Origin of the sequence: Lysinibacillus sp. NPDC058147, from assembly GCF_042884205.1 — a bacterium.
In the GTDB taxonomy this organism is placed as follows: domain Bacteria; phylum Bacillota; class Bacilli; order Bacillales_A; family Planococcaceae; genus Lysinibacillus.
This window is the reverse complement of record NZ_JBHVUJ010000003.1, coordinates 1-55831: the sequence shown is the minus strand read 5'-3', so window position 1 is coordinate 55831 and position 55831 is coordinate 1. Positions and strand designations below refer to the sequence as shown.

At 36.0% G+C, this 55831-nt stretch carries 53 protein-coding genes and 1 riboswitch; of the genes, 28 read left to right on the top strand and 25 right to left on the bottom strand.

Annotation, left to right across the window (positions count from 1 at the left end; all coding sequences use genetic code 11):
• From ACFVT8_RS09780 to ACFVT8_RS09750, 7 genes are all read left to right on the top strand, one after another.
• The coding region (locus ACFVT8_RS09780; protein ID WP_387081499.1) for a class III lanthipeptide at positions 1-94 on the top strand (94 nt) is incomplete at its 5' end.
• A 46-nt stretch (positions 95-140) separates the two neighbouring features.
• Complete coding sequence (locus ACFVT8_RS09775) at positions 141-269, top strand: class III lanthipeptide (protein WP_218060122.1); 129 nt, start codon at positions 141-143, stop codon at positions 267-269.
• A gap of 790 nt (positions 270-1059) precedes the next feature.
• On the top strand, positions 1060-1224 hold the full coding sequence (gene comX, locus ACFVT8_RS09770; protein WP_387080322.1) for a competence pheromone ComX: 165 nt from the start codon (positions 1060-1062) through the stop codon (positions 1222-1224).
• 62 nt (positions 1225-1286) lie between these two features.
• Positions 1287-3515 (top strand): sensor histidine kinase, encoded by a 2229-nt coding sequence (locus ACFVT8_RS09765; RefSeq protein WP_387080323.1) that lies wholly within the window; start codon positions 1287-1289, stop codon positions 3513-3515.
• On the top strand, positions 3490-4107 hold the full coding sequence (locus ACFVT8_RS09760) for a response regulator (protein ID WP_387224259.1): 618 nt from the start codon (positions 3490-3492) through the stop codon (positions 4105-4107). Before ACFVT8_RS09765 ends, ACFVT8_RS09760 begins: the two co-directional genes overlap by 26 nt.
• Positions 4108-5124: 1017 nt before the next feature.
• Positions 5125-5334 carry a DUF3923 family protein gene (locus ACFVT8_RS09755; protein WP_387080326.1) on the top strand — a complete coding sequence of 70 codons (210 nt, stop codon included), beginning with the start codon at positions 5125-5127 and terminating at the stop codon, positions 5332-5334.
• Positions 5335-5805: 471 nt separating this feature from the next.
• A complete protein-coding gene (locus ACFVT8_RS09750; protein WP_387080327.1) occupies positions 5806-6294 on the top strand; it encodes a hypothetical protein in 489 nt (162 codons plus the stop codon).
• A 250-nt stretch (positions 6295-6544) separates the two neighbouring features.
• Here ACFVT8_RS09750 and ACFVT8_RS09745 read toward each other — a convergent pair whose 3' ends face one another.
• A complete protein-coding gene (locus ACFVT8_RS09745) occupies positions 6545-7018 on the bottom strand; it encodes a YbaK/EbsC family protein (RefSeq protein WP_387080329.1) in 474 nt (157 codons plus the stop codon).
• A 129-nt stretch (positions 7019-7147) separates the two neighbouring features.
• A riboswitch (guanidine-I (ykkC/yxkD leader) is annotated at positions 7148-7244 on the top strand.
• A 389-nt stretch (positions 7245-7633) separates the two neighbouring features.
• Between ACFVT8_RS09745 and ACFVT8_RS09740 the strand changes: the two genes are divergently transcribed.
• Complete coding sequence (locus tag ACFVT8_RS09740) at positions 7634-7975, top strand: DMT family transporter (protein WP_387080331.1); 342 nt, start codon at positions 7634-7636, stop codon at positions 7973-7975.
• Entirely contained in the window at positions 7975-8289 is a 315-nt protein-coding gene (locus tag ACFVT8_RS09735; RefSeq protein WP_387080332.1) for a DMT family transporter, read from the top strand. The genes ACFVT8_RS09740 and ACFVT8_RS09735 overlap by 1 nt, the downstream gene beginning before the upstream one ends.
• Positions 8290-8480: 191 nt before the next feature.
• On the opposite strand, the gene ACFVT8_RS09730 is transcribed toward ACFVT8_RS09735, so the two are convergent.
• The 4 genes from ACFVT8_RS09730 to ACFVT8_RS09715 form a co-directional block, all read right to left on the bottom strand.
• Complete coding sequence (locus tag ACFVT8_RS09730; RefSeq protein WP_387080333.1) at positions 8481-9356, bottom strand: glycine betaine ABC transporter substrate-binding protein; 876 nt, start codon at positions 9354-9356, stop codon at positions 8481-8483.
• A 106-nt stretch (positions 9357-9462) separates the two neighbouring features.
• Positions 9463-10317 (bottom strand): ABC transporter permease, encoded by an 855-nt coding sequence (locus tag ACFVT8_RS09725; RefSeq protein WP_387080335.1) that lies wholly within the window; start codon positions 10315-10317, stop codon positions 9463-9465.
• Positions 10310-11509, bottom strand: coding sequence for a quaternary amine ABC transporter ATP-binding protein (locus ACFVT8_RS09720; RefSeq protein WP_387080336.1), 1200 nt, complete (start codon positions 11507-11509; stop codon positions 10310-10312). Before ACFVT8_RS09720 ends, ACFVT8_RS09725 begins: the two co-directional genes overlap by 8 nt.
• A gap of 283 nt (positions 11510-11792) precedes the next feature.
• Entirely contained in the window at positions 11793-12428 is a 636-nt protein-coding gene (locus ACFVT8_RS09715; RefSeq protein ID WP_387080338.1) for a GntR family transcriptional regulator, read from the bottom strand.
• Between the two features lie 272 nt (positions 12429-12700).
• Here ACFVT8_RS09715 and ACFVT8_RS09710 point away from each other — a divergent pair, with 272 nt between their 5' ends.
• Genes ACFVT8_RS09710 through ACFVT8_RS09695 form a run of 4 tightly spaced genes read left to right on the top strand, consistent with a single transcriptional unit; the run spans position 12701 to position 16218 of the window.
• Positions 12701-13432, top strand: a complete 732-nt coding sequence (locus ACFVT8_RS09710) for a GTP cyclohydrolase II (protein WP_387080340.1) — start codon at positions 12701-12703, stop codon at positions 13430-13432.
• Between the two features lie 14 nt (positions 13433-13446).
• On the top strand, positions 13447-14556 hold the full coding sequence (ribD, locus tag ACFVT8_RS09705) for a bifunctional diaminohydroxyphosphoribosylaminopyrimidine deaminase/5-amino-6-(5-phosphoribosylamino)uracil reductase RibD (protein WP_387080341.1): 1110 nt from the start codon (positions 13447-13449) through the stop codon (positions 14554-14556).
• Positions 14553-15638: an FAD-dependent monooxygenase gene (locus ACFVT8_RS09700; protein WP_387080342.1), complete on the top strand. Its 1086-nt coding sequence runs from the start codon at positions 14553-14555 to the stop codon at positions 15636-15638. Before ribD ends, ACFVT8_RS09700 begins: the two co-directional genes overlap by 4 nt.
• A 16-nt stretch (positions 15639-15654) precedes the next feature.
• On the top strand, positions 15655-16218 hold the full coding sequence (locus tag ACFVT8_RS09695) for a 5' nucleotidase, NT5C type (RefSeq protein ID WP_387080343.1): 564 nt from the start codon (positions 15655-15657) through the stop codon (positions 16216-16218).
• A 64-nt stretch (positions 16219-16282) separates the two neighbouring features.
• Here ACFVT8_RS09695 and ACFVT8_RS09690 read toward each other — a convergent pair whose 3' ends face one another.
• From ACFVT8_RS09690 to ACFVT8_RS09670, 5 genes are all read right to left on the bottom strand, one after another.
• Positions 16283-17050 carry an IclR family transcriptional regulator gene (locus ACFVT8_RS09690; protein ID WP_387080345.1) on the bottom strand — a complete coding sequence of 256 codons (768 nt, stop codon included), beginning with the start codon at positions 17048-17050 and terminating at the stop codon, positions 16283-16285.
• An 80-nt stretch (positions 17051-17130) separates the two neighbouring features.
• Positions 17131-18273, bottom strand: coding sequence for a CaiB/BaiF CoA transferase family protein (locus ACFVT8_RS09685; protein WP_387080346.1), 1143 nt, complete (start codon positions 18271-18273; stop codon positions 17131-17133).
• A 20-nt stretch (positions 18274-18293) separates the two neighbouring features.
• Complete coding sequence (locus tag ACFVT8_RS09680; RefSeq protein ID WP_387080348.1) at positions 18294-19100, bottom strand: enoyl-CoA hydratase/isomerase family protein; 807 nt, start codon at positions 19098-19100, stop codon at positions 18294-18296.
• A gap of 68 nt (positions 19101-19168) precedes the next feature.
• Entirely contained in the window at positions 19169-20245 is a 1077-nt protein-coding gene (locus ACFVT8_RS09675) for an acyl-CoA dehydrogenase family protein (RefSeq protein WP_387080350.1), read from the bottom strand.
• Positions 20242-21396, bottom strand: a complete 1155-nt coding sequence (locus ACFVT8_RS09670; protein WP_387080351.1) for an acyl-CoA dehydrogenase family protein — start codon at positions 21394-21396, stop codon at positions 20242-20244. The genes ACFVT8_RS09675 and ACFVT8_RS09670 overlap by 4 nt, the downstream gene beginning before the upstream one ends.
• Positions 21397-21728: 332 nt before the next feature.
• Between ACFVT8_RS09670 and rpoN the strand changes: the two genes are divergently transcribed.
• From rpoN to ACFVT8_RS09635, 7 genes are all read left to right on the top strand, one after another.
• Complete coding sequence (gene rpoN, locus ACFVT8_RS09665; RefSeq protein ID WP_387080353.1) at positions 21729-23066, top strand: RNA polymerase factor sigma-54; 1338 nt, start codon at positions 21729-21731, stop codon at positions 23064-23066.
• 290 nt (positions 23067-23356) lie between these two features.
• On the top strand, positions 23357-24772 hold the full coding sequence (locus tag ACFVT8_RS09660) for an amino acid permease (RefSeq protein ID WP_387080355.1): 1416 nt from the start codon (positions 23357-23359) through the stop codon (positions 24770-24772).
• A 158-nt stretch (positions 24773-24930) separates the two neighbouring features.
• On the top strand, positions 24931-26577 hold the full coding sequence (locus tag ACFVT8_RS09655) for a sigma-54 interaction domain-containing protein (protein WP_387080357.1): 1647 nt from the start codon (positions 24931-24933) through the stop codon (positions 26575-26577).
• 497 nt (positions 26578-27074) lie between these two features.
• Positions 27075-28403 carry an aminotransferase family protein gene (locus ACFVT8_RS09650; protein ID WP_387080359.1) on the top strand — a complete coding sequence of 443 codons (1329 nt, stop codon included), beginning with the start codon at positions 27075-27077 and terminating at the stop codon, positions 28401-28403.
• A gap of 37 nt (positions 28404-28440) precedes the next feature.
• A complete protein-coding gene (locus ACFVT8_RS09645) occupies positions 28441-29838 on the top strand; it encodes an aldehyde dehydrogenase family protein (RefSeq protein ID WP_387080360.1) in 1398 nt (465 codons plus the stop codon).
• A gap of 190 nt (positions 29839-30028) precedes the next feature.
• Positions 30029-32053 (top strand): hydantoinase/oxoprolinase family protein, encoded by a 2025-nt coding sequence (locus ACFVT8_RS09640; RefSeq protein WP_387080362.1) that lies wholly within the window; start codon positions 30029-30031, stop codon positions 32051-32053.
• 23 nt (positions 32054-32076) lie between these two features.
• The gene (locus ACFVT8_RS09635) at positions 32077-34056 is read left to right on the top strand and encodes a hydantoinase B/oxoprolinase family protein (protein ID WP_387080364.1); all 1980 of its coding nucleotides are present in this window, start codon (positions 32077-32079) and stop codon (positions 34054-34056) included.
• Between the two features lie 87 nt (positions 34057-34143).
• Here the strand turns inward: ACFVT8_RS09635 and solA are convergent, their stop codons facing one another.
• From solA to ACFVT8_RS09615, 4 genes are all read right to left on the bottom strand, one after another.
• Positions 34144-35262 (bottom strand): N-methyl-L-tryptophan oxidase, encoded by a 1119-nt coding sequence (gene solA / locus ACFVT8_RS09630; protein WP_387080366.1) that lies wholly within the window; start codon positions 35260-35262, stop codon positions 34144-34146.
• A 123-nt stretch (positions 35263-35385) separates the two neighbouring features.
• Positions 35386-36735 (bottom strand): uracil-xanthine permease family protein, encoded by a 1350-nt coding sequence (locus tag ACFVT8_RS09625; RefSeq protein ID WP_387080368.1) that lies wholly within the window; start codon positions 36733-36735, stop codon positions 35386-35388.
• Positions 36736-36775: 40 nt separating this feature from the next.
• A complete protein-coding gene (gene guaD / locus ACFVT8_RS09620; protein WP_387080370.1) occupies positions 36776-38143 on the bottom strand; it encodes a guanine deaminase in 1368 nt (455 codons plus the stop codon).
• 534 nt (positions 38144-38677) lie between these two features.
• Positions 38678-39568 (bottom strand): LysR family transcriptional regulator, encoded by an 891-nt coding sequence (locus ACFVT8_RS09615; protein ID WP_387080372.1) that lies wholly within the window; start codon positions 39566-39568, stop codon positions 38678-38680.
• Positions 39569-39688: 120 nt separating this feature from the next.
• On the opposite strand from ACFVT8_RS09615, the gene ACFVT8_RS09610 reads away from it, so the two are divergent.
• The 3 genes from ACFVT8_RS09610 (at position 39689) to ACFVT8_RS09600 (ending at position 42374) form a co-directional block, all read left to right on the top strand.
• A complete protein-coding gene (locus ACFVT8_RS09610) occupies positions 39689-40891 on the top strand; it encodes a YbfB/YjiJ family MFS transporter (protein WP_387081501.1) in 1203 nt (400 codons plus the stop codon).
• 186 nt (positions 40892-41077) lie between these two features.
• The gene (locus ACFVT8_RS09605; RefSeq protein ID WP_387080373.1) at positions 41078-41839 is read left to right on the top strand and encodes a class I SAM-dependent methyltransferase; all 762 of its coding nucleotides are present in this window, start codon (positions 41078-41080) and stop codon (positions 41837-41839) included.
• A 13-nt stretch (positions 41840-41852) separates the two neighbouring features.
• Complete coding sequence (locus ACFVT8_RS09600) at positions 41853-42374, top strand: DUF6886 family protein (protein WP_387080374.1); 522 nt, start codon at positions 41853-41855, stop codon at positions 42372-42374.
• A 50-nt stretch (positions 42375-42424) separates the two neighbouring features.
• On the opposite strand, the gene ACFVT8_RS09595 is transcribed toward ACFVT8_RS09600, so the two are convergent.
• On the bottom strand, positions 42425-42904 hold the full coding sequence (locus ACFVT8_RS09595) for an NUDIX hydrolase (RefSeq protein WP_387080375.1): 480 nt from the start codon (positions 42902-42904) through the stop codon (positions 42425-42427).
• A 218-nt stretch (positions 42905-43122) separates the two neighbouring features.
• Here ACFVT8_RS09595 and ACFVT8_RS09590 point away from each other — a divergent pair, with 218 nt between their 5' ends.
• The gene (locus ACFVT8_RS09590) at positions 43123-43581 is read left to right on the top strand and encodes a 2-thiouracil desulfurase family protein (RefSeq protein WP_387080377.1); all 459 of its coding nucleotides are present in this window, start codon (positions 43123-43125) and stop codon (positions 43579-43581) included.
• 91 nt (positions 43582-43672) lie between these two features.
• Here the strand turns inward: ACFVT8_RS09590 and ACFVT8_RS09585 are convergent, their stop codons facing one another.
• The 6 genes from ACFVT8_RS09585 to ACFVT8_RS09560 all read right to left on the bottom strand — a co-directional run bounded on the left by ACFVT8_RS09585 (position 43673) and on the right by ACFVT8_RS09560 (position 48369).
• Positions 43673-43969 carry a hypothetical protein gene (locus ACFVT8_RS09585; protein ID WP_387080378.1) on the bottom strand — a complete coding sequence of 99 codons (297 nt, stop codon included), beginning with the start codon at positions 43967-43969 and terminating at the stop codon, positions 43673-43675.
• A gap of 265 nt (positions 43970-44234) precedes the next feature.
• On the bottom strand, positions 44235-44720 hold the full coding sequence (locus tag ACFVT8_RS09580) for a DinB family protein (RefSeq protein WP_387080380.1): 486 nt from the start codon (positions 44718-44720) through the stop codon (positions 44235-44237).
• Positions 44721-44881: 161 nt separating this feature from the next.
• Entirely contained in the window at positions 44882-45589 is a 708-nt protein-coding gene (locus ACFVT8_RS09575; RefSeq protein ID WP_387080382.1) for an ABC transporter permease, read from the bottom strand.
• Positions 45590-45607: 18 nt separating this feature from the next.
• On the bottom strand, positions 45608-46474 hold the full coding sequence (locus ACFVT8_RS09570; RefSeq protein WP_483869502.1) for an ABC transporter ATP-binding protein: 867 nt from the start codon (positions 46472-46474) through the stop codon (positions 45608-45610).
• Between the two features lie 153 nt (positions 46475-46627).
• Entirely contained in the window at positions 46628-47644 is a 1017-nt protein-coding gene (locus ACFVT8_RS09565; RefSeq protein WP_387080385.1) for an ABC transporter permease, read from the bottom strand.
• On the bottom strand, positions 47641-48369 hold the full coding sequence (locus ACFVT8_RS09560) for an ABC transporter ATP-binding protein (RefSeq protein WP_387080387.1): 729 nt from the start codon (positions 48367-48369) through the stop codon (positions 47641-47643). Before ACFVT8_RS09560 ends, ACFVT8_RS09565 begins: the two co-directional genes overlap by 4 nt.
• 353 nt (positions 48370-48722) lie before the next feature.
• Here ACFVT8_RS09560 and ACFVT8_RS09555 point away from each other — a divergent pair, with 353 nt between their 5' ends.
• Complete coding sequence (locus ACFVT8_RS09555) at positions 48723-49322, top strand: TetR/AcrR family transcriptional regulator (protein ID WP_387080388.1); 600 nt, start codon at positions 48723-48725, stop codon at positions 49320-49322.
• A 394-nt stretch (positions 49323-49716) separates the two neighbouring features.
• Here ACFVT8_RS09555 and ACFVT8_RS09550 read toward each other — a convergent pair whose 3' ends face one another.
• Entirely contained in the window at positions 49717-50139 is a 423-nt protein-coding gene (locus ACFVT8_RS09550; protein WP_387080390.1) for a hypothetical protein, read from the bottom strand.
• 209 nt (positions 50140-50348) lie between these two features.
• Here ACFVT8_RS09550 and ACFVT8_RS09545 point away from each other — a divergent pair, with 209 nt between their 5' ends.
• Positions 50349-50951 carry a TetR/AcrR family transcriptional regulator gene (locus ACFVT8_RS09545; protein ID WP_387080392.1) on the top strand — a complete coding sequence of 201 codons (603 nt, stop codon included), beginning with the start codon at positions 50349-50351 and terminating at the stop codon, positions 50949-50951.
• Positions 50952-50976: 25 nt separating this feature from the next.
• Positions 50977-51621: a CPBP family intramembrane glutamic endopeptidase gene (locus ACFVT8_RS09540; protein WP_387080394.1), complete on the top strand. Its 645-nt coding sequence runs from the start codon at positions 50977-50979 to the stop codon at positions 51619-51621.
• 78 nt (positions 51622-51699) lie between these two features.
• Here the strand turns inward: ACFVT8_RS09540 and ACFVT8_RS09535 are convergent, their stop codons facing one another.
• From ACFVT8_RS09535 to ACFVT8_RS09525, 3 genes are all read right to left on the bottom strand, one after another.
• On the bottom strand, positions 51700-52497 hold the full coding sequence (locus tag ACFVT8_RS09535) for an ABC transporter permease (protein ID WP_387080397.1): 798 nt from the start codon (positions 52495-52497) through the stop codon (positions 51700-51702).
• Positions 52494-53381, bottom strand: coding sequence for an ABC transporter ATP-binding protein (locus ACFVT8_RS09530; protein ID WP_387081503.1), 888 nt, complete (start codon positions 53379-53381; stop codon positions 52494-52496). Before ACFVT8_RS09530 ends, ACFVT8_RS09535 begins: the two co-directional genes overlap by 4 nt.
• Before the next feature lie 165 nt (positions 53382-53546).
• Entirely contained in the window at positions 53547-54446 is a 900-nt protein-coding gene (locus ACFVT8_RS09525; RefSeq protein WP_387080399.1) for a hypothetical protein, read from the bottom strand.
• A 414-nt stretch (positions 54447-54860) separates the two neighbouring features.
• Between ACFVT8_RS09525 and ACFVT8_RS09520 the strand changes: the two genes are divergently transcribed.
• Entirely contained in the window at positions 54861-55493 is a 633-nt protein-coding gene (locus tag ACFVT8_RS09520; protein ID WP_387080400.1) for a hypothetical protein, read from the top strand.
• The last annotated feature ends 338 nt before the right edge of the window (positions 55494-55831 follow it).

The window sequence follows — 55831 nt, the reverse complement described above, 5'->3', positions numbered from 1 at the left end:
TGATAAAGAAGTTGTTTTACTAAAAGGGAAATCATCAGTGAGCTTAGGCTGTGATAATATCAGTACTGTTAGTTTATACTTCTGCGGCAACTAATATAACACGGATTGAATATTTCTCACTCTGGAAGGTGGTGAAATACATGAAAAAGTTATTATCATTACAGCACACTGCACTTGATAAAGAAGTTGTTTTACTAAAAGGGAAATCATCAGTGAGCTTAGGCTGTGACAATATCAGTACTGTTAGTTTATACTTCTGCGGCAACTAATGAAAGTTTTAAGTATATTATGGGAGAAAAGTAATTTCCCCTTATTACTGTAGACAAACTCGAAAAATTTCGAGTTTATCTACAGTATTTTTCTTTTAAACTATAAGTAGTATGGATTCTGCCGTTTTATTTAAAATGCCAAGTACTTAATATATTTTACATCCGGTTAATGCATCAGGCAAGAAATCAAATGGAAAATAGCAATTACATTTATTAATATTCACCTCTTAAAGCTAGTGCGAAATAACGGAAATATAACAAGAGAGTCGTTTGAAAAAACAAAGGATATTCAGAGAAAGTATAATTAGAACTAAACCATTTCTACCAAAGAAGTTTGATCAAAAAGAAATCAAAGAAAGCACGATAGATTTGAAAGCGCAATCATACAAAAGACGTGTGGACAAGGATAGCTGTTTCACAGACGTTTTCTCTAAAAAAATCCAGATAGAAGTTAAAAAGTTCTTTAAATCAAATTAGTTAATAAATTCATTTATGGAAATATTGGAAATATTTTAATATTTATGGTAACATAAATATAAACTTATCATTATGGAGAGGGAAATATTGAGGTAATACATTTACAATTTATTCTCCGGGGAAAGTTGGAGATAAACTAAAAAGTCTACTTCAAATCCTTAAAATCTCAAGAGAATAGCTCTCCTATTTTCGTTAGTAATTCAATAATAGTAGGCTTTAAATTCAGAAAATGCAGAAAATATTTTGTGTTGAAGAAGTGTTTGTTTACAGTAACTAAAGTTTATAAAAAAAATTAATGAAATGGGGAAAAATAATGATTAAAATAATTCAATTCTTACAAGAGAATGTTAGTGTTCTAGAATTACTAAAAGAGGAAAAAGTTTCTTTGGTAGGAGTTACCGAAGCAGAAACTCATGCTATATTAGAGGCTTTTGAGGAAGAAATAGATGTAAAAACAATATCTCCATACTGGCAATGATCTTTATAAAAAGTAGATCGTTTTGGCTTTTAATCTCTCTTTATATAATTTTAGGATTATATATGTTATCAGTTTCTTATTCCGCTCCATTTTTGAGTATTGGAATTGAAGAACAAGATCAACAGTGGAAAATTAAATCTATAAATTATGAAGAGTGGGCAAGAAATGAACAAGTTTTTATTGGGGACATTATATTAACAATAGATGGAAAGTCTATACAGGATATATCACGTATACAATATGATCCATACATTCGAGGAGCAACAGCATTATCTATTCAAAAATCTGATGATTCCATATTAAATATTGATATTCAACATACCGATATCCCACAACAATTTTATATGCTATTTGTATTTCCGAGTATTTACTTTTTATTAATATTGTGTATCTCATTCTATTTGTACTATTATAAAAAATATCTCCCACATGTGAACTTTCTAATCGCTTTTATTCTTACGGTTTCTTTAGCATATATAAGCAGTGGCGCTTCTGCAAAATTAGATAACATCAGTATTATTGTAAATAGTAGTTGCTTACTCCTTTGCGTAATTTTGTTGCTAAATTATCTTAAAAAAATTTTTTTATTTTTAGATATTAAGTGGCCATTTATTAAAAATACTCAAATTTTATATATATTCCCTTTATTTTCTATATTTTTATGTATAATAAGATTTTTCTATCCACCATTTGGTTCAATCAGTCCACTTATAATTCTTGTTCTATTTATATTTTTACTTTCAATTACATTATTCATTTTAGCCTATAGCTATATCAAATATAAATTAACACCGTTAAAAATATTTTTTATAGGTTTAATTACTCCGTTCTTACCATTCCTTACACTTTTTGTGTTACCTGAAGTATTATTTAGACATTTTATTCTTAATGCTGATATTTGTGCTTTATTCTTATTATTAATTCCATTCAATATTATTTTTATACAATTGACTGAGCGCTTATTTGATATTGTTTATCATATTTCACGTTTTCGATATTATATTACCCTATCACTATTTTTCACGTTTTGGGCAATTTTGGGTATCTATTCAATCACGGATATATCATTAACTAATCTTTTTGGGATAACTCTGTTTCTACTAGCTTCAAGCATTATTTTCTTATACATGAAAGAAAAAATTGATTACCACGGGCGTAAAATTTTATTCTCTTCTAAAGGAAATTACATTCATAAGCTGTATAAGACTATTGAAGAACTCGGAAAAACTTATCGTGTAGAGGAAATGTTGCAGTTGCTAATAGAAAAAGTGGCATACCATTTAGAAGTAAAAGAAGTGTCCATTATCACGTATGACTATGCAACTAGGCAAATTATCTCTTCAAACGACCATCTTTTTTTAATAGAAGATGATTCATCTTTTCAAAGACTACGCCCTGGCGAAATCGTAAAAAAAGACCATGTATATATGGCGCTAATTCACGAAGATACTCACTTTAAAAGATGTCTAATTATTAACCATGAGCATAAGATTCGCTTAAAAGCAGAGGAACTATTGTGGCTAGAGTTATTACTAACTTATACACATAGTTTTATTGAAAGTACAAAAATAATTGAAGAATTAGTAGATGAGCTACATCAACTACAACAGACAGATATAAGTGAACCAACTTGGCTCAAAAAAATGGTTTGGTTAAGAGTAGAAAATGAAAAATTTCAGTTAGCACAAGAATTGCATGATACTGTTTTACAAGAGCATTTATATATCGTTAGACAAGTAGATAGACTGATATATGAAAAAGATCTTTTAGCTATTAAATCAAAACTAAAAAATCTACATGAACAAATGATTCTATCGATTAATAGTTTAAGGACCTATTGTGAAACATTAAAACCCCCATTATTAACAAAAGTAGGGTTAAATGCTGCGCTTGAAAGACTTTTCGAGCAGACAACAAGTCGAGCTGATTTTACACTAACAACGAGACTTGATCGACTGTATTTAGAAGATGAACAATTAACTTTAATCATTTATCGTATTGTGCAAGAACTATTAAATAACGCACTAAAGCATTCACAAGCTGAAACTGTAGAACTCTATCTCCAAGAACTAGATGACGGATTTGAACTAGTATATCGTGATAACGGTATCGGCTGTAATTTATCAGAAATCTGGCATTGTGAATCAATGGGATTACAGGGTATACGAGAAAGAGTAGAAGCTTATAATGGGCAAATTACGATTGATTCTGATATGAATGAAGGCATATATATTCAAATTAAAATCATTGAGAGAAGTGAGGTATTTGATTTCAGTATTAATAATAGATGACCACCCGATCGTTTTAGCAGGTTCTAAAGCATTATTTCAAGGAATAGATGATTTGGTGATTGAGTCCGAAAGTAACCCTCAAAACGTACTGGCCAAAATGGAAAACAAACATTTTGATGTGTTATTAGTCGATGTCAATATGGCTGGACAAGATGGGCTTTCACTAGCAGCAGATATTAAAGAAGCGCACGAACAGGCCCTCATCATTTTATATACAGGTGATGATATTCAAACTTACTACCCATTAATTGTGGAAAAAAGAGTTGACGGAATTTTATCTAAAACTGCCTCACAAGAAAAAGTTATAAAAACAATTCGTTCACTTGTACAGGGAGATTTAGTTTTATCTATCGATTTTATTGATTACCTTAAAAGTAAATTGCAACATAAGCATGATAATCTACAACTTACAAATAAAGAAAAACAACTTATGACCTTGCTACTAGAAGGTTATACAAATAAGATGATAGCCGAAAAACTTGATATCACGCAACGTACCGTTGAACGCTATTTATCACAACTTTTTACATTATTTGATGTTTCCTCAAGAATGCAAGCTATTGAGTTTGTTAAAGAAAAAAAATTACTATAATTAGCAGATACTACGGAACTAGTGTTTACTTATTTGTAACAGACACTAGTTTCTTTTTTATTGAATTCTAAACAAAAATCAATATATATATATAATCTACTTTTAAATACCCTAGAATAGAATGAAATGAAATAGAGTGAGTGCGGGGGAATATATATATTAGAAATAAACGGAAAAAATAGTAGGTTTGCTACAGAATGCCCCTTTTTATTCTGTGCTACAAGATACCCCGCTCGAAGAATCACTATGCACGATCCCTAATTAACTAATTTTCATTCCACGCCTGAAGCAACTGGATCATTTGATATTAATCTCCCGTCCGTTTTAAAAGCTCCAGATGATTTTCTGCTGAAAGATGCATACCCAGAAAAAGGCCCAATCGATTACTTTTGGCATCGATGAAAACTGCTAAATTGTCAAACAACAACCAGCTACCACAACAACACTCGTACACCAGATGAACCAGCAACTAAATCAGAAGTTCTTAGTAATATCCTACAGAAAATTATGGTAACCGGGCTATTTCATTTGCAACAATATAATGAAAACGATGCGTTGCAAATCACCAACAAATTACTTTCGGCAGAATCTACCCAGTGGAAAATCGAAACTAGCGAGGATCCGTGGACGGTAAATTGAAAATGGAGCCATTTCCACTAAAAGGAGCTTATTTTGACAAATCTCTCATTTAGGGGCAGCGTCAGAATTTTGACAGTTAAGGTAACAAAACACTTTGTATAAAGAATTTTAAGCCTTTTGCCAATAGAGCTAACGTGTTTCAAAAGTTGTTGTTCGAATCTAATTAAAGCACAGATTAATTTAAGAAAGTAATAAGACCTAAGACTGATTTTATTTCAGACTCTAGGTGTATGGAGAGAATAAGTACACAATGTTAAAATTTCTTTATACCGGTAAATAATATAAAATAATAGAATTTTTATTTTTCTTCACTTAAATGGATGCTTTTTTAATTTTACTACCTTGTAATAAAGCGTTTTAAAGAAAGAGGGGAATAAGATGAAATTATGGTGGTTTGCCAATTTTTTTTGGCTGGTTATTTTTGCATTAGGTGCAATAATTATTGGTTTAAGAGAAGTAGATGGAGCTGGAGTAGTCCAAACTCCTGAAATAAAAACTATAACTTTCATAATAGTAGGAATTTTATTCGTAATTATTATGTTTATTCAATTAATATGGTTATTTTTTGTTAAAAACCTGAAATATTAAATGTAGAATTATTGTAGTTAACTTAAAAACCTGAACACACGTCAAGATTTTAGCCACACTCCAGTTAGTTTTTTGTGGGGAACGTCTATTTTTGTAGGTTCCACATCCCGAGTAGCCCTCCTGCTCGTTTTTTCCCTTTTCAATAAGATTTGTTCTGCCATTCGAGGGTAATGCATGGAATGGTATCCAAACGTTCAATATTTTCTTTTGAGAGAATACTCTAGAGCTACTTCCTGATTAAAAAACTCAACTCGATTCACTGAGAAAATCAATATGAGTAAGAATGGTTTATCGTTAGTCATTGATGTGGATTGATATACTCATGAAGAGTGACTTCAAGTTCTTCCATTTTTATTTTCATAGTTTGTCAATTGAAGCTAACTAGTTTTTCGGGATACCCTTCACCATTCGCGATGGTATGGGAGGATAGATGAATAAGTTTATATACTTGAAAGATAAGGGGTATTAAATATGAATAAAGCAGAAAGAACTGCTGGTTTACGAACGTTACATTTTTTATGTGAAGGAACAAGAATAGAGGGACTTAACTTTTATGGATTGAGGCTACTTCTTTCGGAGAGTGAAAATAATTCAAAGCGAATAGATGGTCAAATTTACATTAATATTGACAGTCCAATTTGTTTATTTAAATCGATGCCGAAAAATATTCCTCCATTAAATGAATTACCTAAAATGGATTTGATTGAATCCTTGAAAATAATTTGCGAGTTAAGATTAAAACAAATTGTAGATGTTTCCTTAGCTAATGAAAGTCCTCATTTATCATTAACATTTGAAACAGGTGAGGTTCTCTTTATATGGGGACAAGATGATAAGCATGAAAGTTGGCAAGTAGGCGTTAGTAGTACATCTATAGATGATGAGCATTGGGAAGTAGTTGCTTGTCCTAATGATGGTTTAGCAATATGGGGACCAGAAGATATTGTATGTAATACATAATCTTCCTTAATATACTCCCAAATTCGTGGCTTTTTTATTAAACTTCCATTTGGAACGTTATTTTTAAGCGTAATGAATAAGCAATACATGTTGAAACTTTTTGATCATCAGATCTACAAAAAAGAAGCCTCCTTTACAGATGACTTCTCCTGGTGTAGAGCTGAATTTTGATAAATGAAATACCACTCCAAATACACTTTACATAAAATCGGCGAGACTTTCTATCAAGTTTCACCGATTTTATGCCCTGTTACTCATTCCAGCCTTTGCAAACATCAACCCATTCTTGATATGGAGTATAGGTTTCTAATTCAGAAATAGTAAGTTCAATGGCGGAATTACTGCTACCACATGCAGGGAATACTGTTGTGAATCGTTTAAGGGATTCATCTAAATAAATTGCAACGCCCTCATTCACGCCAAATGGACAAACACCACCTACATCATGTCCGATCTTATCGAGTACTTCATCTTTCCCAAGCATCTTTGCCTTTGTACCAAAGACAGCTTTATATTTTGCATTGTCGACTTTGGCATCGCCTGCAGCAACAATTAATATCGCTCCATCGTTTACGAGAAACGATAAGGATTTCGCAATGTGCTCAGGCTCGCACCCGAGTGCCTGTGCTGCTAGTTCAACGGTCGCTGAGCTTTCGTTTAGCTCCTGTATTTTGTGTTCCATATTCCATTGTGCTAAATGTTCACGTACTTTTTCAATTGCCATATGTGATACCTCCTTACAAAACTATGTTTTATTTTAACATAATTTTCTGAATACGTTGTTATTTATCTTTCTGAATGCTGTGTGTAGAAAATGACTGAATAGTTTGCTATACTAGTTTCACAATCAAATATGATAGTTTTCTAGGGTTCCGTAGCAAATGCTAGTCTGGTCCGAGAGAAAACCACAAATGGATTTTGTGACACGGAAGGATAAAAGCCTGGGAGATACTGTTTACAACAGTGTTTCTTAGGCTTTTTTTATTTGGCTACTGTGGGAGGGAAGTTGAAGAAAAAGCTCTATTCAGGGTTTTGGTCACCAAACTGCTCAGGTAGGTCAGGAAACTGATCGGGTATGCCATAGAAGTGCTCGGGTAGATCACAGAACTGATTAGGTATGCCATAGAAGTGCTCGGGTAGATCACAGAACTGATTAGGTATGCCGTAGAAGTGCTCGGGTAGATCACAGAACTGATCAGGTATGCCGTAGAAGTGCTCGGGTAAGTCACCAAACTGATCAGGTATACCGAGGAGTGCTCAGGTAGTTCAGAAAAACCCGTCAGAGAACAGCTCGATATAGTTATTCATATTTGTTTAACATTAAAATGGAGGAATTCGAATGAACAAACAATGGTTAAGTGTCGTAATTGCTGCTTTTTTTGAAGTCGGCTGGGTAATTGGCTTAAAGCATGCAGGGAATGCGCTCGAATGGATGGGTACCGCAATTGCAATTTTTGTTAGCTTTTATTTACTGATTAAGGCTGGAGAAAGCTTACCAGTCGGTACTGTTTATGCAGTATTCGTAGGCTTAGGGACGGCGGGAACAGTTTGTGCTGATAGCTTACTGTTCGGAGAGCCATGGAAAATTGCAAAAATTTTATGTATCGTCGTTTTACTTGCAGGGGTTGTCGGTTTAAAGCTTGTGACAGGGGAGCCTAAGGAAAAAGAGGTGAATGAATAATGGCATGGGTTGCTTTAGTAGTAGCGGGGATATGTGAGATGATGGGTGTTTATATGATTAGTAAATATAATGATACTAAAAGTATTAAAAATTTAGTGTTATTGATTTTCGTATTTACCTTGAGCTTTGCTGGTCTTGCATATGCCATGGAAACATTACCAATGGGCACAGCATATGCGATTTGGACAGGAATTGGAGCGGCAGGGGGCGCTTTACTCGGAATGTTATTTTTCAATGAATCCAAAGATTGGAGACGTCTTGTTTGCATTGTTCTTGTTTTAGGGGCAGCGATATTTTTGAAATTATTATCCTAGCTAGATTAAATAGTTATGGTCATCTGGCTTCGATCTAATCGGTGCGGGGTGGCTTTTTTTGTTTATCATGAAGAAAATTCGCTGGTGCTTTAAAAAGAAATAAATAAAAATATTACGGCACTATATTTATCAGTGATAAGCCTAAAAAAAAGACGGACAACTAATGTCAGTTGTCCGTCAATTTAAAAAAATTATTTTTTTACATCCTTCGTCCATTCAGCAACTTTGTCTGCATTGGCTGAAACCCAATCTTTAGCAGCTTGTTTTGGGTCTTTGCCATCCATAATTTCTAGCATAACACTCTCTAAGTCTTCTGATGTCCAATGGAAGTTATCTAATACAGAATATACATCTGGTTGATCTTCTTTTAAACCTTTACGAGCGAATGTGTTAATCGTTTCTTCGCCACCATAAACGCCTTTTGGATCTTCTAAGTATTTAAGATCATATTTAGCGAACATCCAATGAGGAGACCAGCCTGTCACGATAATGTCTTCTTTATTTTTAATTGCTTTTGCAAGAGAAGTTGTCATTGCACCAGATGAAGAAGTTAACAGATTCCAATCTGCTAAATTATCATATTCATCTAAAGCTTTTTCAGTAGCAGCTGTAATCCCAGCACCAGGTTCAATACCTGTAATTGTGTGATCAGCTTGATTTTTTAAATCTTCAATCGAATTAACGTCCATATAGCTTGGTACTACTAGACCTATTTTTGCACCAGCAAGGTTTTCACCTAGCTCATCAAGGTCGTTCTTATATTTTTTGTACTGAGGGGCATGTGTATTTGGTAACCATGCTGCAACCATACCATCTGCTTCACCTTTTGAAACAGCCTCCCACATAATTGCATTATCAAGTGGTGTTAATGTTACATTGTAGCCTAAATCCTCTAGCACCTGACCAACTACATTAGTTGAAGCAATTTCTGTATCCCATTCAACGTAGGCTAAATTGACGTCTTTTGAGTTACCACTACTCTTGCTTGAATCATCACTACTACACGCGGCTAGCAAAAAGCCAAGACCTAATGCCATTCCTAATTTAGTTAATGTTTTCAGTTTCATTGAATCTTCCTTTCGAATATTAATAATTTTGTATCAAACTACAAAACGTAAATCTCAGCAGTGAAGGTGAAAAGCTAAGTCTTGCGCTTGCGAATCGCCTCTTTTTCTAAACAGTTTTCTTCTTATTAAAGCTTTGCGTTAAGCGATCTATTATAATAGCGAAGATGACTAAACCTAAACCTGCAACAAAACCATTCCCCACCTGTGTACGTTGTAGTGCAGTTAATACTTCACGCCCTAGACCAGGTGCACCAATCATTGAAGCAGTTACAACCATTGACAGTGATAGCATAACCGTTTGGTTAATCCCTGCCATTATAGTTGATTTCGCAAGTGGGATTTCCACTTTAAATAGTTTTTGGTTTGAAGTACTCCCATATGAATCCGCAGCTTCTACCAATTCTTTTGGTACTTGGCGAATTCCTAAGTTCGTCATACGTACAGTTGGTGGTAAGGCGAAAATAACGGATGCAAATACGCCAGGTACTATCCCAATACCAAAGAAGGCAACGGCAGGAATCAAGTACACGAAGCCAGGCATTGTTTGCATGAAATCGAGTATCGGCTTAATCACATTTTCTGCTACAGTTGACTTGGACATTAGAATGCCAAGTGGAATACCAAATATGATGGAGATGATACTTGAAAAGAGTACGAGCGTAGTTGTTTCCATAAGATGTGTCCATAAGCCTTGATTATAAATAAATAACAAACCAATTAATGAAAATGTTGCGAGCCCGAATTTCTTGCCGGTAACGAAAAAGGCAAAAATGACAACAAGTAAAATAAGAATAATCGGGGGAATGCTAACTAATAAATCAGTGACCTGATTCATGAGTAGTTTTCCATTTTTTTGAATCAAGTTAAAAAACACTGAAAAATTACTCGTCAACCAGTCCATAACTGATTCTACCCACGGTCCTAGTGGTATGGTTGGAATATCGTCTAAAAATTTATTCATTTGCAACTGCCTCCTCATCGCTAGTTGAAAGTGCTTCGATGACAACGCCCCGGATAAGAACACCAAGCAAGCGCTCATCTTTTACAACTGCAATAGGAGTCGGACAATTATGAATCAAGCCTAATATATCCTGTAAAAGCATATCTGGTGGAACGGTCAACATATCTGATTGAACAATTGAATGTACCGTTTGTTCTTGTCTTTTAGCTGCAGCCCGTGCGTCGTCAGCAGTAATATAGCCTTTTAAATGTCGATTTTTGTCAACGGCCATTAGTAAACTAACCGTTTCTTCGCGCATTCTTTTAAGTGCTACGGTCGGTCCATCTATATCTACGTTGACAGATACAGGTCGAACCATAGCATTTTCAGCAGTTAATACTTTAGAGCGATCGACGTCTTCTACGAAAGTTTTAACATAATCATTTGCAGGATTTGTTAAAATTTCTTCTCCAGTACCAATTTGAATGATTGAGCCATCTTTCATAATGGCGATACGATCCCCAATACGTAATGCTTCATTTAAATCGTGGGTGATAAATAAAATTGTTTTTTTCAATGTGCTTTGTAAATCGAGTAACTCATCTTGCATTTCTTTACGAATTAATGGATCGAGCGCAGAAAAAGCTTCATCCATTAGTAATATTTCAGGGTCATTTGCAAGTGCACGTGCTAACCCAACACGCTGTTGCATACCACCTGATAATTGACTTGGATATTGGTCCTTATAAGCAAGTAAGCCTGCATTTTCGAGAGCTTGCTCAGCTTTTGCTTGTCGTTCTTCTTTTGTAATGCCTCTGATTTCAAGGCCATATTCAGTGTTTTGAAGAAGTGTACGATGGGGGAATAAACCGAAGTTTTGAAAGACCATACTCATTTTGTTTCTTCTTACATTACGTAAACTCTCTTTGCCCATTTTAGAAATATTTTCTCCATCGATGTAAATATTCCCACTTGTAGGTTCTATGAGACGGTTTAAAAGCCGGATAAGTGTCGACTTTCCACTCCCTGATAATCCCATGATAACGAAGATTTCACCTTCATTTACAGTGAAACTTGCATCGTATACACCAACTGTTGCACCTGTTTCTTTTAAGATATCAGTCTTGCTTTTTTGTTGCTTGACGAGTTCTAATGCTTGGGGAATATGTTTCCCGAAAACTTTAGAAACATGTTCCACTTTTATTTTTTCCAATAGAACCACTCCTTTCGTAGATCAATTTCGCCTTGGCGTAATGAGTGTTGCTTCACTTACGCGCAGATAAATTGCCACTGGACATGGCGATCTTAGGCTGAGTTCCTCTATTTCAATAGGTGTTTGTACACTCACTGAATGAAGAAAAATACTATTTGAGGATAATGATACCCAAATATAAACAAGTAACAACTTAAGACTAACAAAGGGTTGTTACTTCTGTCAAATCGACAAATGAGAAAAAATCCGCTTAAACGCTGTTATATCAGCGTTTAAGCGGATTTTAATTTGGATATAAAAAGCTCTGAACTCGAGCGAAACTTTCATCATTACCGATAAAATATATGATATCTCCTTCTTCCAAGGACACATATGGACCAGGTGAAAGTAATAATTCATTTTTACGACGAATTCCGACAATCGTGCTAGATGTATTTTGCCAAAAATTCAATTCCTGTACTGTTTGGTGGACACAAGGGCTTTCAGCTGTCATCTCTAGTTGATAAGGGATAAATGGATTGACGGAACGGAAATGTTCAGTTCGACTAATCAGTTGTTTAGTCTTTTCCTGTAGGTTTATTAATTCTTGGTGCTGCTTCTGTATGCTAGTCATTAGCTCATGTTGTAATTCATGGACAGATTGAACATCATGGAATTGTCGGACAAAATGTGCAGCCTTTTCATATGAGATGATAATAACCCCACTGCCTTTTGTAGCCTCTACAATTTCCAAGTCTTGCAAAACGGCAATTGCTCTTCTTGCTGTTTCTGCTGAGACATTGTATTGGCTTGCTAGAGATGATCTTGCGTAAATTTTATCGCCAATTCGATACTTTCTTTCCACGATTTTTGAGGCAAGATCGACAGCTATTTGCTGGTATTTTGGCTGTTTCACCTGCACGTTTTTTTCTAATTGCATTCTAAACTTCCTTTCGTCATAACAGTTACCTCAGCTTATTATAGACTAGCCTGCACAGAAAAAATAGCATCTCCATAAGCTATTAGTATATGATGAAAACGTAATGTAACAGTTTTTGTTTCTACTTAATTGTTTTTAATAGAGTAGGTGCTGAAGTTTGACAGTTGGTAGTTATTATTATAAACTAAGTTACATTATGTAAGTGTTGTGAAAATACAAGTGCTCAGTTAGTTTGTTTAGCTAGCTGTTAACAATAGAAGGTTGGAGAAAATATGACAATTACTACTAAAGTTTTGGATATAGTGAAAGATAAAATGACGATCGTGAAGCAATCAGAAACTGAAAGTATTTGCCTAGTTGGTCCAGTAAAATTACCGGTAAAACAGGGTGAATTTTCAGCGACATTTCAATGGTATAACTGGTTAAAAGTAGATGCCAAACTAGCAAAAGAAGAAATAATTGATGGATTAGCATCTGCAAATTTAGCTTTTTTACAACAGTCATCAGTGCTTGTTTATGGGGATTTTGCACATGCAGAGGAAGCTTTAATTCGTATGCATAGCATTTGTCATACAGGTGATATTTTTGGAAGCCAACGCTGTGACTGTGGTTATCAATTACATGAATCGATGAAAATGATCGTGGAGCATGGATGCGGTGCCATTTTCTATTTAGCAGATCATGAAGGTCGTGGCATCGGGTTATTTTCGAAATCTCTTGCTTATTTATTACAAGAAGAGGGGTTAGATACGGTTGAAGCAAACCATGCTCTTGGTTTCCCAGACGATACACGTTCTTACGAGGATGCCATTACTGTGTTAGCTGCACTTCGTTCAAAGCCAGTTACACTGATTACCAATAATCCGAAAAAGCTTGCTGCATTACAAGCACATGGTCTAGCAGCAGAAGGACATGTCCCATTATGGGGAGGATTAACGGAGACAAATCGTTTTTATTTGGACACGAAAGTAGAGAAATCTGGACATTTACGCGAAGAGAAGTGAGTGGAGGAACGAAGATGACAACAGATGAAAAATACATGCAGTTGGCACTTGATTTAGCCGCTAGTGCAAAAGGAAATACGAATCCCAATCCACTTGTAGGGGCTGTAATCGTCAAAGACGGTGTCATTGTTGGAACAGGTTTGCACAGAAAAGCAGGTGAACCGCATGCAGAGGTGCATGCATTCCGTATGGCTGGAGAACATGCTAAAGGTGCGACACTTTATGTAACTCTTGAGCCATGTTCGCATTATGGAAAAACACCTCCTTGTGCAAATTTAGTGAAGGAATCAGCAGTTAGTCGCGTTGTTGTAGCTATGCAAGATCCAAATCCTGCTGTAGCTGGACGTGGTATTCAACTGTTACGAGATGCAGGCATAGAGGTAGAGGTGGGTATTTTAGAAGCTCAAGCTCGACGTTTAAATGAACGCTTTATTCACAATATGCTTACAAAACGACCATTTATTATTTCAAAATATGCGATGACTTTAGATGGGAAAATAGCTGCCCATACAGGACATTCGAAGTGGGTAACGGGTGATGCAGCGCGCGAGGATGTTCACCGTATTCGTCATGAGGTGGATGGTATTTTAGTTGGTGTTGGTACTGTTTTAGCTGACAATCCATCTTTAACGACAAGATTAAAAGAAGATTACGGAAAAAATCCAGTGCGCATTATTATGGATAGCTCGCTTCGTACACCAGCTTACGCCAATGTTCTGAATGTTGAAGAAGCGAAAACAATTATTGTATGTAGTGAGAATGCCGGTCAAGAAAAAATAACAGCTTTTGAGGAAAAAGGCGTGACTGTATTGCCAGTTCGACATGATTCTGAAGGGCTTGTTATTGATGATATGCTAGCAAAACTCTATCAAAATGGCATTACGGATATTTTAGTAGAGGGTGGAAGTACGATCAATTCTTCGTTTTTACAGCAAGGTGCTATTAACAAATACGTGATTTACATTGCGCCAAAGATTCTCGGTGGTCATTTATCGTTAACACCTTTTGCTGGTCAAAATCCATCTACTATGGATGAAGCATGGGATGTAGAATTTGCTTCGTTTGAGCAAGTTGGGCAAGATTTACGTATTATTGCTTATCCAAAGATAGGTGAAAAAAAGTGAATTATCAAGCAGATGTTTGTATTGTAGGGGCTGGTCCAGGTGGAGCACTTCTTTCGTACTTACTAGCGAAAAAAGGTCTTTCCGTAATACTACTGGAACAAAACGCAGCACTTGGGCAGGCATTTCGCGGTGAGCATTTAAATGAAGAGGGTGAGGCTGTTTTAAAAAGTCATCAGCTTTTTGAAGCAGTCGAGGCACTCGGCTTATTACGTATGGGAAAACTTGAATATTACGCAGATGGTAAAGCATTAAAAACTATTCTTCCTGATGAAACTGTAGGACATTTAGGAATTCATGTACCACAGGCCAATCTATTAAAGGGAATATTACAAGAAACACAGCATTTTCTGCACTTTTCTTGTTTCCTCAATACGAAGGTGACGAAACTCATAGTTGACTCTTCAGGTAGATATACGGGTGTCATTGCATCAAGAGATGGGGAAATGATTGAAATTAATAGTCAGTTAATTATCGGAGCTGACGGTCGTTACTCTACTATACGTAAGAAAGCACATATTGAGATTCAAAAGCATAAACATGGCTTTGATTTATTGTGGGCAAAAATTCCTGCTCCTCAAGGCTGGGAGCCATCGATTAAAATGGCATTAATAGGTGATAAGCAGCTATCCTTATTTACGCAGGTAGGTGGGTTCATTCAAATCGGCTGGAACATTGAACAAGGAAGTTTTCCTCAGCTTAGAAAAAAAGCATTTACTCCATTTATCCAACAGCTTTCAGATCAATTTCCGGAACTATCTGATACGGTTAAGGAGCATATCAGATCTTGGCAAGATTTTGTTTTGCTTGATGTATTCAGTAGTCATTGTGACTGCTGGGGGACAAAGGGGCTTGTGCTATTAGGGGATGCAGTTCACACGATGACACCAACTGGGGCATTTGGGCTCAATAGTGCCCTAAAGGATGCAGATTGTCTTGCGTCACTATTAAATAAAGATACGCTTATTCATTTTAACGTACAAGATTTTCAACAAATGCGTGAGCAAGCCATTGAAGAAGTATTAGCGAAGCAAATTGAAAAAGAGCAAACATTTGCGACTAACTTCATCAACAAGGCTTCTTGAAGGGAAGAAAAACAACATGAAATTTGGCTTTGATATAGATGACACACTCATCGATTTACGAGCACACGCCTTTGCGCTTTATAATAAAAAACTTAGTAAAAATGTTGCACTAGAAATATTTCAAGCTTTGCAAAGAGTTGAAATTCACGAACCTTTTGGTTTAACAGATGCTGAAGGAGCGGCGATGTGGAATAGTTCATTAGAGGACATTTATTTTACGGATTGTCCTTCTTTTGAGGGAGCATTAGAGACGCTTCAAGCTTTGGCACAACAAGGACATGACATTTATTATATTACTTCGCGTCCTAAACAGTATTGTGAGCAAACACAAGTATGGATGAAAGCACAAGGATTTCCAATCACAGAAGGTCACTTTTTCTGTGGGATGCAGGATACCGAGAAAGTGGCGATCATCAAAGAGCTTGCTTTAGATGTTTATGTAGATGATAAACCAGCTGTATTAGAAACACTGCAAGATGTGAAGACAAAAGTAATTTTAAAAAATCAATCCTATAACAAGCATGTTGAACTGCCACGCTTAAATCATTGGCATGACTTTTTAGAATTAGCAAATAATTAAGGCATAAAACCCGAATAGAGGGCACTTTAAAAGTGAACCTATTCGGGTTTATTCATTGTTTCGATCAATATAATTGCTTTTCGATTTCTAATGCAACGTTTTGAATAGTATTAATTAATAAATTTTCATCGTAGTCACTGTAGCGTACTTCTGGTATGACCAGCGTTACGGAAGCGATGATTTGTTGAGAAGCATTTAAAATCGGTGCAGATATAGAGCAGGCGCCACGCACACGTTCGCTATTACTAGTCGCAAACCGTTGTAAACGGATATGCTTTAATTCTGTTAACAGTTGCTCTCTTGAAAGTATTGTCTTATCAGTGATAGGTTCAAGACTTATATTCTCTACATATTCTTCAACATTTGGCATAAATGCGAGCAATATTTTAGATGATGCACCTGCATAAAGGGGGGAGGTGTCACCTACAAACATTTTCGTTGAAAGCGGGTATGTTGAATCATAGTTTAAAATACATCGTCTTTCCAATCCATCAATAATATTCATGGAAACACTTTCGCAGATTTCTTCGTTTAGCTTTTTTAAAATAGGTTCTGCTACAATAATAAGACTTGATTCTTCCTTTACTAAATTCCCTAAATACAGAAGTGAATGGCCTAATTGATAGCGCTTAGTACGCTCATCTTTGTGAAGAAAGCCTTCGTACACAAAGGTAGAGACGAAGCGCTGTAAACTGGAAATGCTGATCCCTGTTTTTTTACTTAACTCAGTTAGGGAAAGGCTAGGTTCATCTTTTGAGAAAGCTTTTAACACTTTTATAGCTTTGTGTAGCGATGACATTGTATAGTTTTTTTCGAAAATCTCCTGATTCATCCCGTCACCTACGTAATAAAATAATTTTATCCGACATCCGCCGGAGCATTTATCTTCATAAATTCTATTATAGCGTAATTTTATTTTTGTAGAGAGGACTTTTGGTATTGGTTTGTATGTTCTCCAAGTATCGGTGGCGCTAATTTATATTGAATATCTAAATCAGAGAATTTTAACGGGCTTTTGATGAATTTGATTGAACCATATTGTTCGTGCTCTATTTCACCAATCATGTCTCGTGCCTTAAATTGCGGTTGTTCTAGTGCCTCAGCAATAGTGTTCACACGTCCACCTGGAATTTTGTATTGTTGTAATAAGGTAATCCATTCATCCCGTGTTTTTGTCATGGTAATGTCAGTAATCATCTGAACTAGCTCCGCTTCATGTTGCTTGCGCATCGTATTTGTTATAAAGCGAGGATCATTGGCCCATTCCTCACGTTTTAACATCGTGCAAAACTTTTTAAATTGTCCATCTGTACCAACGCAAATCATTAGGGGGCCATCCGCACAGTTAAATACTTGATACGGCGCAACATTATTATGACGATTACCGAGACGTTCTGAGATAAAACCTGTATTTAAATAAGCGCTCGCTACATTTGCTAGGCTACTCATCTGAACGTCTAATAAAGCTAAGTCAATAAATTGCCCTGAATTTGTGTGGTCGCGCATTCGTAAAGCGGCTAAAATACTAATGGCAACATAATTAGAGGTTAAAATATCTGCAATAGGAACACCAACTTTTGTCGCTTCTCCTTCAGCTGAACCAGTGACATGCATTAAACCACTCATTGCTTGAATAACTGGATCGAACCCAGGTTCATACGCAAGAGGACCTGTTTGACCGAATCCTGTTACTGCACAATAAATGATTCTTGGATTTACTTTGCTTAATTCCTTATAGCTTAGCCCCATCCGCTCCATGTCACCCGTTTTAAAATTTTCAAGGACGACATCGGCATCTTTAACAAGCTCTTTAAATTTTTCTCTGCCATCTATCGTCTTTAAATCTAATGTGATCGATTTTTTATTGCGATTGGCACATAAATAATACGTACTTTGACCATTCACAAATGGCCCCCAATCACGCATACTATCAGAGCCATTTGGATGTTCTATACGAATTACTTCTGCTCCTAAATCGGCCAACATCATGGAGCCAGCAGGAGCAGCATAAACACGAGATAAATCTAATACTCGAATATTTTCAAGAGGTTGCATTGTTCTTCCTCCTAAACACGTCATTTATAAACAGGCTTACGTTTTTCTACAACTGCGTTTACACCCTCTTTAAAATCATCTAGTTCTGTCACAATGGCCATTTGTGATGAAATGTAATCAAGGGCACTGCGTAAATCCATCCGTTGACTTTGATAAACAGCACGCTTTATGAATTGCAATGTCGTAGTTGGACGACTTGCTAATTCCTTTGCATAATTCATTGTGTATTCTTCCAGCTCATGGTCTTCTACAACGAAGGTCACAACACCTTTGTCTTTTGCTTCATCAGCAGTTAATACACGTGCTGTCCAGAACATGTCCAATGCTTGATCGATGCCGACTAATTTCGGTAAATAATAAGCGCCACCGTCGCCCGGCACGATCGCAACGTTAATGTAGCTTTCTGAAATCTTTGTAGATTTTGCAGCTATCCGAATATCGCACATTAAGGCCATATCAAGTCCTGCACCCATTGCAAACCCGTGCACCTGTGCAATAACAGGCTTATCAATTTCTTCAAGGAGAAGGGGAATACGTTGAATCTTTTTCCAAAGAGAATTTTTTCGTGCTAAACCTGTAGAAGAGATATCGTCCTCGCTTTGGAAAAATCCTTCACCAGCTTGCATCGCCTTAATATCCCCGCCAGCGCAAAATGATTTTCCGTTACCTTTTAAGATGACAACACGAATATCCTCTGAATCACGAACATTTTCAAGAGCTTCAATCCATTTAGCGATCATCTCTTCACTAAAAGCATTGTACGCTTCAGGTCTATTTAATGTAATTGTGGCTACATGGTCTTGTACTTCAAAAAGTAAATCAGTCATTTATAACACTCCTTATTATGTTATTTTGGTTTGTCACACTTTAATTAAAGCTGTGGTAATTGACGTCTCTATCCTTCCACTTTGAGAAGCGGAGAACTTGAACTAAACGAAGTTAAATATCCCCATAGGCTATCTCCGCTATTTTCTAGTAGCTGTGTTGCGACCAAATTAGTCCAATAAGAGGTGCTAGCTCCTTCATCGCGCCATGACCAAAGTCTGCGTGTAAATTGATGCAAACTATGCTCGTGTGTTGTACCAATTGCAGCGTGTACTTGATGCGCAATTGTTGTTACTGCTTGAATAATTTCTTCGAAACGAATGCTGGCGTAAGCAACCTCACTATTTTGATTGTTCTTCTGAAGGGCTTCCGTTACATTATTGAATGCAGCTAGAGCGATCGCCGTTTCACCTGCTAAATTCACAATATGCTGTTGAACGAGCTGGAAGCGATGAATAGGTCGACCGAATTGCTCACGTTCTTTCGTATATTGAACAGTTAAATCATTTATTTTATCGACGGCACCAGTCATTAATGCTAATTGAAAAGCAGTATTGAGTGTTGTTATAGCGTGTATCTTGTTAGGAGACAACACAGCAGATATTTGTGAAACCTTAGCATGATGGAATATCACGGTATCACGCGGTTCGCCTGCTAAATTCGACCCTAGCTTTATTTCAGCTGGGCTTAAATCTATTTCTACAAGGTGTGTACCCTCCGTGCTATAGGCAAGTGTCACTAGGTGTTTTGTATGACGTGCCCAGGGGATATGGCTAGCCTCTCCTGATAATTTGCCATTCTCTAACGTAAATGCTTGATTAGGGCAGAGCATATATGTCGCCAAGTCTTCAATTACTTGTAAACTAGTAAACTCTAATAAATAATTTGCAAATGTGGTCTCTGCAAATGGAATCGGCGCAGCGTATTTTCCAGTTAAACGAACAATATTCAATAAATCCTCTATATCGCCACCTGCACCGCCATTTTCTTCTGTAATGGCTACAGCTGCCATACCGTTTTCTTTAAACAGATCCCATAGTTCTGGTGCCCAATGACCTTGTTCCACTGTATCGACTAACTCTTTATCGACTTTTTCTTTTAACATGCGCTCTACAACATCAAGAATCATATCTTTCATTTCACTCATTGTGCTATAACCCCTTTCGCTACAACGCCATACAATACTTCTGAAGTACCTCCTCGAATCGTGAAACCTGGTGCATGTAAAATGGATTCAGCCATAAAGCGATCAATTTTACGATGCGCGTCAAGTGTAGGATAGGTCTGTACGATTAAGCGTGTGATTTCAGGAATACTTTGCTCAAATTTCGTACCGAGTGCCTTCACAAGTGCTGCAGGAATAGATACGTCATCACTATTACCTGATTCTAAAAGCTGGGCTACTCCAATTGACAAATTGCGTAGACCCCAAAGACGAGCTACTATTTTAGACGCTTGCTGTAACCCTGCTAAATTGTTTTGGCGCTTTAATTCTTGAATAAGTTCATCGATTAATGGGAATGTACTCAATATTCGCTCTGGACCACTGCGCTCAAAGGCAAGCTCTGCTAATCCTTGAGCCCAGCCATTACCGATCTCTCCAACAATCATATTGTCAGGTACAAAAACATTGTCAAAGAACACTTCGTTGTAATGATGCTCGCCAGTAAGAAATTTAATAGGAACTACAGTTACACCTTCTGCATGTAAATCGACAATCAACTGACTGAGCCCTGCATGTTTACTTTTTCCATCAAAAGGACTAGTTCGTACTAAAGTCACCATATAGTGGCAAAGGTGTGCATTACTCGTCCAAATTTTTTGGCCGTTGACAATCCATCCTCCCTCTACTTTTTCAGCACGTGTGCTAACCGAAGCGAGGTCAGAGCCACTATTTGGTTCACTTAAACCTATGCCGAAGTAGCATTCGCCTTTCACGATTTTCGGCAAGAAATATTCTCGCTGTTCTTCTGTTCCATACCGTAAAAGAAGTGGTCCTGTTTGGCGATCAGCAAACCAATGTGCAGCAACCGGAGCACCAACAGCTAAAAATTCTTCCGTTAAAATGTATCGATCAATAGTACTCCTCTCTTGACCCCCATATTTTTTAGGCCAAGTTAAGCCAATCCAACCCTTTTGACCAATTATTTTTGAGAATTCAGGATCATCTCCACTTAGCCAAGAGTCACATTTAGGCGTGAAGGTTCCTTTTGTTAATTCATCCTGTAGAAACGTTCGAACACCTAAGCGAAATTGCTCCTGCTCTTGTGTGAATTGCACAGTTGGTAAATGAAACATTTGATCACTCCTTAAATTTTACCGTAATGTGGTAACTATTATTGTATATGTGTATTTTAAGATCACTTATAACTGTAGTCAATTACTTTTTTGGAATTATTAGAAAATTTAAACGAGTAAAGAGAGAAAGGTTCGAGACTTCCCATAAAAACGTGAGGTTGATTTCCGTTCCGACTGGCTACGTTAGTTGGAACGGCAATCAACTTATAAAAGGCACGTTCCTAGTCTTTTGTTGATGAGCTATGTATAAAAATAAATTTCAGATGAAAAAATGGAAAAATGCAGAATAAACATGTTACTATGTAGAAAATTCTGTAATGGAGGTATGGGGTATGCAATTAGCTATCAAAACTTCCCAAAAAATAATGCAAGTGTTATCACCACAATTAGTACAGCATTTGGAAATACTGCAATATTCAACAAATGAGCTAGAACAGTATATTTATGATAAGGCTAACGAAAATCCACTGTTAGTTGTCACGGATGCGACGGTAAAAATGCAATATGAGGAAATTATGCAATTAGCAAGTTATTCCGATAAGAGTTATTCCACGCAATATTATGGGCCTGAAAATAATTTATTTAACCCAATAGAAATGAAGCTTGCAGTAAAAGAAAGCTATGAGCAGTTTTTATTGGAACAAGTACCTATGCATAAAAATCTATCTTCTGCAGATTTAAAAATCTTAACGTTTTTAATTCAATCTTTAGATGAGCGTCTATTTTTAGATGTCGATGTAGAAATTGTTGCTAATCAATGTAAAACAACTGTTTTGCATGTAGAGGCACTATTGGATTTATTGCAAACTTTCGAGCCAGTAGGGGTAGGAGCACGTAATTATAAGGAGTTCTTACTTATTCAGGTAGACAGGGATGCGTTTGCACCAAAATTGGCCTCTCGATTTATCGAAACGGATTTGGAGTTAGTGGCTGCACAGGCTATTAAACAATTAAGTAAAAAGTATAAAACGTCTCTACATGACGTGAAGAAAACTGTCAATTATATAAAAAATTTAAAACCAATGATGACAGGAGATAAGTTTGATGAGATTCCATATGTCATGCCAGAAGTAGAAGTAGAAAGATTAGGAGAGGAATGGCTGATTAAATTAAATCGTGGATATTTACCGATTGTAACTATCGATAAACATTATGTGGAAATGCTAAAAAATGATCCTAATTGTAAAACGTATTTTAAAGATACAATGAAAGATGCTCTATTATTATTACAAGGAATTGAACAACGTGATAAAACACTGTACGAATTAGCTAGATTACTAGTGGAATTGCAAGAGGATTTTTTCCATAAAGGCATGGAGGTATTGAAGCCTATGAGGTTAAAAGATGTGGCGGACATTTTAAATCTTCATGTATCAACGATTAGTCGAGCTTTGCGTGGAAAATATATAAAGACCTCTCATGGTGTGTATGCTTTCCAATCGCTATTTACAAAAGGAGTAATGAATATTTCTGGAAAAATGGATTCTATCATGTATATTAAAAAGCGGCTCAAACAGTTGATTGAGGGAGAGGATAGACAGAAGCCTTTAACTGATCAGCAGCTTACAAATACTTTAAGTGCTGAAGGTATCCAAATATCCAGACGGACAGTAGCGAAGTACAGGGAAGAAATGAATATTATGAGTTCATTTAATCGAGTATATGGATAGGTGATGTAAATAAACTGTTATTGATGTATTTTTGCATCAAAGTTTTAAAATGGCATATACAAAATTCATAGATTTTTGTAAAGGCTCCTCAACGTAACGTAAAGCGTTTTATAAATTGTCATCAACAATCTTTGTTTTAGATAACAACAATAAATGTACGAATTAATAATTTTTTGAAATTTTCAATAAATGATTAGGTTTGGCATCAGAATTGCTCATTAAACGGTAGACATTGATGTAGAGGAAAGGGGCTAGTAAATGTCTACATAAAACACAAAAGGGGTGGTTTAATGGGGGCTTTGCAAAAATCATTGAAAACACGGCATATTACAATGATCTCCATTGGGGGAGTTATTGGTACAGGGCTCTTCGTAGGGACAGGAAAAAATATTTTAAGTACCGGTCCTGCGGCGGTGATTTCATATGCGATTGCATGCTTACTCATAGTTCTGATCATGCAAATGGTTGGGGAAATGGCGTCAGGTGAAATAGTATTAGGAAAGAAATCAGGAGGTTCGGCAGAGCTAGGCTCATTTGCTTCCTATGCAGGGAAATATATTGGCCCATGGGCAGGGTTTACAGTAGGCTGGCTTTATTGGGCAAGCTGGGTATTTATTGTGGGATTAGAAGCAGCACTCATAGGGGGAATGCTGCATAATTGGTTCCCGATGGTACCAACATGGCTCGGAAGCGTAGGCGTAACATTATTGATGACAATTGTTAATATTTATTCAGTAAAATCATTTGGCGAATTCGAATATTGGCTGTCCTTCGTTAAAGTTACGGCTATCGCTGTATTTTTAGTAGTTGGTTTAGCTATGATTTTAGGGATTTGGCCAAATTATGAACCGAAGGGATTAGGTATTTTAACGGAACTCGGTGGATTTGCACCAAATGGTATTGTCCCGATTTTTACGGCAATTGTCTTTGTTATATTCTCCATTTGTGGTGCTGAGGTTGCAGCCATCGCGGCAGCAGAGTCTGAAAATCCTGCGAGAAATATTGTCCGCGCCATTCGCAACGTTGTCTTTCGTTTAGGTTTATTTTTTGTAGGTTCAGTAGCCATTATGGTTTTAATTATCCCTTGGAATGATTCAAAAATGTTGGCAGCGCCTTATGCAAATATTTTAACGATGGCAGGGCTTCCGATTGCTGCTCAACTTATTCAAATAGTCATTTTTATTTCACTCATCTCTGTTTTAAATTCTGCTCTTTATACAAGCTCACGGATGTTACTTGAAATGTCGCGTCAAGGCGATGCACCAAAAATATTCTCGCACATTAAAAATCGTCGCGGTGTGCCTGTACCAGCTGTTATTGGTAGTACAGTAGTAGCGTATATTTGTGCGATGCTATACTTCATTTCACCTGAAGTAATTTTCTACTTTTTAGGTAATTGCGTTGGGGGATTAATGATTGCCGTTTATATTTTTATAGCTATTTCACAAATTCGTTTCCGCCGTTATTACGACAAAGTTTCAGATGAACCATTATCGATTAGAATGTGGCTATTTCCATATTTATCGTATGTAACAATTGGAATTTTAACAGTCGTTTATTTATGCCAAGCCCTCATCGAATCTTTACGTTCACAATTCTATTTGAGTACATTTGTATTAATTGGCTCAGTTGTGTTGTTCATGATTATGCGGAAGCTGTCGACAAGACCAGCAAAGCAAATAGAGGAAAAGCTAGCATCAGAGTAGAATACTATAAAATACAAAAAATTCGCGATATTTCTGCTAGATATCAAGTCAAAGGATACTTTAACATCTTTTAGACTTACAGATGCCCCGTAGAAAGTAGCGAATTTTTTTTGTATGAATGTATAAAGTTTTTTTAAGTTCGAGAGGAAGTGATCTATATGTCGATAACTGAACTTCATAAAGAGGAACATTTTTTTATTGTAGAAAATGAGGAAGTAATGATTAAAAGTGATATCCAATTAGAGCTTCTTGAAAAAATAATTAAAAAATATAGTAAAGGAATAGAAACCTTTGAGGCTGAAGGGTATTCCATTCATGTAATAGAGACTTCGCAAGGTAGCTTATTTCATGTCAAACCATTCATGCAGTATAGCTATATTGACTTTATGAACCCATTGTCAATTAAAGTATTAAACTCCATATCCGATGGCGTTACAGTATGTGATAGCGATGGCAAAATTTTATTCCAAAATGATATTGATATTGAAATTGTAGGCATTGATTTAATGGGGAGATATGCGCAAGACGTAATCGCCGAAGGATTAATGAGCGACTCCATTTCGATGAAAGTAATTGAATCAAAAGAAAAAGTAACTATTTTGCAGACGTTTATAAATGGCAAATGCTTTTTAGTTTCAGGTAAGCCAATATTTGATGAAGACGGTGAATTACAATACGTAGTAGCAATTACACGTGATATGACACAATTAAAACTGTTAGAGAAAGAAGTAAAAAAATTAGAAGTTCAAAATGAGAACTTTAAAAATAAGCTACATGCCTTACATAGTAAAGAAACAACAAAAAGTAGTTTAATAGCTGTATCTTCCGCAATGATGCAGGTTGTAAAGCGTGTTATGAGAGTTGCAGAGGTAGACTCAACTGTATTAATTGGTGGTGAATCAGGCGTAGGTAAAGAAGAGATTACAAAGCTTATTCATGCAAATAGCCGTCGTCACAATAAGCAAATATTAACGATTAACTGTAGCGCAATCCCTGAGAATTTATTAGAATCTGAACTTTTTGGCTATGAGGCAGGAGCATTTACAGGTGCATTAAGAGGTGGTAAGGCAGGGTTATTTGAGATTGCATCTGGTGGTACAGTTTTTTTAGATGAAATAGGAGAGATGCCCTTATTACTACAGGCGAAATTATTACGTGTGCTTCAAGAATCAGAGGTTCAGCGTCTAGGTAGTGGAAGGCCTTTTCCTATTGATGTGCGCATAATCGCTGCGACAAACCGAAATTTAGCGGATATGGTGAGACAAGGTAATTTTCGTGAGGATTTATATTATCGGTTAAATATTATTCCGATTGAAATTCCTCCTTTAAGATATCGTCGGCAAGATATTATCCCTCTAGTTAATCATTTTTTAGCCATTGTTGAAGAAAAATATGGTATCCATCGGACAATTGAGTCATCTGCGATGAAAATATTAGAGTTTTATGATTGGCCAGGAAATGTACGTCAACTTAAAAATATGGTAGAGCGTATTTGCTTACTAGCAACGCAGCCAGAAATAACAGCTTATATTGTGCAACAAGAGTTAGATAGTAACCCAACTATTATACGTGATCAAGAAGATCCAGTGAAAATACAAAGCATCCAGGAACAAGTTGTATCCGCGAAGTTTAGTGGTACTTTAAAGGAGCAAGTAGCTTCGTTTGAAAAGCAGATTATTAAAGAGGCTCTATCTAAATTTCCAAGTATCAGGCAAGCTGCTAAATCACTTGGCTGTGATCAGTCAACATTAGTACGTAAAATACAAAAATTCCAATTAACGAAACAAATTTCATATGAGGATTAGTGATGTATTTTTGCATCAAAATTTCATTCATGCACAATAAGTTGTAATATCGCAATGCTCGCTAATAAATACAAAGAAAATGATGGAATGCATCATTAATATTTTAATTTAATTGATGTAGAAGAAAAGGGACATTTTCAAACAAGAAAGCGTCTCTTTTTCTTTTTGAGTAGTTTTTGTAAAGCAACAATAACGATTCACCACTAAAATTTTAGTATGATATTTGTTAAAACGTACGCCATGTATATAAGTTGATTGGAGTGGAGATTGGGCGACTCCTTGGGGATTAGCGTCACAGATGAGACCCTGGAGCGAGCAACGCGAGTGAAGCGGCTCATCGGACGCCCCCAGGAAAGCGCCCAATCGGAACGGAAATCAACCCCACGTTATGGCAATAAGGCAATATTTTTTCGTTAAAAGAATTTTTTTCTTCAGTTGGCATGAGAATTGCTACTAAAAAAATGAATGAAATTTTAAACGGAAAGAGGTTGGTATTTATGACAGTTCAACTAAAAGAAGAGTTAAAAACGTTAGATCAAAAACATTTTTTACACCCAACAACGTCGATTGAGCAACAACAAACACAAGGGCCAGCAGCCATTTTTACAGAGGGCAATGGCATTTATTTAAAAGATATAGAAGGAAATATTTACATTGATGGGATGTCTTCTTTATGGAATGTAAATATTGGGCATGGTCGTAAAGAAATTGCTGAAGTGGCGAAGGAGCAAATAGCTACATTAGCATTTAGTTCCTGCTTCGCATCATTTAGCAATGAGCCAGCTATTCGTTTAGCGACGAAAATTGCTTCTTTAACGCCGGGAGACTTAAACACTGTATTTTTCACTTCAGGCGGTTCAGAGTCAAACGATACAGCGATTAAATTAGCACGTCATTACTGGTTACTAAAAGGGCAGCCAAATCGCCAAAAAATTATTTCACGTACCCATTCATACCATGGTGTAGCTATGGGGGCTACAAATGCGACAGGCTTGCAAGCATTTCGTGACTTTACGAATTCGCACGCACCTGATTTCCACTATGTATACAGCGAATCCGTACGTAATTTACGTGAAACTGTTGAAGCGTTAGGCCCTGAGACTGTGGCAGCATTTATTTCTGAACCTGTGCAAGGTGCAGGTGGGGTTAATATTCCACAAAAAGATTACTTTAAAGAAGTGCGAAAAATTTGTGATGAGTACGGTATTTTATTCATTGCAGATGAAGTCATTACCGGGTTTGGTCGTACAGGTAAATTTTTCGGTATGGAGCATTACGGTGTAGTGCCAGATATGATGTCATTCGCAAAAGGAGTTTCAAGTGGGTATGTTCAACTTGGTGGTGTGGCGATATCCGAAAAGCTTCATCAAGATTTTTGCGAGCTTTCTAAAGGAACATTAATGCACGGATATACTTACAGCGGTCATGCACTCGCTTGTCAAGTTGGGTTGAAAAATATAGAAATCCTTGAACGTGAAAATCTCGTTGAAAATGCTGCAAACATGGGAAATGCCATGTTAGAAGGATTCCGAGCACTGCAAGAAAAATATAGCTTTATAGGACGCGTGCGTACTCTTGGATTACTTGGAGCTATTGAATTAGTGAAGAGCCGTGAGACGGGTGAATTGTTTGAGTCTCCTCTTAGTCCGATTTTTGTACAAGAAACGATGAAACGAGGATTGATTTTACGTACGGTTACGTACGATCAAGATACAGTTGTCTTTTCTCCACCTCTCATTCTATCAAAAGTAGAGTTAGATGAAATGTTACGTATTTTAGACGAGACATTTGAGCATATACGTAAAACAATTGTTGAAAAAGAGTAATGTCAACGAAGCGATTATTATTTAAAGGAGGAGTTTTATGACAACTATCGTAAGAGAAATACGAGAACAGTTTAATCCAGCGAAACCATCTCAATGTATAGGTCAAGTTGAGCTTTTGACAATAGATGAAACGAAAGACGTTATCGTTGCAGCTCAGGAAGCATTTGAAGGTTGGAAAAATACGACCTCTGTTGCACGTGGAGAAATTTTACGTGTGACAGCAGACCTGCTTGAGAAAAATATTGATAAAGTAGCTGAAGTAGCTTCGAATGAAATGGGTAAAACGAAAAATGAAATGCTTGGTGAAGTTAAACGTGGCGCTTCCATTTTACGTTATTTTGCACAAGAAGGGATGCGCGCAACAGGTGAAGTGTTACCTTCCGCCAATGAAGCAAAATTATTGTACACAATGAGGGTGCCACTTGGTGTCGTTGCCGCCATAACTCCTTGGAATTTTCCTGTCGCTATTCCTCTATGGAAAATTGCACCTGCATTAGTGTACGGCAATACAGTTGTTTGGAAACCATCTATTGAAAGCGCTTTAACCGGTAAATTAATTGGCGAATTATTTCAACAAGCAGGCTTACCGAAAAACGTGTTAAATGTCGTGCAAGGCCGCGGTTCTAAGGTAGGGCAGGTATTATTGGAGGCACCTGAAGTAAAGGCGATAACATTTACAGGCTCAAACAGTGTCGGGCAAAGTATTTTAGATACAGCTGGAGCAACTAATAAAAAAATTCAGCTCGAACTTGGAGGCAAAAATGCAGCAATCATTTTAGCTGATGCGAATATTAATCAAGCTGCAAAATTAACGATTGAAGGTGCGATGAAACAAACAGGACAGCGTTGTACAGCTACTAGTCGAGTTTATATTGAGGAAGCAGTTTATGAAAAAGTAGTAGAGCTGTTAATTGAAGAAGCTAAAAAAATTGAAGTTGGTGTCACGATGGGGCCTGTGTCATCTAAAGGACAATATGATTCTATATTATCCGCCATCGAGAAAGCAAAAGTTGAGGGAGCAGAGCTAGTATTTGGCGGTGGTCCTACAAAAGATATGTTAGAAGGATACTATATTGATCCAACAATCTTTACGAATGTAACACATGATATGTCGATTGCCCATGAAGAGATTTTTGGACCAGTTTTAGCGGTTATCAAAGTAAAAGATTATGAAGAGGCGATTCGATTATCGAATGATTCTAATTTTGGATTGAGTGCTTCTATTTATACAAATAACATTCCGAAAGCATTTGATTTTATTAACCGTAGTGAGGTTGGACTAGTGCAGGTTAACGATGAAACGGGTGGAGCAGAGCCTCAAGCACCGTTTGGAGGAATGAAAAACTCAAGTACCGGTGCTCGTGAGCAGGGGCAAGCTGCGAAAGAGTTCTTTACAACGTATAAAACAATAACGATTGGCACAAAAAGTGAGTAGAAAGTTTATATTGAAAGAAATTTAGAATAGAAAATAAAAAAATATACGTCACATATGCCTCGGTGTAATGGCCCAGATTTTCTGAATTGTACGCAATAGCTTGTAAAAAATCTGGGGCATCTGCTCGAGGCATTGACTTTATACAAAGAAATTGTGGTTTTAAATTAATTAAAAGAAAGAAGGTAGAGCTATGGCACAAAGTCGTTTAGCAATTGATGTCGGTGGAACGTTTACGGATGTATTTGTTTTTAATGAAGAGACGGGAGAAGTATTCGTCACAAAAACGTCGTCTACACCTTCAAATCCAGAGCAAGGAATTTTAAATGGAGTAGAAAAAGCAGCATTAAATGGTAAGGATATTAAAATTTTTTCTCATGGCACAACAGTTGGAACGAATGCGTTAATTGAGCGCAAGCTGCCAAAAACAGCTCTTATTACGACAAAGGGCTTTAGAGATGTCATCGAAATTCGCCGGGGAACGAAAGAAGATATTTGGGACACATATAAAGATACTGCTAAGCCTTATATTCAGCGACGGGATCGATTTGAAGTGACAGAACGAATAGATTATGAAGGAAATATTCTTCAGGTTATTGATGAAGAGGAAATTCGTTTATTAGCCAAAAAATTAAAACGACGAGGAACAGAATCCATTGCAGTGTGCTTCATCAATGCCTACGTGAACGGGGAAAATGAGGCGAAGGTCAAAAAAATTTTAAAAGAGGAATTACCGGATATCTATGTTTGTATTTCAAGTGAGGTGCTTCCGGAAATTTTTGAGCATGAGCGAATGAGTACAACGATTATTAATGCTGTTCTTGGGCCGATTATGAGTAATTACATTAGTAAGTTAAGCGATGAAATGCAGAAAAAGGGCTATGACGATGAAATATTAGTATTACATTCTGGTGGTGGTGTCATGACTTCAAGCACAGTTCCCCGCTATGCTGCTAGATTGGCAAGTTCCGGAATAGCTGCTGGTGCAATCGCAAGCAAGCATATCGCAAAGTTATGCGGATTTGACAATGCAATTGGCTTAGATATGGGTGGTACAAGTACTGATATTTCACTGATGTATAAGGGGGATATACGAATCACAAAGGATTGGTCTATAGAATATGGCTATCCAATTGGTTTCCCGAGCATTGAAATATTAACAATAGGAGCCGGTGGAGGTAGCCTCGCTTGGAAAGATGAAGGCGGTTCTTTACGAAATGGACCTCAAAGTGCAGGGGCAGTACCAGGTCCAGCTTGCTATGGTCGAGGAGGCACTGAGCCCACTAACTCGGATGCAAATTTAGTGCTAGGACGTTTAGGTGTGGATTTGTTAGATGGGACGATGCATTTAAACAAAGACACAGCAAGAGTGGCAGTAAAAAATATAGCAAATGCATTCGATCAAACGGTTGAGGAAGCAGCAAGTGCCATTATAGAAGTTGCAAATGCCAATATGAGTGATGCAGTACGATTAATATCGGTACGGAGAGGTTATGATCCTCGTGATTTTGCACTTGTAGCTTTTGGTGGTGCGGGACCATTACATGGTGCCTATTTGGCAAAAGATTTAAACATCCCAAAAGTCATTATTCCTACACATCCAGGTGTAGCCGCGGCAATGGGGTGCTTACTTGTAGATGTCCGTCATGATATTTCTAAAACGTATGTGAAAAAACTAGATGAAGTAAGTGCAGAGGGACTGACAAATCAGTTTAAAGAATTACGACAAGAGGCAAGAGAGTTATTAGAAGAGGAAGGAATTGCAGAAAATACATCAACATTAACAAATTATATTGACCTTCGTTATAAGGGACAATGGCGATCTCTAGCTGTTCCTGTAACCGATCAAATAACTTCCTTAGATGCTATTTTGGAAGCATTCCATAAAGAACATGAACGAGAATTTGCATTTTCTGATAAGGATCAGACCGTAGAAATATTTGGCCTACGTGTAACGGCTATAGGCACAGTACCAAAGCCTAATTTCCCGCGATATGCCACTGAAGGGTCATTGGAAGATGCTTTTAAGGAAACGCGCCCTGTTTATTTTGAGGGTAAATATATTGAAACCAACGTATATAATCGAGATAAAATACCTGTTTATACACAATTTGCAGGTCCAGCTATTATCGATCAGCTGGATACGACGACTGTTATTCCACCAGGATTTACTGCGGAAGTAGATGCCTATAAAAATATTATTATTACGGTGAACTAATACGCGATAAGGAGGAATTGGCTATGAGTACAACTAAATTGGAGACAAATCAAAAGGTCCAAAATTTAGACCCAGTAACATTTGAAGTGTTAAAAAACGGCTTTGTGAATTTAGTCGATCAAATGGCTGAACAAATGCTGCGTACTTGCTACTCGTTTGTCATTTATAATCGAGACTTCAGCTGTGCATTATGCGATGCACAAGGGAATACTATTATGCAGGGAACTCAAGATATTTCTGTACATGTAGGGACATTACATTTAACTGCCAAAGCTGTCTTAGAAGATTTCGCTGATGACATTCATCCAGGAGATGTATTTTTAGTAAATGATCCTTATCGTGGAGGAACACATTTCAGTGATGTGCGTGTAATTTTACCAGTGTTCCATGATGATAAACTAATTGCACTCATGCAAACAAATGGTCACTGGGCAGATGTCGGTGGCTCTAATCCAGGTTCCTTTGATATTACAGCTAAGGAACATTACGGGGAAGGGCTTCGTATCCCACCTGTCCGCATTTATAGTAAAGGTCAATATTTAACAGATGTTGTGAAGATTATTGTCATGAATATGCGCATTCCGGAAGAACGTATCGGAGATTTAAGGTCTCAAGTGGAAGCGGCGAAAGTTGGAGAGAAGCAGCTTCAGGAAATGATAGAAAAGTACGGCATAAATACAGTGTTAGTAGCTTTTGAGGAAGTCCAAAATTATGTAGAGAGATTAATGCGAGCGAAAATTAAAGCTTTACCAAAAGGACAATGGGAAACGGTGGACTATATCGATATGGATCCACAATTAGGAGATGGCCTCATCCCAATTCGTGTGAAAATGACTATTACTGAGAATGAAATAGCTTATGATTTAAGCGATTCACATCCTTATATTAGTTGTTTCTTAAATGCGGGCTTTGGATCAGCACTTTCCGGTACTTATGCAGGAACCAAAACATTTTTCCCAGAGATTCCGCTGAACTCAGGTTTTTATCGTGTTGTAAATATAATCCTACCCGAAAACTCAGTCGTTAACGCACCTAGCCCAGTAGCTGTCTCTGGCTATTGTTCAGGCGCGTTTGAAAAAATTATGAATGCATGCTTCGAATTATGGTCAAATATTATGCCTGAACGCGCTATCGCATGTTCATTTAATTTAGAGTATTTATTAATAGGTGGATATGATCAGCGGGGAGATAGTAGTGAATATTTTATGTGGTATGACTGGATGGCTGGTGGACATGGCGGGCGTATTAACCGTGATGGTGCAAATACTACCTCGCCGGTGTTCGGGGTAGGTTTGAGTGTTCAACCATGCGAAGGGCAAGAGCGTCTGTCGCCAGTTGTTACAACGCAGCATGAAATCATTATAGATTCAGCTGGTCCGGGTAAATACCGTGGTGGTTGTGGTGTAGAAAAGGGAGGAGCTTTAACGGATGTAATCCAAACGGTGATGTCCTATTGTTGTGATCGTTCTCGCTCCATTACATGGGGGATTATGGGCGGCTTACCTTCTATCGCACAGGGGGCTATTTTAAATCCAAACAAAAAGGATGAAAAATTTTTAGGCACGATCTTCTCCAATGTCGAGCTGAAGAATGGAGATTCCTTTACACGTCCATCAGCTGGAGGCGGTGGCTTAGGTGACCCATTAACACGAGATATAAACGCTGTTTTAGAGGACGTGATAGATGAATATGTTTCGCTTGAGCGAGCAAAGCTTGATTATGGCGTAGTCATCCATGAAATTGACCGTGATTTGGATGTCTTCGAAATTGATATGGCTGCTACATTAAAAGAACGCGATTATATTCGCAAAAATCGCCATAGATGGTTGGAAACAGATCCAATAGAAGTTGAGCAGATGTATAACAAAGGTGAAATTAATCATATGGATGTTGTTCGTAAATATGGTGTCATTATGGATTATGAAACAAATAAAGCATTGTCAATTTCAACAGAGCAATACCGAGAAGCGATGAAGAAACGTTCTTTGGCATATTGGGGATAAACATCAAATAATTCAGCTTCTTTCTAAAATAAAAACTATCAAGGAAGACTTGTAAAATAAAAGTTCTCGTTGATAGTTTTTTTCATGTTAATAAAAACGATTTAGCTTAAAGAGTGATAAATCCTGATTGCATTCTCCATTAAGAGTTAAATCCGCTAGCACTTCACCAACAGCACTACTAAATTTAAAACCGTGCCCTGAGAAGCCAGCTGCAATGACAATATTTCGATGCTCAGGTAAAAAATCAATAATGAAATCTTCATCTGGAGTCATGGAATACTTGCATGTTTTTCCGAATTTCAATGCACCGTGCTCAGGCATAAAACGATTGATAAAGTTTTGTAAATCTATAGCATCCTGTTCGTCGAATGGGCGAAGCGGATCGTTTGGATTGATAGCCTCACCGCCATCGTGTCTGCCAAGCTTCAGGCCAGCTCCATCAATACTAGGAAAACCATAGTACATGGAATCAGCAAATTCAAAACAGTAGGTCGGGAAAATATCTTCATGATAAAGCTGCTCATCAGCCTCAAACCATGCAAATGTTTTTCGCGTCGGTGTTACAGGGATGGCGATGTCCATTGTTTGTAGTAACTCAGTTGTCCAAGCACCAGCTGTCACAATTAAATGTTTAGCTTCGTATATATTATTTGCTGTTTGGACACGAATAATTTCGCCAGCTTTGATGTGCTGCACTTTTTCATTTGTATGTAAGGTTGCTCCTGCCTCAATGGCTAATTTTTTATAAGCACTAATGCAGGCCTCTACACGAAGTACACCAGCAGTAGGCTCAAAGCAAGCAACAAAGTTTTCAGGTAAGGATAATCCAGGCCATTTTTTCATTGCCTCAGCCGCAGAATACTGCTCTAATGCTAATTCATAGAGGCTAGCACTTGTTTTCACATTTTGAATAAAAGGATGGGTCTCTTCTCCGACATTTATTACACCTGTTTGTAAAAATAATGCTTCACCTGTTAACGCTTCAAGCTCTTTCCATAATTCACCTGCTCTTTTGACGAAAGGTACATAGCTAGCTCCTTCACCATACGCAAAACGAATAATTCTTGTTTCCCCATGATGACTACCTTCTGCGTGAGGAGGATCAAAGGCATCGAGCATCAAGACATTTTTTCCAGCTTTTGCTATATTATAGCCCGCTGCCATCCCCATTGATCCTGCACCAATTACAATCACATCGTATATCATTTTAATCCCTACTTTTTTGCTCTAGTATAACAAAATATAAGAATATTGGACAGAAATTTCAGAAAATATTTCAAATAAGAGAATGCACAATCTCAATAGGAGTTTGTGCATTGACTTAAAAGGCTATTTAGTACTAGGCAATATTTTGTTTAACAATATGGCTACTATAGCAGCTGTTGCTATTGGAGAGCCGAATAAGTATTGAACGGTTGTTGGTAATGAATATAAGAAATCTTTTGGAAGTAATGTTAAGGCTAATGTTAAAATCACCGGTACTGCGATTACATACATTTCTTTTTCACCGATGTGTTCATTTTTCATTACTTGTAGACCACTGATTGCAATAATGCCACAAACGATAACGAATACACCACCAATAACTGCTGAAGGTATAGCAGAAATAAGAGCAGCTAATTTTCCAGAGAATCCGAATAAAATAAACCAAAAACCTGCAGCAATAAAAACACGACGACTTGCAATACCTGTGATCGATATCACACCTGCATTTGTTGAATAGCCAGTGACAGGAGTTGAGCCTAGTAATGATGCAATGAAACAACCAATTCCTTCGCCAATCACACCGCGATTAATTTGTTTATCAGTTAATGGTTTATCGATAACATTACTCACTGCAAACCATGTACCTGTTGTTTCTGCCATTAAGACGATATAAATAATCACCATTGTAATGATGGCAGAAAAATTAAACGTGAAGCTGAAATCTGTAAATGGAATTTGAGGCATACTAAACCATTTTGCTTGTGACACTGCTGATAAATCTAAAACGCCAATAAAATTTGCGGCAATACAGCCCGCAATTAAAGCAATGATTACTGAAGCGATACGAAATACGCGGCCTTTTTTGAAGACAGAACCTAGCATAACGCAAAGGATTAGAACGACAGCTGAAATTAAAGCTAAATAGATGTTTTGGTTAATGGTTGCACCTGCCGCATTAAAAATATTATCACTTAAACCTACAGGCATTAATGAAAGACCAACCACAAAGATAATTGTCCCTCCGACAATTGGCGGAATGAAAGTTTTCACGATTTTGTTGAAAATACCTGTATAGCCTAAAATAATAACTAAGATAGCGCCGACTAGGCTTGCTCCTAGCACAGTACTCCATCCAAGATCGCCACTACCACTCGCTGCATAAATACCTACAATGGCACCGATTGGAACATATGAAGGACCTTGTGCGATCGGTAGCTTCATGCAAAAGTGAGTTTGAATGATCGTTGCAATCCCGGCCGCAATGAAAGTTGATTGAATCAATGCGCTTGATTGGCCAGATTGTAAACCGATTAACATGGCAATTAAAAACGGCACTACGTAGACATCCATCGCCATGACGTGCTGTAAACCAAGTAGGGAGGATTGGCCGAGTGATACCTTTTCATCTGGTAAAACTGTTAACTGCTGAGTTTTCATTTTATCGTTAGCAAATTTGTTATGTTGCGTTTCCACTAAGATGTACACCTCAAAATTGTAAATTTAGAATTTTTATTTATGCTCTAGCGTGAACCTTATTTCCTTGTACCCAAACTTCACGGATATTTTCAGGACGCACAAGATACATAATTTTTTGGAAGATATCCTGTAAATCTTCCTTGCTATCAAAAATAGGAAGTTTTGCAGTAGGTATGTTAGTATCGATGATTTGTACATCCCATGTAAAGTTTTCTTGTAATCGACCAATAGGTAGGCTTAAGCTTTCTCCGCCACCTGCTGTTGCTAAATAAAATGCTTCGTTAATCGTAAGACGTGAATTTGGGACACCACGTTTTTCTGCAGAAAGAGATGTATCGACACCGTCTTCAAGCATTCTAGATGACATGACTGCTTGTCTAGCATTATCGAATAGACTAGGGGAGAAACCGCCAGAAATATCTGACCCTAATCCGATATCTACGCCTTTTGCATGGAAGCGGGCAATTGGAATGACGCTATTTGCAAAATAAGCATTGGAAATTGGACAATGACCAATTGCTGTGCCTGTTTCAGCAAATAACTGTGCATCATCATCATTTGAGAAATTGCAATGTGCCATTACAGATTTATCGCCTAATAGCCCAAAATCATGTAAGGCAAAGGCATCATTTTTCTTAAATCGTTCCTTTACGTAGCCATGCTCCCAATCACTTTCGCTACAATGTGACTGGACATGTGTATCGTATTTAGCAGCTAATTCTCCTAAACCTTTTAAAGCATCGTCTGTACAGCTTGGAATAAAGCGTGGTGTTACAACGGGATAAACACCTTGTTTCGTTGATTTTGCTAATTCTTTCACAGCTAAAATAAATTCTTCTGTATCTTTTAGTGCAGTTTGAGTATTTGCATCTCGATAATAGTCTGGATTTTGTTCAGGATCATCCATCACAACTTTCCCAACTAGACCACGTTGGCCTTTTTCAGCGCAAATTTTCGCTAATAGCAGGCTGGCTTCTTTATGGACAGTTGCAAAATAGAGCGATGTAGTCGTTCCATTGGCAAGAAGAGTACTTACTAAATCTTCATAGACCTCTTGTGCAAACTCTAAATCGGAGAATTTGGATTCGATAGGGAAGGTGTATGTGTTCAGCCAGTCATAAAGAGGAATATCTAATGCAGTTCCAGCTTGTGCCCATTGTGGAGCATGTACATGCAAATCGACAAAGCCTGGGAAGAAATATTGTCCATGAGCTAATTGATGAAAATTTTCTTGATGCTGATATGTATTTAGTAGATTTTGATAATCTGCATGCTCTGGAGCTATTGTTTTCTCAATCATTCCATCAGCATTAATGAAGAATAAATAATCCTTTAAAATTTGTACTTCAGTAGGAGACTTACTTGTAAAAGCTGTTCCTTTGAAAATTAACGTATATTCAGCCATAAAAACCACCTTAATGTTCGTTTATTAATGAATGCACGAATTATTATAGGTCATTTAAACTGCTTCGTCTATAAAAAAACGAATATTAATGCAAGTGATGTAGGTTTTTTGAGCAGGTTTCACTATTTTTTTACAGCTTATACAAGCATTGAGATGAATCATCGCTAAAAGTTAGGATGATTTTTGTAAGACGTATATCATGTAGTTGATTGGAGTGAATGCGTTAGCGTAGCTGTCACTGTTGAAAAAAGATTGATTAAAATTTACTGGCAATCCACAGTTTCCGGATTAAATAAAACCTCATATTTCAGGAAGCTTTGCTCTGCGCGAAAGCGAAGCGTCAGCGGCAATGTTTTATCTGCGCGAAAGCGAAGCGTCAGCGGCAAAGCACCCCAGTTGGAACGGAAATCAATTCACGTTATGATGATGAAATATTGAAAAATAGTTGATTGCAAATTTGTACAAATGAAAAAACTACACATCAATTCGTTATTGTACAAATTTTGTGTAGTTCAAACTTTTGAAAAGAGACTGTTATGAAATTGAGTCATTGATGATGTTTATAAAAATATTAAAGGTCGAAGAGGTATTTTGTTCATTTTTTCTTGTGCAAAGATAAATAGGGCGCTGAATATCGATGTCTTTTATAAAAACTCGCGCTACTTGCTGTCGTTGAATAAAGCTAGAAGCTGCTATGGATGGAGCTAGCATCGTACCATATCCAGCAGCAATGGCATGAATGGATTCATTGATGCCGTCCAGTTGTAGTCCTACTTTTGGCGGTGGGATTTTATGAACCTTACATAAAGCGTTTAAATATTCCTTCGTAGAGCTACCATCTTCCCGTGAAACAAATGGCTGCTGCATTAATTCCGCTAATGTCACTTTTTGTTCTGCCAGCGGATGACCGTATGGAACGATAAACCAATAATCGAGATTCATGAGAAATTGATATTTAATATCGGGATGATGACCATCCTCTTTTACGATAAAACCCATATCAGCCTTATAGTGAAGTAATTCTTCAATAACCTGTTGAGAGTTAGCCGTTTTAAGGTGGATATTGGTTGTCGGGTAAGCTTGTTTATACTTTGCGAGCCATTTAGGTAATAAAAAATGAGATGGGACATGGGTAGAAGCAATTTGTAATTCTTCATTACCTGTGTTTTTTAATTGCTCCAGTTTGTTTTCAATATCCAATTCTAAATCAAATAAGCGTTGAGCCTGTTTAAATAAAAATTCCCCATTTTGTGTTAAGGTAATCCCTCTACCTTTTGATTCTAAAAGTGTTAAGCCTAGTTCTTTTTCCAAATTTCTAATTTGAATAGTAACGGCAGGTTGACTAATCATGAGAGCTTGCGCTGCTTTAGAAACACTATTGAGCTCAGCTACTTTTGTGAATAATCTAAGAGCATGTAAATTCATTATGTATCCCACCTTTTATAAAAAATTTTTATCCTTTTATATAAATTATATATTAGATTTATTAATTTTCACTCTGTATCCTTTTAATTACCAAAAAGTTTTTAGGGGGTGAAGGACATGATGAATCGACAGCACATCGGAGTTTTATTTGGGGGAGTGCTATTACTAGTAGTGGCTATGGGGATTAGCCGATTTGCATTCACGCCAATATTGCCGTTTATGCGTCATGATGTCGGGTTTTCATTTGAAGTTGCAGGATTTTTGGCATCAAGTAATTATATTGGTTATTTCATTGGCGCTTTGTGGGCAGGATTTATCAATCGCCAAAAGAAGAACTTTTTATTGTTAAGTGTTGTCTTGAATGTCCTTTCTGTTGTTCTTATGGGAATCATTGAAATATATAGTGTTTGGCTTGTACTTCGTCTGATTGCGGGCATTACAGGGGGGCTTATTTTTGTCTTAACATGTAGTATTATTATGGATTATTTAGCAAAGCATTCACTTACACGATGGTCAGGCTATTTATTTGGTGGTATCGGATTAGGAATTGCCATTTCAGGTTTATTAGTCCCTGCTATTGAAGCACGTTTTGCTTGGCAAGGTACATGGATAGGCTTAGGGATATTATCTGCTGTTTTTTTAGTGATAACATATATACTTTGGCAAGGTTTGCATGTGCAGGATAGTGTGAAAACCGCCAAATCCTCTGATGCAAAAATGACAAAGGGCTTTATGCCATGGTTGATCGTCGCATATGGCTTTGAAGGGTTAGGCTATATTATCACAGGTACTTTTTTAGTGGATATCATTCACAATATCCCTTCACTACAAGCATACTCTTCTTATAGCTGGGTCGTTGTTGGGGTAGCGGCTATCCCATCAGCACCTGTTTGGACTGTATTATTAGAAAAATTCTCGGCCATCAAAATTTTGTTTGTCGCATATATCTTGCAAGTAATAGGCATCTTGTTACCGGTCTTTTCACAAACAGTATGGAGCGTTTTATTATCGTCATTTTTATTCGGCTTGACATTTGTAGGAATTGTAACGTTAACGACTTCCTATGCACGTCAGCTATTCCCAACACAAAGCGGTCCAGTCGTATCATTGTTAACAACGTTTTATGCTTTTGGACAAATTATCGGACCGATCATCGCTGGTCAGCTTGTAGCGGCTTATAGTAGTTATAAGGCAGCACTTGTATTTGCAGGAGTCATTGTATTTTTTGCGTTGATTGTCATGTTGTGTGGAAGATGGATCACAGTTAAACGACAGGCCGCTTTAGACAATGCATTGCCTATCAAAACGCAATCTAGCCCTTAAATTAGAAAAGCCAGAAATCCGATTAGAGATTTCTGGCTTGTGTTTTTACTTAAAGATGGCGTGCCTCTATCTACATGATATAAAAAAATAAAATAAAAGTCTATAACTTTTTGGATATATATGAAAAAATAGTAATGTGCACAAGAGACGTAACGTTACGATTCTATACAGAGATGAGGGAATTGTATGGCAAGAACAGTATCGACAGAAGAGGCGATTAAACGCTGGGATCAACATGCAGAAAACTTTACAGCAAACTACGATGAACATGGTGGCATACACCGTGAAGTATTATTAAATCCAGCCATTTTTTTATTATTAGGAGAGGTGAAAGGAAAAAGGCTACTAGATGCAGGCTGCGGAGAAGGATATTTAAGTAGAATACTTGCTCAAAAGGGGGCTATTGTCACAGCAGTTGATTATTCAGAAAAGATGCTAGAAATTGCTAGAGAAAGAACATCTGAGGAAGTTCCTATACAATATAAACATGGAAATTGCGAAGAACTAGATTTTTTAGCAGATGAACAGTTCGATTGTATTGTTTCCAATATGGTCCTTCAAGATCTAGAGGATTATAAGGCAGCTTTGAGTGAAATGTATCGTCTTTTAAAACCTAAAAGTACTTTCATCTTTTCAATTCTTCACCCTTGCTTTATTACGCCGAATAGTGGATGGATAAGAAATGAACGGCTTGACCAACAGTATTGGAAGGTTCAGCGTTATTTTTATGAAGGGGTATATGATCAAAATCTTCCGCTAGATTCCGATGAGAAAATTGTATTTTATCACCGAACATTAGCGAGCTATATGAAAGCAATTATACAAGCAGGCTTTTCTATAGAGGACGTTATCGAACCGATGCCTTCAAAAGAGATGCTGACAAAGTATCCACAATTCGAGGAAGATTTACATTGTGCAGATTTTATCGTATTTAAATTAAGAAAATAAAGGAGGGGAGCATGTGCGTATATTTCATGTGAGTGAGGGAAGCGATATTACCGTATTCCATCCCCGATTACCTGATCGACTAGATTTAGATCCAGAGAAAGGGCTAGTATGGGCAATTAACGATACATGTTTGCCTAATTTTTTAACCCCTAGAAATTGTCCACGAGTTTGCTATCATATTGGTGCCGATACAACCGAACAGGATAAACAAGCCTATATAACATCAGCATCGTGTGAACATGTTGTAGTAATTGAAAGCAAATGGTTTGAGACGATGAAAAATACAAAACTTTACTTATATGAATTTGACATCCACGAATTTACACTACAGGATCACAATGCTGGTTATTATACAAGTGCAACATCACAATATCCTATTGCTAAATTTGAAGTAGAAAATTTATTTGAGGAAATGTTCAAACGTAATGTTGAATTACGGATTGTCGATAGTCTGTGGAACATCTATGATGAAATTCAAAAAACAACATTGAATTGGTCAATGTGCAGAATGCATTTTGCGCAACCAAGAAAATAATTAGCCAAGCCCCGTAAACGATACTGTTACGTTTACAGGGCTTGTAATATTTAGACAGTAAGTACTAATGGGGTACTCTTAACATCAATCAATTTATTATCTTTATATGTAAATATGTATTCATAGTTGGCTGTTTCATTCAGCATTTTCGGTAAATAATATTTTAAATCTGCTATACCTACATTTTTAGGATGGAAAATCCATGATAAATCTTTCCAATCTAAAATACCTTCTGCAACTTTTATCGGTGTCACATAATGATAGGATTCTGGCAATTCAGCAATAAAAGCATACATACAGCCAAAGTCGGTCATTCCATCCGTCCATGTTATTTTTCCTTTGTATGTAATATCCTGCAGCACAATGCCCGTTTCTTCCTTAATTTCTCGTAATGCACCAGCCAGTGGAGTTTCATCTTTCTCAATCTTTCCACCTACACCGTTCCAAGCCCCCATCCACTCGGGAAAATCCCTATTTAGCAATAATATTTGGTCACCCTTCTTAAGAAAACAAATTGTAAATGCAACCAAGTTTTGACCCTCCTTTTTAAAAGATAGAATGATAATGATAATAAAATAGTAGCACAAATTTGTGAAATGGTTGTCTTACTAATATACAGTTTTAAAATAATATTACTCATTAAAAAGAGAATAGAGTAGGCCAAAGAAAGAACTAATGTCAGTTGACAGAATTTTTTAATGAGCTAAAGTTGTACTTAAACGATATGTCTAAAAAATGAGGTGTACATATGATTTTAATAAGTTCTTGTTTAGCAGGATTAAAGGTACGTTATAACGGAACAGATAGTTTAGATGAAAGAATTCAACGGCTTGTGTTAGAAAATAAGGCCATAACTGTATGCCCTGAACTTATGGGAGGTTTTTCGACGCCTCGTGAGCCCGCTGAAATTGTTGGAGGAGATGGTGAAGACGTTCTTGCTGGAAAAGCGAGAGTTGTTGAAAAATCTGGCCGAGATGTCACGGAGCTTTATATTAAGGGCGCATATGCAACATTACAGAAAGCACTCGAACTAGGTGCGACTAAAGTTATTTTAAAAGAGTATAGTCCATCTTGTGGCAGTGCAGTGATTTACAATGGGGATTTCAATGGCACAAAATTAGTTGGTGTAGGCGTAACTACTGCATTACTAAGAAGAAATAATATTGCGGTCTTTTCTGAAGAAGATTTTTTTATAGATATCAAATAAATTAATAATTGTAATAGATGAATTGGTGCCTTGATATCGAATGAAAAAAATTTCATCAAGTGATTGAAACGACAGAATGAAATCGTTTGTTTTAAACCCTCACCGGTTCTTTGCTAAAAATTTCGCTCTGTTTTATGCTAATTATTATCGAAAATAGGCGCCAGCTTCCACGTTTTTTCTTTTGGATCGTAAAAAAATAAAATGTATTTGTATGCCGATCTTCATTTAGAATCAGGGCATCAAAAGCGAATAGCTGTGCAATCTGAGCGTGTACAACGAGTCCTGTATACTGCACAACCTGCGCCATTAATTGCTCGAATTTTTCTTTAGTAGAAATTGTTTTGTTATTTGTAATAAGGTCAGTAGAGCTGAAATTTGCTTCAAACAAGCGCTTTAGTGTCACTTCCTGTTTTGTACAACGAAAGTCGAGTGAATGGCAACCTTCAAATTGTTAGCCGTCAGCCAACTGAAGGATACATTGCTGATAGACTACATATTTAGAGCAATCAAGAGTTGAGCATTCAATAATGAGGGAAGCTAATTCCCACAGATTGGTGGAGATATTATAAACAGTAAGTATAAAATAGCGAAATATTATATAAAGGCAAAAATAAGCTTTGGATATAAAATGATGTCCAAAGCTCTTTCATAAATTATTTTGTCCTTACCTGCTCAATTTTTAATCCGAAAATTTGAGGCGGTTCAATCTTGTTCATTTGTAAATATGTAGAGATTTGTCCACGATGATGGGTTTCATGTTCAGGAATCGACATGAGTATTCTCCAAGCACTTACTTCATGACCATGAAGGGTTAAAACCTTTTTTAACAACAAATCGTTACCAATTTTCAAAAGCCCCTCTGTTAATTTAACTTGGCTTGACTCTAAATAATTTGAGATATCCTCAATGGAAGCCCCTTTACTAATATCATGTCCTGCATAAGTCCACGAGCCGTGTTCAAAAATACCGAGAAACATTAAACGAGATGATGCGATATGTCGAAATAAATCACCTAAAGAAAATTTATCTTCAGAGGGCCTCCATTCTAAAAGTTCATTAGGTATAGCCTTCGTATATTGCATCGTTCGTTTATGAACACCATCTAAATATTTTACATATTCCCCTATGTCATGAATCATTTCTTCACTCTCCAATTTTTTTTGACTTCTACTACTTATTCTTAATTTTTCAAAATAATCCTCTTGAGAAATTTAAATAATAGGAAGAGTTAATGTAAATGTTGTTCCTAAATTCTTAACACCTTGCTTTTTTACCTCAAGAACTCTCCTTCTTTAAAAATTTATCTTCTCTTGCGATTTGAAAGGATGAAAAATAATATGATGACTAAGGCTGAGTAGACAAAAATCCAAACAAATCGCCAATAAAAAATGGTCGGTATTGACGTTATTGAATCTTCCGAACCCATCATTTCCAATGAAAGACGGACAGGTGGAAGCAGCCAAATTAGTCCCTTAATCTGCAGGATTGTCTCTTTTAAAGTAGCGATAACGACAGAAACAATTAAAATGGCAAGTACACCCCACCAAGTATTTTGCTTGTTTTTAACGAGTTCTCTCGTAAAAATAGCTGAAAGTGCAATCGCTAGTACAGCTAAACTAAAATGAGAGAGGAATCCTAGTAATTGATGTATAAATTTAGGTTTTTCTCCAAAGGCGCCGATTAGAGTAGGGTAGATCACTGATATACAGCTTAAGAATAAAGCAATAAGTACACAGTTTATAAAAATTCCTAAATTATATTGTGTCCGACTTTTGGCATGAAGCGTTGTTATTACTTTTTGTCCTTCGTCTTCTGCGTGAAATAGTGTCACTGTAAACCATCCCATTAGAAAAAAGAGAATAATAGCTGTAAACGAATAGCTATTTAATATAGGATTTGGGGTAAAGGTATAGTTGACAACGAGACATAAAATGAAAATTGAAAAAGGTGGGACATATTTATAGGTCCTTAAATAATTGATAAATTGATAGCGCAATAAACTTGTCATGTCAGCGTCTTTTCCTCCTTAAAAATGGGTATAAAATTGTTCCTCCTTCTGATTGATTGGGATTAATTGTTTAATAGAGGCTTTTTTCTGTAGGAGATCCAATAATACTTGATCTGTATCTTCTGTCTTAATAACGGTAATGACCTCATGACTACCATTATTTAAAAGACTTTGATGTTGAATTTCAAGAAAAGGTAATAGGTTGTTCAATAATTTATCACTTGATATTTCAAAAATTAATTTATTTTTCGGTATTTCATTTTTAATGAATGAATCAGCTTGAATGACCTTATTATTTTGAATAACGAGAACTGTATCAACAAGATGTTTCAGTAATTTTGTTTCGTGACATGTTAAAACGATACATAACCCTTTGTCTTTTAAAATGGAGAGAGTTTCTTCTAAATCACTTTGGGCCTTAGGATCGAGTCCTGATAATGGTTCATCTAAGATTAGCAAATCTGTGTCTTCAAGCATTGCCTGCATAATCATAACCTTTTGTTTCATACCTTTAGAAAAATTAACAATCCGAATGTTCCGAGCTTCCTGTAAATGAAATAATTCTAGTAAATCATTTATTTTTTGCTGTAGTTGTTTTTTGGGAATACCTCGAATACTACCCATATGATAAAGATATTCTTCAGGTGTAAAAAAAATTTGTGAAGGGGTCACTTCGGGCACATAACCAATTTTTAAAGATTGGCTATGTTTCACAATAGAACCACTGTCAGCATCAACTAATTCAGCAATAATTTTTAGAAGGGTACTCTTGCCTGATCCATTCTTTCCTACCAGGGCAATAATTTGATTGGCACAAATAGAAAATGTAGCGTTCTCTAAAATTTTCTTACCACTATACTGTTTAGAGATGTTCTGAATTTCCATTATCGTATTCATCTTTACACACCTTTATATTTCGTTTTTAACCATTAACTGTAAATTTAGTATAGATGAACATTAGTTCCTTTGCTAATAGAAAGTTGGTTTAATTTTCTAATTGAAAAAATTCTGCCCAATTTTTGAGCAGAACCCTTTTGATTATAATGAACGATATTTTTTTAGACTTACAATATTTAATGTAATAAATACAAGAGCGAAGCAAGCAAGAATCACTAAGTCCACTAGAATTTCACTAAAGGAATATCCTTTATACATAACCCCATTCAACGCATCGGCGGCATAGTATAGTGGCATAATACGCCCAATATTTTGTAGCCACTCCACCATATTATCAAGTGGGAAAATACCTGAAAAGAAAATTTGCGGTACAATAACTAGCGGAATAAATTGCATCATTTGAAACTCTGAAGCGGCAAAACTTGATAAAAGAGCTCCTAATGATAATGAAACAAGTGCAACGACAATATTGATTAGTAGCACAAGCCAGATGGAGCCGACGTGTACGATATCTAGGACATAAACCCCGAATAGAACAATAATCGTCGTTTGAATAAATGCAAACAATCCATAACCAATCATATAACCAGCAACAATTTCAGAACGTTTAATCGGTGTCGCTAGTAAGCGTTCCAAAGTCCCTGAAGTGCGTTCTTTTAATAACGCTATACCTGTAATTAAAAAGACGAAGAAGAAAACAAAGAAGCCTGTAAGCATCGGGCTGAAAATATCAAAAATAGCGGTATTTTCATCGCCATATACATAATCAGTCGTCAACTTCATCATTGCAGATTGCTCTGGCTGTAAAACTTGAGAAAGCTTCATCTTTAAAGCCTTGGCTGTAGACGGATCATCATTTAATAATGTGAGCTTCAATTGAGTTTGATGAAAAGCTAACCAGCCGTCATATTTTTCTTCTTTTAAACCGGCAATAGAAAAATCATTTTTTTCGATAACATGAAAATCTGCCTCTTCAAGCTTTTCAATTATTGTAGCAGGACCATTTGATACAACTAGTGTCATTTCAGGTTCGTTACTATTAAAAACAAAATACATTAACGAAAGCACAAGAAGGGGGGCAAAAAATAATAAGGCGAGTGTACGTTTATCGCGTATCATTTGCTGCATAATTCTTGTAACAATTGCGCCGATTCTCATAGTACTTCACCTCCAGCCTTTAAAAACACTTCATCAAAGTCCTTAGCCTGATAATGAGCTTTCAAATCATGTGGTGTTCCATACGCGATTATATGACCATTGCGTAGCATAGCTAACTGATCACAGCGCTCTGCTTCATCCATTGCATGTGTCGTTACTAAAATTGTTTTATGTTCATCGTTTTTTAAACGAATTAACTCCTGCCAAATTTCCTTTTTCAATATTGGATCAATACCAACAGTTGGCTCATCTAAAATCAACAACTTTGGATTTTGGATAAGAGCGATTGCAAGGGATAATCTCCGTTTCATTCCACCAGAATAATTCAACACCTTACTATTTAAATCATCCGTTAAATGAACAAGGCTTGCAGCATAATTTACACGCTCCGCACGTTCTTTTTTTGATAATCGATAAAGCTTAGCAAAAAAATGAAGATTCTCCTCACCAGTTAAATCCAAATACAGCGCATCAGATTGTGCCATATAGCCGATATCCGTCAGCAATTGCTTATGGGGTACTTTATAATTTAACACTTGAATACTACCGTTATCGGGCTTAATCATTCCCATAATCATTTTAATTAACGTCGTTTTCCCACAGCCGGAAGGACCAAGTAAGCCAATAAGCTGTCCTTTTGGAACTTCTAAAGAAAGCGGGGCAATTACTTGTTTTTGATGAAACTTTTTTTCAATGGAGTTTAATGAAATTGCATTGTTTCCCATCTATCCATCTCTCCTTTACTAAACACAGTGTTGATACCTGAAATTTTAAGGCAGTGTATGCGAAATTACAATAAACAGAAAACTAAAAAGTGTTAAGTGATTTTAGATTTCAAAATTTAGTTTTTTAACCATTAAGGATATATATTCTTAATGCTACAGTATTACTTTAGACATTTAAAAAAATATTTTTAAATAACAATTTTACTAAATGAGATTGATGGAAATAAATAAAGAAGAATGCCGATAAATAAGGTAATACGGTAATTACAAACACTATATGACCTTGTTGTGATCATATAACAACATCGCTAAATACCAATCAGAATAAAGTGATAATACAATGGGGGGTCTTAATGTCTATTCACGATATTATGAATTTTGAAACAAAACGAGCTATAAAAAATGCATTACTTGTTCAAATAGAGGAAGTAGGTTTTGAACGAATAACAGTAAAAAACCTTGCTATTACTGCAAATATTAATCGAGGAACTTTTTATTTACATTATAAGGATAAATATGAAGTGATGGAGGATTTGCAGCAGGAATTATTAAATGAACTAGAGAGCTATGTAAAAAACGTTCAACCACTAGAAGCTTTTCACACGGTAAAAATAGGTCAACTTTATCAGCCATTTATTGCGGTGTTTAAATATATTAAAGAGCATGCAAAAGCCTTCCGAGTTATATTAGGGGAGCAGGGGAGTCCCGCTTTTAGTAAACGGATGAAGAAAGTTTTTAGTAATCATATTTTGGACAGAATTTCTGTTATTCGAGAAGAAGGACTTGATCCAGAGTTCCAACAATATTTTGAGGCTTTTTTAACTTCCGCGATTTTAGGTGTTATTCAAGAGTGGTTAGACAGTGGAGATGAAGATTTAAACGTGGAGGAGTTAGCAATGATTCATTTTCGGTTATTGCGTTTCCTTGGTGATTTGGCATCTTTGCAGCAATGAAAGCTTTAGTAAGGAGACACTCTCATATCTCCTTATATGGGTAATTTACAAAATACCATGATTAAAAGAAAGAAACTGGAGAAGTGATTATCTCGTATCAGGTCTTGATGACGTTGCTTATCCAAAACAAGAGGAACAAGCAAAAATACATGCAGCAGTCAGTCACTTTATTCAAGTAACTGTACCATTTCTTTAGAAATCAAGGTCATAAGTAAATTTTTAAAGTAAATATTGAAAATTTCACATCAGAAAAACGCGAGAAATCAACTTTTTTAAAGTTGATTTTCTTGCGCTTTTGAGGTTTTGACCAGTATTATGTCCAGACTCATTTTACTTTCAAATAAGTATTGTTGATTTTTTGTTTTTCTTATAGTTAGTATCTTATAAAAAGTCTTTAATCTCGTTCCACATACTTTCCGTCATTTTGATGGTGATTTTCATTATATGATACATATGCTTGAATGACTTTACCATTTTCAACCTTATATACATAAAGTACTGCTGGTTCGTCAGAAAATTTAACTTTTATTTGGTATCCAAATGCGGTAGTTAATAATTCTTCTTTATCAAAACTAGTTTCCCAAGATGCATTAGGGTATGTCTTTTCTAAATGTTCTTCAACCATTTGAGTATATTTATCATATTTAGAGTCCTGTATATGCGGACGAACAGTTAGGAATACTGCATAGCTTATAAGGATAATAACTATAAAGCTATACAAAATTTTTTTACCTTTTTTTCTTAAAAAAAATGAAATTACAAAAAGAAAAAAAATAGATCCTATCACAAAAAATAACTCTATCGCTTTTATAGCCATATAAACATCTCCTAATTAAATCTATTTTAATAAGAATTTTCTATTTTTATTATAGTTTATGTAGTAGACTATCACCCCAATAAGTTGAGGTTTGTAATAATAAATAAGAAATTTAAAAACTCTCTCATTAAAAGATTGACAAATATTGTCTGTGGTACTAAAATGGCTTTACATTGACTGACTAATCAATCGAAAAAGGAGCGATATTAATGCCAAGAAACGAAGAACAAAATCAGGAGCTTAGAGATGCACGGAAAGAACAAATATTACAAGCTGCATTAATAGTCTTTGCCAGAAGAGGAATGGTGGCAACAAAAATCAGTGATATTGCTAAAGAAGCTGGTTTAAGCCATGGACTTGTCTACCATTATTTTGATTCAAAAGATGAAATTTTTTCGATGCTTGTAAAAAAAGCTGCTAAAAGTTCTATTGAGATTATTCAGAAAGCAATTGAGCATATGGGTACACCGCTTGAGAAATTAAATTGGATGACAGAGCAAATATTAAATAACTTAATAGATACCGAGCATACTCTTTTATTTTTGATTATGATACAAGCAAGTACTTCAGACGCTATCCCAAATGACGTAAAAGAGTTGTTAACAAGCGATAATGCACTATCACCAGTTGATTGTATATTACCAATGATTGTAGCAGGACAGGAAGAGGGGGAAATCATTTCAGCAAATTCTGTAACACTAGCTGTTACTTATTTTGCCTTTATACAAGGTTTAGCAATTAACAAAATTCAATGGCCAGAATGCCCGATACCTGATGCAAATATGCTTATGAAGATTTTTACAAAAGAATAGAATTAAAGAAGGGGCTACAAATAATATGAGTAGTAAAAAAAGTATATATCTTCTACTATCACCATTTGTGATTATCGGATTGGGCTTTATAACTGCGTCAATCTTTAACCAATACATACAAGGGTGGGCTTGGATTCCTTTAGCGATAGTTTACTGGAGTACAATTGGAATCTGTATTTTTTATTTTAAAGGAGATAAGCCGATTAAAAGTTGGCTAGGAAGATCTGAAGTTTCTAAAGTTTGGATTACGATATCTTTACTAATAGGAATGTTTCCATTAACAATATTTTTCATGAACTATAAGTTATTTAATTCCACTTTCCTAATTGTGCTATGGTTACTATTTGCTTTTATAAATCCTTGGTTTGAAGAGCTTTATTGGCGTGGGATATTACTAGAGGGTCTAGCAAACTGGTTTCCTAAATGGTTAAGTATATTGTATACAACTTTATTTTTTGTACTTAGCCATCCATTAATGTGGGGAGTATTTTCTATTGCAAGTAAATCCTATCATTTATATATTTATTTAAGTATAGCCGGTGTTGTTTGGGCAATTACATATTTTAAAACAAAGAGCTTAAGATGGGTAATATTTTCACATTTTATTGTAGATATCGGTAACTTAACGGTTTTAACCTTTTTAAATATTTATTTACCACCCACAATGTAGTCATTTTATTTCTTCATTCTATAAATAATTGGCTTGGCTTAGAAAAAAACAAGTCAAGCCAATATTGCGTACTACATTTTACAAATGCAAATCCCGTTTAACAAAAACACGAATAGCCAGCATATAACAAAACATTCCAATTAAAAATAATGCCCCTAGCATCCAAATTGACGAACTATCTTGAGTCATTAATTTTTCAGGTGAAAACAATGAGTAGATCGTGAAGTACTTCAGCTTTCCTAAAGCCCCCCCCATATTACTAAGCGCCTGAATTAAATAAAATAGAATAGGGATCCCTGTACTATATGCATAAGAGGTTCTTAAATCCTTGCTACTGCAGGATACAAAAAAACAATAGCCACTAATGGCAAAGTGTAAGAAAAAAAGGCCGATATTTAATGTCAAAAAAGCACTTATATCCAATTTATTTGGAAATAGAATCTCTGAAAATATAACTGCGACCAGAGTTGTTATAGAGAGCAGAATAAAAATGCTAGCAATTAAAAAAAATGCTTGAGTGGAGACAATTTTAAAACGTGTATTTGGTGTCGCAATTAGGTATGTCATGGAACCATTATCGATATAGCCCATAATTAGTTTATTTGCTGACATAATGATGAAAACTAACGGAAGAATGAGCAATAAAAATCCATACAAATAGGTTGATAGAAATTCAATTAACGTATTACCTATGTTACTCATGCCAAATGCTGACATCAATTCAGGCATTGTTTCGGTAAGCTTATTAAGAGTATTACTCATTTCAGGGTTATACATATAAACAATACTAATGATATAGAGCATTAATACAGCAAGTATAATACTAAAAAGTTTAACAGTAGCAAGCACCTCATGTTTTAGCAAAGTAAAGTTCATGATTCTTTACCTCCTCTTTCGTAGTAATGCATGAATATATCTTCAAGTGATTGTGAAATGATATCGAGGTCATTAATTTTATAATCTGCTAATGTATGAAGTAATGTTTGGACATTACCCTGAACTTTTATAATGGCTTGTGTTGGCCCAGTCTGTTCAATTTTAAGTTGTTCTCCTAAGAAACGAGAAAGTTCTTGTTCGTTTTGAAATTCAATTAAAAACTTTTTAGATTTTCGCTTTTTTAAGTCAGCAATTGTTTCCGTTGCAACAATTTTACCAGCGTTTAGTATCGATACACGGTCACAAGTTTTTTCAATTTCTTCAATCATATGAGAGGACATGAAAATGGTCGTTCCTTTTTCTTTTTCAGCTAAAATAAAATCGATAAACTTTGTTTGTATAAGAGGGTCTAATCCACTTGTCGGTTCATCTAGAATGACTAACTCTGGATTATGCATAAATGCGCAAATGAGACCAACCTTTTGCTTCATACCCTTCGACATTTTCTTAATAAGCCCAGTGGCATTTAACTCAAAGTATTGCATGAGTTCATTAGCTCTTGTTAAATCATGTAACCCTCGCATTTGGGCAATAAATTTGATAAATTGTAGTCCAGTCATTTTATCGATAAATGCAATTTCCCCAGGTAAATAGCCTACAAATTTTTGAATTTCAGCCGTAGATTGTCTACAATCCAACCCTTTTATGAAACATTGTCCTTCTGTGGGTTGTAAGAAGCCCATTAAATGCCGTATTGTTGTTGATTTACCAGCACCGTTTGGACCTAAAAATCCAAACACTTCACCTTTTTCGATTTGTAGGTCCACATTCTGTACACTATAAAAATCCCCAAACTTTTTAGTTAAATTATTGACCTCGATCATTGGCATACACTTCACCCCTTCGATTGTTCTATATAATGATTATAAGACTAATTTTCAAAAAATAAATTACAATAAAAAAGAACATGAATGGCTTCATTAAAAAGACTCATTCATGTTCTCCGGTTAGTGACTATAACTTTACATGTAGTATCAGCTTGAAGATATTTATTCTCCATAATAATTATTCAGCGCTACTTCTAAACGTTCCTCTAAGTGCTTCGAAATATAGGCTAACACAAATTGCTCCTTCTCCATCTCAATTTGAGAAGAACGAAAAGTTTTTCTGAAAAAGCCCGCCTTATTTTCCTCCGCAAATTGCTGTAATGCTTCTGTTCGTAATGTCGACACTATTTCATTTTCAATATGACGCTCACGAATTTTTTGAACAATATCCTTTACACTACGCTCTTGCAGTTCAGAAATTTGTTTTTGTAGATTTTCATTTTCTAGTTTAAGTTCAGCTGTTTCTTTTTGAATTTTTTCTACTTGAGGATTAGATTCTGCAGGAACTAATTGAATGTTTTGTGCAAGAAAATCTTGATTGATCGTTACTTGTAAGGATCCATGATCTTCAATTGGAAGAATATTGAAAAGTCCTGTCTGAATCATTTGCTGAAGAACATTTCCAAGAACATCAACTTTATTCGCTAAATCATCAGTACCCATAGTTGTTGCAGTTATTTGGTGTTTGAAGAGTTGACCGTTGTCATCAATTCCTAGTAAAAGTTTTAAGCCTCTGACACGGTGTTCATCTTTTAATAGTAAAATCATGCGAAGTCTTAAGATGGCAGGAAGGTTCAAACGAATATTAGTGTTTGGGCTATTCGAAGCATTATCAAAAATATACTGTTCAAATGGTTTAATGTAATAGCGAAGCATCGCATCCGTAATTTTAAACCAACCTGCGACTTCTGAAATGGAATAATGATTTGATTCTTCAATATGCGCTAAATAGTCGTCATTATAAAGTATTTCTTCTAAAGGCGTATTTTGTATTTCGACAAACAATGGGTCATGTTGCACAATTTCGAGTACCGTTTCTTTTGCATCATTTAGTTTAAGCATCCTTTTACACCCCACTTTATTTTTCCGAATAACTCTATATAGGTTTCTATTCTACTGGAAGCAATTGTATGACTATTTTGTATAGGAAATAATCATTAGAACCAATTACCTGAAAACCTTTTCTGACTCTTAAGGGAAATTTAAGCTGTATAAAGTGGGAGAAATGTTGAAGTGTATGGGTTAGAGGAGTACTTATTTATGTATTTCAATTCGTACCCCAATCAATCCTGCTTCACAAAAGAACGTTCTAAAATATAATTAGGAAATTATCTGGAAATAGGCTTAATAGGTTTCATTGACTAAATTTCATATTTTTCTAAATAATTAAATGACTACCTAAAAGAGAAAGCGTTTTATATTAGATATAGTAAATCTATATTCACTTATGTATATTTATGAAGGAGGGATTTAACAATGAAAAAACTACTTATATTACCACTGACGTTACTACTAGGTTTTTTATTAGTAGCGTGTAGCCAAGATAAAGAAAGTGATAGTGGTAAGAAAACTGATAATGTTGAAAAAACAGCAGAAGAAACATCTAAAGACGAGTCATTAAAAGTTGATAAAGGACTTTTAAACGTTGAAGTTACTATACCAGCTTCTTTTTATGAAGGTCAGGACATTGATAAAGCGATTACTGAAGCAAAAAATGAAGGAATAAAGGAAGCCATCAAAAACGACGACGGCTCTGTAACATACAAAATGTCTAAATCAGTTCATAAAAAAATGATGAAAGAGCTGGAAGAAAGTGTTTTAGAAACGGTAGAAGAGATTAAAACTAGTGATGATTTTACTTCTATTAAAGACGGAGCTTATAACAAGTCCTTTACGGAGTTTACGCTTACTGTAAATAAAGAAGAGTTTGAAAGTAGTTTCGATGCTATGGCATCAATGGGACTTGCTATAGTGGGTATGTATTATCAACTTTTTGGTGGAACGGATCCTGAGAAGTTTAAAGTTACAGTAATTTTTAAAGATGAATCAAATGGAGATGTAATTAACACAGTTGTTTATCCTGATGATTTGAATGAGGAAAAAAAATAATCGTAGTTTAAAAATTTAAAAAGGTCACTCATTTGAAAAATAATGAGTGACCTTTTTAAATTTTTAAACTAAAATTCTCAGATTAGAAAAATACTTGTCCTTGTATTTTTTGGTACCCCAAGTACCTCGGAAAAAATGTTCCGTAATCCCATTGCCCCCATGAGAATACCTCTATATACAGAAAGCTTGAAAACACTGACTTAAATATAGTTAGACATTTAACAAATAAAATTAAATAATTTTAACTCTTAAGAAAAATTTAAGCTGTAACAAGTGAAAATATGTTGATATATAAGGGTTTGAGGGGTACTTACTTAGTGCGTACCCCAATTTGTACC

Bases quoted from the DNA above. Each gene is read 5' to 3' on its own strand.
- ACFVT8_RS09775 (WP_218060122.1), top strand. From the start codon at position 141: ATGAAAAAGTTATTATCATTACAGCACACTGCACTTGATAAAGAAGTT.
- comX (WP_387080322.1), top strand. From the start codon at position 1,060: ATGATTAAAATAATTCAATTCTTACAAGAGAATGTTAGTGTTCTAGAA.
- ACFVT8_RS09765 (WP_387080323.1), top strand. From the start codon at position 1,287: ATGTTATCAGTTTCTTATTCCGCTCCATTTTTGAGTATTGGAATTGAA.
- ACFVT8_RS09755 (WP_387080326.1), top strand. From the start codon at position 5,125: ATGAAATTATGGTGGTTTGCCAATTTTTTTTGGCTGGTTATTTTTGCA.
- ACFVT8_RS09750 (WP_387080327.1), top strand. From the start codon at position 5,806: ATGAATAAAGCAGAAAGAACTGCTGGTTTACGAACGTTACATTTTTTA.
- ACFVT8_RS09745 (WP_387080329.1), bottom strand. From the start codon at position 7,018: ATGGCAATTGAAAAAGTACGTGAACATTTAGCACAATGGAATATGGAA.
- ACFVT8_RS09740 (WP_387080331.1), top strand. From the start codon at position 7,634: ATGAACAAACAATGGTTAAGTGTCGTAATTGCTGCTTTTTTTGAAGTC.
- ACFVT8_RS09735 (WP_387080332.1), top strand. From the start codon at position 7,975: ATGGCATGGGTTGCTTTAGTAGTAGCGGGGATATGTGAGATGATGGGT.
- ACFVT8_RS09730 (WP_387080333.1), bottom strand. From the start codon at position 9,356: ATGAAACTGAAAACATTAACTAAATTAGGAATGGCATTAGGTCTTGGC.
- ACFVT8_RS09725 (WP_387080335.1), bottom strand. From the start codon at position 10,317: ATGAATAAATTTTTAGACGATATTCCAACCATACCACTAGGACCGTGG.
- ACFVT8_RS09715 (WP_387080338.1), bottom strand. From the start codon at position 12,428: ATGCAATTAGAAAAAAACGTGCAGGTGAAACAGCCAAAATACCAGCAA.
- ACFVT8_RS09710 (WP_387080340.1), top strand. From the start codon at position 12,701: ATGACAATTACTACTAAAGTTTTGGATATAGTGAAAGATAAAATGACG.
- ribD (WP_387080341.1), top strand. From the start codon at position 13,447: ATGACAACAGATGAAAAATACATGCAGTTGGCACTTGATTTAGCCGCT.
- ACFVT8_RS09695 (WP_387080343.1), top strand. From the start codon at position 15,655: ATGAAATTTGGCTTTGATATAGATGACACACTCATCGATTTACGAGCA.
- ACFVT8_RS09690 (WP_387080345.1), bottom strand. From the start codon at position 17,050: ATGAATCAGGAGATTTTCGAAAAAAACTATACAATGTCATCGCTACAC.
- ACFVT8_RS09685 (WP_387080346.1), bottom strand. From the start codon at position 18,273: ATGCAACCTCTTGAAAATATTCGAGTATTAGATTTATCTCGTGTTTAT.
- ACFVT8_RS09680 (WP_387080348.1), bottom strand. From the start codon at position 19,100: ATGACTGATTTACTTTTTGAAGTACAAGACCATGTAGCCACAATTACA.
- ACFVT8_RS09675 (WP_387080350.1), bottom strand. From the start codon at position 20,245: ATGAGTGAAATGAAAGATATGATTCTTGATGTTGTAGAGCGCATGTTA.
- ACFVT8_RS09670 (WP_387080351.1), bottom strand. From the start codon at position 21,396: ATGTTTCATTTACCAACTGTGCAATTCACACAAGAGCAGGAGCAATTT.
- rpoN (WP_387080353.1), top strand. From the start codon at position 21,729: ATGCAATTAGCTATCAAAACTTCCCAAAAAATAATGCAAGTGTTATCA.
- ACFVT8_RS09660 (WP_387080355.1), top strand. From the start codon at position 23,357: ATGGGGGCTTTGCAAAAATCATTGAAAACACGGCATATTACAATGATC.
- ACFVT8_RS09655 (WP_387080357.1), top strand. From the start codon at position 24,931: ATGTCGATAACTGAACTTCATAAAGAGGAACATTTTTTTATTGTAGAA.
- ACFVT8_RS09650 (WP_387080359.1), top strand. From the start codon at position 27,075: ATGACAGTTCAACTAAAAGAAGAGTTAAAAACGTTAGATCAAAAACAT.
- ACFVT8_RS09645 (WP_387080360.1), top strand. From the start codon at position 28,441: ATGACAACTATCGTAAGAGAAATACGAGAACAGTTTAATCCAGCGAAA.
- ACFVT8_RS09640 (WP_387080362.1), top strand. From the start codon at position 30,029: ATGGCACAAAGTCGTTTAGCAATTGATGTCGGTGGAACGTTTACGGAT.
- ACFVT8_RS09635 (WP_387080364.1), top strand. From the start codon at position 32,077: ATGAGTACAACTAAATTGGAGACAAATCAAAAGGTCCAAAATTTAGAC.
- solA (WP_387080366.1), bottom strand. From the start codon at position 35,262: ATGATATACGATGTGATTGTAATTGGTGCAGGATCAATGGGGATGGCA.
- guaD (WP_387080370.1), bottom strand. From the start codon at position 38,143: ATGGCTGAATATACGTTAATTTTCAAAGGAACAGCTTTTACAAGTAAG.
- ACFVT8_RS09615 (WP_387080372.1), bottom strand. From the start codon at position 39,568: ATGAATTTACATGCTCTTAGATTATTCACAAAAGTAGCTGAGCTCAAT.
- ACFVT8_RS09610 (WP_387081501.1), top strand. From the start codon at position 39,689: ATGAATCGACAGCACATCGGAGTTTTATTTGGGGGAGTGCTATTACTA.
- ACFVT8_RS09605 (WP_387080373.1), top strand. From the start codon at position 41,078: ATGGCAAGAACAGTATCGACAGAAGAGGCGATTAAACGCTGGGATCAA.
- ACFVT8_RS09590 (WP_387080377.1), top strand. From the start codon at position 43,123: ATGATTTTAATAAGTTCTTGTTTAGCAGGATTAAAGGTACGTTATAAC.
- ACFVT8_RS09580 (WP_387080380.1), bottom strand. From the start codon at position 44,720: ATGATTCATGACATAGGGGAATATGTAAAATATTTAGATGGTGTTCAT.
- ACFVT8_RS09575 (WP_387080382.1), bottom strand. From the start codon at position 45,589: ATGACAAGTTTATTGCGCTATCAATTTATCAATTATTTAAGGACCTAT.
- ACFVT8_RS09570 (WP_483869502.1), bottom strand. From the start codon at position 46,474: ATGGAAATTCAGAACATCTCTAAACAGTATAGTGGTAAGAAAATTTTA.
- ACFVT8_RS09565 (WP_387080385.1), bottom strand. From the start codon at position 47,644: ATGAGAATCGGCGCAATTGTTACAAGAATTATGCAGCAAATGATACGC.
- ACFVT8_RS09560 (WP_387080387.1), bottom strand. From the start codon at position 48,369: ATGGGAAACAATGCAATTTCATTAAACTCCATTGAAAAAAAGTTTCAT.
- ACFVT8_RS09555 (WP_387080388.1), top strand. From the start codon at position 48,723: ATGTCTATTCACGATATTATGAATTTTGAAACAAAACGAGCTATAAAA.
- ACFVT8_RS09550 (WP_387080390.1), bottom strand. From the start codon at position 50,139: ATGGCTATAAAAGCGATAGAGTTATTTTTTGTGATAGGATCTATTTTT.
- ACFVT8_RS09545 (WP_387080392.1), top strand. From the start codon at position 50,349: ATGCCAAGAAACGAAGAACAAAATCAGGAGCTTAGAGATGCACGGAAA.
- ACFVT8_RS09540 (WP_387080394.1), top strand. From the start codon at position 50,977: ATGAGTAGTAAAAAAAGTATATATCTTCTACTATCACCATTTGTGATT.
- ACFVT8_RS09535 (WP_387080397.1), bottom strand. From the start codon at position 52,497: ATGAACTTTACTTTGCTAAAACATGAGGTGCTTGCTACTGTTAAACTT.
- ACFVT8_RS09530 (WP_387081503.1), bottom strand. From the start codon at position 53,381: ATGATCGAGGTCAATAATTTAACTAAAAAGTTTGGGGATTTTTATAGT.
- ACFVT8_RS09525 (WP_387080399.1), bottom strand. From the start codon at position 54,446: ATGCTTAAACTAAATGATGCAAAAGAAACGGTACTCGAAATTGTGCAA.
- ACFVT8_RS09520 (WP_387080400.1), top strand. From the start codon at position 54,861: ATGAAAAAACTACTTATATTACCACTGACGTTACTACTAGGTTTTTTA.